The 57,671-nt window shown below is 69.2% G+C and carries 49 protein-coding genes and 2 pseudogenes (1 of these 51 cut by a window edge); 22 read left to right on the top strand and 29 right to left on the bottom strand.

Annotated features, from left to right (window positions below; genetic code table 11):
- Positions 1-328 precede the first annotated feature (328 nt).
- The 4 genes and pseudogenes from ACIOKD_RS30750 to ACIOKD_RS30765 all read left to right on the top strand — a co-directional run bounded on the left by ACIOKD_RS30750 (position 329) and on the right by ACIOKD_RS30765 (position 7,251).
- The gene (locus ACIOKD_RS30750) at positions 329-3,166 is read left to right on the top strand and encodes an ATP-binding protein (protein WP_402090459.1); all 2,838 of its coding nucleotides are present in this window, start codon (positions 329-331) and stop codon (positions 3,164-3,166) included.
- Positions 3,167-3,596: 430 nt separating this feature from the next.
- Positions 3,597-4,763 (top strand): hypothetical protein, encoded by a 1,167-nt coding sequence (locus ACIOKD_RS30755; protein ID WP_402090461.1) that lies wholly within the window; start codon positions 3,597-3,599, stop codon positions 4,761-4,763.
- A 901-nt stretch (positions 4,764-5,664) separates the two neighbouring features.
- A pseudogene (locus tag ACIOKD_RS30760) lies at positions 5,665-6,193 on the top strand (transposase); the annotation flags it as partial.
- 458 nt (positions 6,194-6,651) lie between these two features.
- Positions 6,652-7,251: a hypothetical protein gene (locus ACIOKD_RS30765; protein WP_402090462.1), complete on the top strand. Its 600-nt coding sequence runs from the start codon at positions 6,652-6,654 to the stop codon at positions 7,249-7,251.
- A gap of 512 nt (positions 7,252-7,763) precedes the next feature.
- Here ACIOKD_RS30765 and ACIOKD_RS30770 read toward each other — a convergent pair.
- A pseudogene (locus ACIOKD_RS30770) lies at positions 7,764-8,039 on the bottom strand (2-oxo acid dehydrogenase subunit E2); the annotation flags it as partial.
- A gap of 128 nt (positions 8,040-8,167) precedes the next feature.
- Here ACIOKD_RS30770 and ACIOKD_RS30775 point away from each other — a divergent pair.
- Together ACIOKD_RS30775 and ACIOKD_RS30780 are read left to right on the top strand one after the other, a co-directional pair.
- The gene (locus ACIOKD_RS30775) at positions 8,168-8,701 is read left to right on the top strand and encodes a GMC family oxidoreductase N-terminal domain-containing protein (RefSeq protein ID WP_402090464.1); all 534 of its coding nucleotides are present in this window, start codon (positions 8,168-8,170) and stop codon (positions 8,699-8,701) included.
- Between the two features lie 123 nt (positions 8,702-8,824).
- Positions 8,825-9,121, top strand: coding sequence for a GMC oxidoreductase (locus tag ACIOKD_RS30780; RefSeq protein WP_402090466.1), 297 nt, complete (start codon positions 8,825-8,827; stop codon positions 9,119-9,121).
- Between the two features lie 208 nt (positions 9,122-9,329).
- Here the strand turns inward: ACIOKD_RS30780 and ACIOKD_RS30785 are convergent, their stop codons facing one another.
- Entirely contained in the window at positions 9,330-9,728 is a 399-nt protein-coding gene (locus ACIOKD_RS30785) for a nuclear transport factor 2 family protein (RefSeq protein WP_402090468.1), read from the bottom strand.
- 190 nt (positions 9,729-9,918) lie between these two features.
- Positions 9,919-11,256 (bottom strand): MFS transporter, encoded by a 1,338-nt coding sequence (locus ACIOKD_RS30790; protein ID WP_402090470.1) that lies wholly within the window; start codon positions 11,254-11,256, stop codon positions 9,919-9,921.
- Positions 11,257-11,673: 417 nt separating this feature from the next.
- Between ACIOKD_RS30790 and ACIOKD_RS30795 the strand changes: the two genes are divergently transcribed.
- Both ACIOKD_RS30795 and ACIOKD_RS30800 read left to right on the top strand, forming a co-directional pair.
- On the top strand, positions 11,674-12,510 hold the full coding sequence (locus ACIOKD_RS30795; RefSeq protein ID WP_402090474.1) for an alpha/beta fold hydrolase: 837 nt from the start codon (positions 11,674-11,676) through the stop codon (positions 12,508-12,510).
- Positions 12,511-12,647: 137 nt separating this feature from the next.
- Complete coding sequence (locus ACIOKD_RS30800; RefSeq protein ID WP_402090476.1) at positions 12,648-13,370, top strand: type 1 glutamine amidotransferase domain-containing protein; 723 nt, start codon at positions 12,648-12,650, stop codon at positions 13,368-13,370.
- A 459-nt stretch (positions 13,371-13,829) separates the two neighbouring features.
- Here the strand turns inward: ACIOKD_RS30800 and ACIOKD_RS30805 are convergent, their stop codons facing one another.
- Both ACIOKD_RS30805 and ACIOKD_RS30810 read right to left on the bottom strand, forming a co-directional pair.
- Positions 13,830-14,147: a hypothetical protein gene (locus tag ACIOKD_RS30805; protein ID WP_402090478.1), complete on the bottom strand. Its 318-nt coding sequence runs from the start codon at positions 14,145-14,147 to the stop codon at positions 13,830-13,832.
- Positions 14,148-14,342: 195 nt separating this feature from the next.
- Entirely contained in the window at positions 14,343-14,804 is a 462-nt protein-coding gene (locus tag ACIOKD_RS30810; RefSeq protein ID WP_402090480.1) for a nuclear transport factor 2 family protein, read from the bottom strand.
- 177 nt (positions 14,805-14,981) lie between these two features.
- Here ACIOKD_RS30810 and ACIOKD_RS30815 point away from each other — a divergent pair, with 177 nt between their 5' ends.
- From ACIOKD_RS30815 to ACIOKD_RS30835, 5 genes are all read left to right on the top strand, one after another.
- On the top strand, positions 14,982-15,854 hold the full coding sequence (locus ACIOKD_RS30815; protein ID WP_402090482.1) for a helix-turn-helix transcriptional regulator: 873 nt from the start codon (positions 14,982-14,984) through the stop codon (positions 15,852-15,854).
- Positions 15,855-16,016: 162 nt separating this feature from the next.
- Positions 16,017-16,373: a hypothetical protein gene (locus ACIOKD_RS30820; protein WP_402090484.1), complete on the top strand. Its 357-nt coding sequence runs from the start codon at positions 16,017-16,019 to the stop codon at positions 16,371-16,373.
- 361 nt (positions 16,374-16,734) lie between these two features.
- On the top strand, positions 16,735-17,505 hold the full coding sequence (locus ACIOKD_RS30825) for a KR domain-containing protein (protein ID WP_402090486.1): 771 nt from the start codon (positions 16,735-16,737) through the stop codon (positions 17,503-17,505).
- A 361-nt stretch (positions 17,506-17,866) separates the two neighbouring features.
- Entirely contained in the window at positions 17,867-18,685 is an 819-nt protein-coding gene (locus ACIOKD_RS30830) for an endo alpha-1,4 polygalactosaminidase (protein ID WP_402090488.1), read from the top strand.
- Between the two features lie 408 nt (positions 18,686-19,093).
- Complete coding sequence (locus ACIOKD_RS30835) at positions 19,094-19,567, top strand: DUF5994 family protein (RefSeq protein ID WP_402090490.1); 474 nt, start codon at positions 19,094-19,096, stop codon at positions 19,565-19,567.
- A gap of 212 nt (positions 19,568-19,779) precedes the next feature.
- On the opposite strand, the gene ACIOKD_RS30840 is transcribed toward ACIOKD_RS30835, so the two are convergent.
- Positions 19,780-20,088 carry a DUF5994 family protein gene (locus ACIOKD_RS30840; protein ID WP_402090492.1) on the bottom strand — a complete coding sequence of 103 codons (309 nt, stop codon included), beginning with the start codon at positions 20,086-20,088 and terminating at the stop codon, positions 19,780-19,782.
- 751 nt (positions 20,089-20,839) lie between these two features.
- Here ACIOKD_RS30840 and ACIOKD_RS30845 point away from each other — a divergent pair.
- Positions 20,840-21,565 carry a GAF and ANTAR domain-containing protein gene (locus ACIOKD_RS30845; RefSeq protein WP_402090494.1) on the top strand — a complete coding sequence of 242 codons (726 nt, stop codon included), beginning with the start codon at positions 20,840-20,842 and terminating at the stop codon, positions 21,563-21,565.
- Between the two features lie 5 nt (positions 21,566-21,570).
- A complete protein-coding gene (locus ACIOKD_RS30850; protein WP_402090496.1) occupies positions 21,571-22,314 on the top strand; it encodes an ANTAR domain-containing protein in 744 nt (247 codons plus the stop codon).
- 215 nt (positions 22,315-22,529) lie between these two features.
- Here the strand turns inward: ACIOKD_RS30850 and ACIOKD_RS30855 are convergent, their stop codons facing one another.
- From ACIOKD_RS30855 to ACIOKD_RS30865, 3 genes are all read right to left on the bottom strand, one after another.
- The gene (locus ACIOKD_RS30855) at positions 22,530-23,753 is read right to left on the bottom strand and encodes an MFS transporter (protein ID WP_402090498.1); all 1,224 of its coding nucleotides are present in this window, start codon (positions 23,751-23,753) and stop codon (positions 22,530-22,532) included.
- 7 nt (positions 23,754-23,760) lie between these two features.
- Positions 23,761-24,240 (bottom strand): ArsI/CadI family heavy metal resistance metalloenzyme, encoded by a 480-nt coding sequence (locus ACIOKD_RS30860; RefSeq protein WP_402090500.1) that lies wholly within the window; start codon positions 24,238-24,240, stop codon positions 23,761-23,763.
- Positions 24,241-24,391: 151 nt separating this feature from the next.
- Positions 24,392-25,795: an NAD(P)-binding domain-containing protein gene (locus ACIOKD_RS30865; RefSeq protein WP_402090502.1), complete on the bottom strand. Its 1,404-nt coding sequence runs from the start codon at positions 25,793-25,795 to the stop codon at positions 24,392-24,394.
- Positions 25,796-26,245: 450 nt separating this feature from the next.
- Between ACIOKD_RS30865 and ACIOKD_RS30870 the strand changes: the two genes are divergently transcribed.
- Positions 26,246-26,617 (top strand): ArsR/SmtB family transcription factor, encoded by a 372-nt coding sequence (locus ACIOKD_RS30870; protein WP_402090504.1) that lies wholly within the window; start codon positions 26,246-26,248, stop codon positions 26,615-26,617.
- Positions 26,618-27,191: 574 nt separating this feature from the next.
- Here ACIOKD_RS30870 and arsB read toward each other — a convergent pair.
- Positions 27,192-28,304, bottom strand: coding sequence for an ACR3 family arsenite efflux transporter (arsB, locus tag ACIOKD_RS30875; RefSeq protein WP_402090506.1), 1,113 nt, complete (start codon positions 28,302-28,304; stop codon positions 27,192-27,194).
- Positions 28,301-28,609, bottom strand: a complete 309-nt coding sequence (locus ACIOKD_RS30880; protein WP_402090508.1) for an ArsR/SmtB family transcription factor — start codon at positions 28,607-28,609, stop codon at positions 28,301-28,303. The genes arsB and ACIOKD_RS30880 overlap by 4 nt, the downstream gene beginning before the upstream one ends.
- A gap of 311 nt (positions 28,610-28,920) precedes the next feature.
- Between ACIOKD_RS30880 and ACIOKD_RS30885 the strand changes: the two genes are divergently transcribed.
- The 3 genes from ACIOKD_RS30885 (at position 28,921) to ACIOKD_RS30895 (ending at position 30,723) form a co-directional block, all read left to right on the top strand.
- The gene (locus ACIOKD_RS30885) at positions 28,921-29,070 is read left to right on the top strand and encodes a hypothetical protein (RefSeq protein ID WP_402090511.1); all 150 of its coding nucleotides are present in this window, start codon (positions 28,921-28,923) and stop codon (positions 29,068-29,070) included.
- A 151-nt stretch (positions 29,071-29,221) separates the two neighbouring features.
- Complete coding sequence (locus tag ACIOKD_RS30890; RefSeq protein WP_402090513.1) at positions 29,222-29,641, top strand: arsenate reductase ArsC; 420 nt, start codon at positions 29,222-29,224, stop codon at positions 29,639-29,641.
- 815 nt (positions 29,642-30,456) lie between these two features.
- The gene (locus ACIOKD_RS30895) at positions 30,457-30,723 is read left to right on the top strand and encodes a hypothetical protein (protein WP_402090515.1); all 267 of its coding nucleotides are present in this window, start codon (positions 30,457-30,459) and stop codon (positions 30,721-30,723) included.
- Between the two features lie 5 nt (positions 30,724-30,728).
- Here ACIOKD_RS30895 and ACIOKD_RS30900 read toward each other — a convergent pair whose 3' ends face one another.
- From ACIOKD_RS30900 to ACIOKD_RS30915, 4 genes are all read right to left on the bottom strand, one after another.
- A complete protein-coding gene (locus tag ACIOKD_RS30900) occupies positions 30,729-30,935 on the bottom strand; it encodes a hypothetical protein (protein WP_402090517.1) in 207 nt (68 codons plus the stop codon).
- A gap of 158 nt (positions 30,936-31,093) precedes the next feature.
- Positions 31,094-32,563, bottom strand: a complete 1,470-nt coding sequence (locus ACIOKD_RS30905) for a B12-binding domain-containing protein (RefSeq protein ID WP_402090519.1) — start codon at positions 32,561-32,563, stop codon at positions 31,094-31,096.
- Positions 32,564-33,194: 631 nt separating this feature from the next.
- A complete protein-coding gene (locus ACIOKD_RS30910) occupies positions 33,195-35,576 on the bottom strand; it encodes an ArnT family glycosyltransferase (RefSeq protein ID WP_402090521.1) in 2,382 nt (793 codons plus the stop codon).
- Between the two features lie 135 nt (positions 35,577-35,711).
- The gene (locus ACIOKD_RS30915) at positions 35,712-36,560 is read right to left on the bottom strand and encodes a transcriptional regulator (protein ID WP_402090523.1); all 849 of its coding nucleotides are present in this window, start codon (positions 36,558-36,560) and stop codon (positions 35,712-35,714) included.
- An 834-nt stretch (positions 36,561-37,394) separates the two neighbouring features.
- Here ACIOKD_RS30915 and ACIOKD_RS30920 point away from each other — a divergent pair.
- Both ACIOKD_RS30920 and ACIOKD_RS30925 read left to right on the top strand, forming a co-directional pair.
- Entirely contained in the window at positions 37,395-37,838 is a 444-nt protein-coding gene (locus ACIOKD_RS30920; RefSeq protein WP_402090525.1) for a cold-shock protein, read from the top strand.
- A gap of 9 nt (positions 37,839-37,847) precedes the next feature.
- On the top strand, positions 37,848-38,993 hold the full coding sequence (locus ACIOKD_RS30925; protein ID WP_402090527.1) for a prephenate dehydrogenase: 1,146 nt from the start codon (positions 37,848-37,850) through the stop codon (positions 38,991-38,993).
- A gap of 229 nt (positions 38,994-39,222) precedes the next feature.
- Here ACIOKD_RS30925 and dpgC read toward each other — a convergent pair whose 3' ends face one another.
- The 3 genes from dpgC to dpgA form a co-directional block, all read right to left on the bottom strand.
- Positions 39,223-40,464 carry a (3,5-dihydroxyphenyl)acetyl-CoA 1,2-dioxygenase DpgC gene (dpgC, locus tag ACIOKD_RS30930; RefSeq protein ID WP_402090559.1) on the bottom strand — a complete coding sequence of 414 codons (1,242 nt, stop codon included), beginning with the start codon at positions 40,462-40,464 and terminating at the stop codon, positions 39,223-39,225.
- Between the two features lie 161 nt (positions 40,465-40,625).
- Complete coding sequence (dpgB, locus tag ACIOKD_RS30935; protein WP_402090529.1) at positions 40,626-41,336, bottom strand: enoyl-CoA-hydratase DpgB; 711 nt, start codon at positions 41,334-41,336, stop codon at positions 40,626-40,628.
- Positions 41,337-41,347: 11 nt separating this feature from the next.
- Positions 41,348-42,505: a 3,5-dihydroxyphenylacetyl-CoA synthase DpgA gene (gene dpgA / locus ACIOKD_RS30940; RefSeq protein ID WP_402090561.1), complete on the bottom strand. Its 1,158-nt coding sequence runs from the start codon at positions 42,503-42,505 to the stop codon at positions 41,348-41,350.
- A gap of 202 nt (positions 42,506-42,707) precedes the next feature.
- Between dpgA and ACIOKD_RS30945 the strand changes: the two genes are divergently transcribed.
- Complete coding sequence (locus tag ACIOKD_RS30945; protein ID WP_402090531.1) at positions 42,708-43,250, top strand: GNAT family N-acetyltransferase; 543 nt, start codon at positions 42,708-42,710, stop codon at positions 43,248-43,250.
- 38 nt (positions 43,251-43,288) lie between these two features.
- On the opposite strand, the gene ACIOKD_RS30950 is transcribed toward ACIOKD_RS30945, so the two are convergent.
- From ACIOKD_RS30950 to ACIOKD_RS31000, 11 genes are all read right to left on the bottom strand, one after another.
- Positions 43,289-45,811, bottom strand: coding sequence for an aminotransferase class I/II-fold pyridoxal phosphate-dependent enzyme (locus ACIOKD_RS30950; protein WP_402090533.1), 2,523 nt, complete (start codon positions 45,809-45,811; stop codon positions 43,289-43,291).
- Positions 45,808-46,860, bottom strand: a complete 1,053-nt coding sequence (gene hppD, locus ACIOKD_RS30955) for a 4-hydroxyphenylpyruvate dioxygenase (protein ID WP_402090535.1) — start codon at positions 46,858-46,860, stop codon at positions 45,808-45,810. Before hppD ends, ACIOKD_RS30950 begins: the two co-directional genes overlap by 4 nt.
- A gap of 68 nt (positions 46,861-46,928) precedes the next feature.
- Entirely contained in the window at positions 46,929-48,512 is a 1,584-nt protein-coding gene (locus tag ACIOKD_RS30960; protein WP_402090537.1) for an MBL fold metallo-hydrolase, read from the bottom strand.
- 146 nt (positions 48,513-48,658) lie between these two features.
- Complete coding sequence (locus tag ACIOKD_RS30965) at positions 48,659-49,567, bottom strand: ornithine carbamoyltransferase (RefSeq protein WP_402090539.1); 909 nt, start codon at positions 49,565-49,567, stop codon at positions 48,659-48,661.
- A complete protein-coding gene (locus ACIOKD_RS30970) occupies positions 49,524-50,669 on the bottom strand; it encodes a pyridoxal-phosphate dependent enzyme (protein WP_402090541.1) in 1,146 nt (381 codons plus the stop codon). Before ACIOKD_RS30970 ends, ACIOKD_RS30965 begins: the two co-directional genes overlap by 44 nt.
- Before the next feature lie 77 nt (positions 50,670-50,746).
- A complete protein-coding gene (locus tag ACIOKD_RS30975; protein WP_402090543.1) occupies positions 50,747-51,088 on the bottom strand; it encodes a hypothetical protein in 342 nt (113 codons plus the stop codon).
- Positions 51,089-51,106: 18 nt separating this feature from the next.
- The gene (locus ACIOKD_RS30980; RefSeq protein WP_402090545.1) at positions 51,107-51,421 is read right to left on the bottom strand and encodes a hypothetical protein; all 315 of its coding nucleotides are present in this window, start codon (positions 51,419-51,421) and stop codon (positions 51,107-51,109) included.
- A gap of 292 nt (positions 51,422-51,713) precedes the next feature.
- A complete protein-coding gene (locus ACIOKD_RS30985; protein ID WP_402090547.1) occupies positions 51,714-52,490 on the bottom strand; it encodes an ABC transporter permease in 777 nt (258 codons plus the stop codon).
- The gene (locus ACIOKD_RS30990; RefSeq protein WP_402090549.1) at positions 52,487-54,040 is read right to left on the bottom strand and encodes an ABC transporter permease subunit; all 1,554 of its coding nucleotides are present in this window, start codon (positions 54,038-54,040) and stop codon (positions 52,487-52,489) included. Before ACIOKD_RS30990 ends, ACIOKD_RS30985 begins: the two co-directional genes overlap by 4 nt.
- On the bottom strand, positions 54,037-54,990 hold the full coding sequence (locus tag ACIOKD_RS30995; protein ID WP_402090551.1) for an ATP-binding cassette domain-containing protein: 954 nt from the start codon (positions 54,988-54,990) through the stop codon (positions 54,037-54,039). Before ACIOKD_RS30995 ends, ACIOKD_RS30990 begins: the two co-directional genes overlap by 4 nt.
- A gap of 136 nt (positions 54,991-55,126) precedes the next feature.
- On the bottom strand, positions 55,127-57,671 hold part of the coding region annotated (locus ACIOKD_RS31000; RefSeq protein WP_402090553.1) for a non-ribosomal peptide synthase/polyketide synthase (this coding region is incomplete at its 5' end). Its footprint extends 21,830 nt past the window's final position; 2,545 of 24,375 annotated nt are visible.

Genomic DNA, 57,671 nt, shown 5'->3' on the forward strand with positions numbered 1-57,671 from the left:
ACGGCAGGGCTCCACTCCAGCCACCGGCTTCGAGCAACCTCAGCGGATTGCCCACGAACCTCGTCCGAGCAGAGGCCGGCCGGCGCACCGTGTCCCCGACACGCACGACGGCATTGACGAAACACTCCGAGGTCAGGGCCCGTCGCCCGTGGGGGCGGCCGATGGTTGCCACGCCGGTTCCCGGAGACCGCCGCGGAGGCGCCCGGGCCGACTGTGTCGGCCCCGTAGTCCTGACTCGGACACCAGGGAACAAGTAACCCGCCGGCAGCTTCTGGGGCTTCGCGATGGTGGTCTTCTTCGGCCGGTGGGGCACGTCCGGTCGAGCAACGTGCACAATCTGAACGTGGCCAATCGAAGGACACCTCCGGAGGTAGGCATCTCGGTCCGTGAGGCCGAGGTCCTTTCCGCACTCGGTGAACATCTGACCAACGCCGAGATCGGCGCTCGATTGTTCATCTCCATCCGCACCGTTGAGAGTCATGTCTCATCGTTGCTGCGCAAGTTGCAGGTGGACGATCGCCGTGCCCTGGCTGCCGTATCGGCGAACCTGCTCTCTGATCCGGTGGGCGCGCCGACCACAGTCGCTGCGCTGCCCTCGCCGTTGACGCCGTTCGTCGGGCGCGTGGCCGAGCGGGCGGCGCTGACCGAAGCGCTGCACGGGCATCGACTCGTCACGGCTGTCGGACCGGGTGGGGTCGGCAAGACCCGTCTGGCCCTCAGCGTCGCTGCTGAGGCGAACGGCCGGTTCGCCGACGGTGTTTGGTACGTCAACCTGGTACCAGTGGTCGATCCTCTGGAGATCGGGGCGGCGATCGCGGACGCGCTGGGCCTCGGGGAGAGTACGGGCCGCTCCGCGACGGACAACGTCCTGGGCTGGACGGCCGGCCGGGAAACGCTGCTCGTGCTGGACAACTGTGAGCACCTGCTCGACGGCGTGGTGGTCCTGTTGGAACGGTTACTGGCCGGCAGCCCCCGGCTGGCGGTGCTCGCCACCAGCCGGGCCAGGTTGCTGGTGCCCTTCGAATGGGTGTTCGCGGTGCCCGGGCTGTCCGTCGAAGCCGACGACGGCGGCCCCGGTGACGCGGTCGAACTGTTCATCGGGCGGGCCTCGGCCGGCGGGAGCCTGCTGACGTCCGACGACAACAAGCGCATCGCCGCCGTCTGCCGGTGCCTGGACGGCATGGCGCTGGCGATAGAACTGGCCGCTGCCCGGTACGCCTCGCTCGGACTCGATGGGCTCGAAGCCGGGTTGGCCGACCGGCTGCGGCTGTTGACCGGCGGACCACGGATCGATGACCGGCACCGTTCGCTGCGCTCGACGCTCGACTGGAGTTACGCGCTGCTGGCCGAACCCGATCAGGCGGTGCTGCGCCGGATCTCGGTTTTCGCCGGCCCGTTCACCGCCGGTGCCGCGGCGACGGTTCTGGCCGGCTGGCCGCCGGAGCCGGCCGGCTCCATGGCGACCATCCTGGCGGGGCTCGCCGACCAGAGCTTGCTGATCGCGATCGCGGAGCCGAGTGGAACCCGCTACCGCGCCTTGGAAACGATCCGTCAGTACGGCGCGGATCGGCTCGAAAACGCCGGCGAGTCGGTCCAGGCACTCTCGCGCCACCTCAACTGGTGTCTGGATGAGAGCGCGGATCTCCAGGTCGCCTCCCGCGAGCTGCCCGGTTCCTGGCGAGCGGCGTTCGATCGGGTCGCCGACGAGTTGCGGGGTGCCCTGGCCTGGGCGGCCGGCCATGCTGAACACCGTCCCGAGGCGCACCGCTTGGCGATCGGTTTGGCTGAACTGACCTTCACCCGGGGCATGCCCGGGGAGTCGCAGCGGCGCTACGAGCAGGCGGCCGAGCTCGCCGGGGACGACTTGAGGGCCGCCGGCGCCTTGCGCTGTGCGGCAGGTGCCGCCGAATCCCGGCATTTCGGCAACGACGCGCTGCGGCTGCGCAGGGCCGCGGCCGACGCAGCGGTACGAGCGGGTGACCGGGTCGGCGCGGCTGGGGACCTCGCCCGGAATGCCGAGTTCATCAACCGCGCCCCGGGGCTGATCGAGACAGAGCCCGCGGCCGGAGAGGCGCGGGCGCTGATCGCCGAGGCGTGGACACTGGCCGGCAGCGACCTGGCTGCGCGGGCGCGCCTGCTCACCGCCGAGGCGTGCAACGGCGCGATCGACGATCCGGCCACCCTCGAACTCATCGAGCGCGCGCTCACGCTGGCCCGCCGCATCGACGACCCGCTGATCGAGAGCGCCGCGCTCGACCAGCTCACCGTGGTGCAGTTGTGCCGCGGCGAGGTCCGAGCCGCGGCGGCCAGCGCGACGCGGCGCACCGAGCTGCTGACGCCGCTGCAGGTGACGGCCACGACCGGGTTGGAGTTCTTCGACGGGTTCGGCATGGCCGACCACTGCGCCGTCGCCGCCGGTGACCTACGAGCCGCGAGGGGACATGCCGAGCGCCTGCGGGATCTGCCGTTCTACCGTGAGGAGGGCCACTTGGCGACCAGGCGGCTGCTCGTCGTCACGGCGCTCGTGGGCGACTGGGACGAGACGATCACGCTGGCGGAGCGTTTTCGCGAGGGCTGGGGCCGGGCCGGCCGGCCGCGTGCGGGCAATCTCAGGAGCGGCGCGTATGCGGCCGCGACGGTCCACGGGCTGCGCGGGGACGACGACGCCCGTGCTGTGTGGCTGGACATCATCGACGCCCTCGGGACGCCGGGCCGCTCGCCGTCACCACTTCGCTACGGCGAATTCTTCGACGCCTTGCTCCTGCTGCACCGCGGTCTGCCCCAGCAGGCGCTGCAGGTGTTGCACACGCCTCCGGCGCAGTTGACGGACTGGTACGACAGCGTGTGGCGTACCTGGTACGCCGCAGTGTGGGCCGAGGCAGCAGCCCTCAGCGGGCACCAGGACGCCGCCGCTCGCATTCAGCGCGCTCGCCTGGTGACGGTGGGAAACCCGATCGCCACCGCCATCGTCGACCGAGCGGCGGTCTTGGCCACAGGAGAAGCCGACCGCGATCGTTTGACTGCCGCGGCCGCTGCCCTGGAAGGTGCCGGCTGCCGCTACCAATGGGCCCGGACGCTCGTCTTCCTCGGCGGGGAGCAACGAGCACGTGGCGAGTCCGAGCTGGCGAGGATGGGTGCGACGGCTATGGTCTGGCCTCCGCAATGATGGTGAACGGGGTCTTGGTCGCCCGCCGCGCGGGCCTGAACCCGTCCCCGCGCAGCACGACGGCCGGCCGGCGTTCCCCGGCCTGCGTACCCAGTCCCGGTCCGACTTCCCGAGCCGGCGAGCCTGGCGCGCAGATCACCGCGAACAGGCCGTAACAGGTTCGGCCGACCGGGTGCACGTTCCCCTCCGGTACGTCGCCGGCGTTCGGCTCAGCGATTGCCGCGGCGGCGGTCGCTGTGGTCACTCGTGCCCCCGCTCTTCGGTGCGGGTCCCCGCTGGATCTGCGTGATGGAGCGTGCTCGCCTGCCTGAGTGCGGCGCATCGGTGCCGAGCACGGATACCACCACGCAATCCTCGGGTCCGTGGCGGGCACGGAAGTCTGCCGGCCCGCTCCGCCGCAAGGTTGGCACCAGCCACGAACGGTCGCTGGTTGAGCACGCTCTTCGCCATCGGCACGGACCCGCGCTTCGGCTCCCCGACGGTCGCGGCTGCGCCGGTTACGCAGAAGGACTGCTGTCCACGCCGCCCGAGCCGCCGGCAGCCACGGCTGCCGCACCGGACGCGGCGCACCTGCGGCGCTCATGGCCCCAGGCCGACCCAGGCCGGACCCCCGGCGAGTTCGTTCCAGACCACTAGAGAGAAGGACACCGTGAAGGCACGCAGCAAGATCTTCGCGACTTCGGTGATGGGCACATCGGCCAACGCCTTGAACAGTCATTCAGTAAGAAAGGGGGCGTCGGCCGTGGCCTTCGGCCTCGCCGTCCTCGCCACTCAGGGGTTGGGAACCCCGCCTGCGGCGGCAGCCAGTATTCCGCCCGGCTCCGTGACCGTCGTCGCCAAATCGTCCCCGGTCAACACCCTGGCGACGAAGGTTCCCTTCCGCGCGGACTGCCCAGCCGGCCAACGGGTACTCGGGGGCGGCGCGTTCACGGTCGGCGGCGTCCACGCCGTCATCACTGAGATGCAGCCGATCCACACCGCAAGCGGGGACAGCTTCGAGGTGAGCGCGGCGGCGGACCAGTTCGGCATCTCCGTGGGCTGGAACTTCCAGGTGTTCGCGTTCTGCGCTTCCGTCCCTGCCACGCTGGGCGTGGAGATCGTCTCCCAGACCAACGCACCGACGTCGGGCGCCACGGACCAGACTTCGGCGCAGTGCTCGACGGGCAAGCAGCTGATCGGCGCCGGCGGCAAGATCGCCAACGGCAACGGGCAGGTAGACCTGGGCATCGCCACCAACGCCAGCGGATCCTTCGCGAACCGCAGCGCCGCGATCGCCAAGGAGGACGCCGACGGGTTCGCCGGCAACTACACCGTCACCGGCTACTCGGTGTGCGCGCGGCCGACCGCGTTCGGCGACTTCCAGCAGGTCAAGACCCAGTCCAACACCACCGCCGCGAGCCAGAAGAGGTCCCTCTCCTGTCCGTCCGGGCTGCGCCTCACCGGCCTCGCCGGCAACACAGCGGCGCCGGGCACACACCTCCAGGAAATCGCGCCGCTCACGACGACTGCACCCAACATCGCCAGCTTCGGCGCCCAGTCCTCGGTCCCGCAGAACGGTCCCTGGACCATGGAGACGACTGTCTTCTGCGCCAAATAGACACTGCGCCGAACAGGCAGCGTGGGAGCATGCCCCCTCCGGGCGTGCTCCCCGTGGGTTGCGGCGACGGTACTGCCGACGTCCCGAGGAATGCGCAACAAGACTGACACCGCGTAGCGCAGCGAAGGACACCTCGTTGTCCAGGCGTTCCGGGTTGTCCCCCGCCGTGATCAGCAAAGTGACCGCCCTGTACCGCCCTGTCCGGACCGATCCCCGCACGTCGACAGCTGCGGGGCATGGCATTCCGCAAGCCGGGCCAGACGATCGTCCACAGGTGCTGCGGGCCAATCGGATCACGCTGGGTCTGCCCGCTCACCGGATCGACGCTCTCTACGCAGACCCGCAATCTCGCGACCGCTCACGTCGGCGAACCGCGCACAGGTCCGGAAGAGTTCCGCATCACCCAGTCCCGCCGGCCCTTCCCGCGAGGTGAGGCGGGATCAGCGTAACGAGCACGGACTCGTGCTGGTTGACGGCCCGCGTGCGGGCCTTGGCCGCCGACGCCTTCGTGCACTTGTACATCCTGGCGATCCGCACCGGCCAGTCGCCCGATTTCGTCCGGGCACGGGCCCGCCCGCTCCATACGGCTCGCGCCGCGTTCTGAGCAGCGAGCGGATCCGACTGCCGCGCCGACGGCGATCTGCCCGGTCCATCCGATGCACGTCAGCCACGTCCAGGCCCTGGGCGAGCAGACGGCGCGACAAGGACGCACCGTAGGAGCCGGTCCCTCCACCCCAGCCCGATTCACGGCACCGGACTTCCTGGCCCACTTCGGTAGATCGTGGTACCCGGCAGCGGTGGCCGGGAACTCGTCAGTGGCAGGCACTGTCCTCATCACGGAAAGCACCGCAGCCACAGAAGCGTCCCGGTGCGTCCACTTTAAAACGACTATTCCGGCCGGGAGTTCGTGGCCTGGCTCACGAAACGCGGACGGTGACTGTCGTACTCGGTCGGCATGACCATCACCGACGCAGTGCGCCAGGCCGTACCCGAGGTGCCGCTCGCGGTATGGACGCCGGCTGTCGAGCCAGGTGGAGAGATCCGCGAAGGGGCGTGGGCCGCCGAGCTCACCGGCGGCATGCTCGACGGCCGGCCGAAGGGCATGCGGCTGATCGTACGGAAGGAACGACCGCACGCAGGCGCCCAGTTATGGATCACGGATGCCGACGGCATACGGATCACGTGCGTCGCCAGTAACATCACCGGCCGCCCCACCGCGGAGCTCGAACTCCGCCACCGCATGCGGGCACGGGCCGAGGACCGCGTCCGGGCTGCCCACGCGACCGGCCCGCGGAACCTGCCCCTGTACGACACCGCGCAGACACGACACCGCGCAGAACAGGGTCTGGTTGGAGATCGTCCAGATCGCACTCAACCTGCCGGCCTGGATGCCGATGCTTGCGCTGAACAGCCGGGCCCGGCTCTACGACCTGTGCCTCGGCCGTGGCCGTATCACCCACCCCGCCTGCCCCTTACAGTTTCACCCCAGCCAGGGCAATCACCTGATATCGGCACCGGAACTGCGCACGCAAACGAACCGGCCGCTATCAAGACGCCACGTGCTGACTGGCGTATCCACACCGAAGAAGCAATGCTGACAAACCGATACAGCTCAACAGGTCTACGTGGGCGGGTGTCCTGAACGAAGAGGCGGGCCAGGAACCCCCGGCGTGCGGACGCGATAGTGTCGCCTTCACCTTTCCCCGTGAAGATTTGCCGCCCGGGTCCCGTGTCTGAGATCTTGTCCCGGGCGGCGGTCTCAAGCAACGCGCTCAGCCGTCGGCGCCACTCGCCTGGGCTCCAACCCAGCCTACTGGTGGAGCCGTGACAGCCGCGAGCAGCGGATCTCTGGGGACTGTCCGTGGCCATACAAAGAAGGAGACATAGCGTGAACACCGAAAAGATTACGGCCCGACGCCTTACGGCCGAGGAAGTCTCAGAATTGGGACTCCAGGATAATATCTTCGTCTCCGCAGATTTGGATGATCTTTCTCTCGACTGCTACGCTCCGGCTTTCCTCACGAAGCCGGGAAAGTATTTTGATGGAGGATCCTTCATCGCAAGGACAGTTTTCGGTAAGGAAATTCACGTTCTTCCGGACAGTGCCGAAGAACGCGGGATCTGGGTTGCCGACAAGGCTGGACAAGAAATCGAGGTCCTCAAGAGTGCCGGCGTCCTCCTGAACCTCGCTCTCTTCGTGCCCGACGGGAACAAGGAGTCTCTGGAGTCGCTCTACACCGCCGCAAGAGAAGCGTTCGGCGCGGGAATCGTTCAGCGCTGGAACGAGGAAGTCGTGGCGGTGCCGGACGTCAAGGTCGACCTGTTCGAAGAGCCGGCCCGCGGGCGGAAGAACACGGGCAGCCAGAACCGCGACCGCCGCGCCCTGGACATCTACCCCACCCGAGTGCGGTTCATGGAGCCCAGCACCGGCTGGAAGTTCATCGTCGAGCCGCACCAGGAAGCCATCGACGACACACCGACGATCTGAGCTGACAGCAAGCCCGGAGAAAGTCCACCGACGGCTGCGATCTCTCACGGTCCTATATCTGCAAGCAGCCTGAGCCGATCGGCTCGGGGCGTCACAGGACGGAGCTGGGCGGGGTGTTGGCGCCAACACCTCGCCCCGCGTGACCCACATGGTCGCGGAGCGTTCCGCGTTTTCGCCGGTCAGGCGCGTCGATCTGTCGATCTATGGCAACGCCGGACTGCGGGCCCAAATAGGCCTGGTGACCTGTACATATGCGCGCCTGGTGGAGCGACGGACTCTTCCTCTGTCCGGTCAGAGGTCAGCCGGGCGCCGGGAGTTGCGGATGGGGTGCGACATCAGTGTCGTGACGGATTCGTAGCGTACGTAGCCGTTCGCCAAGTTTGGGGCGCAGCCGCGGGTCGGCGTATCCGTCTCGTCCCCGGCGCTTTTGCCCACGCACACGCCGGGACCGTGGTGCTACTACTCGCCGGCGTCGTTCCGCACCTCGTCGCCCTGTACGGCGCCGCCGCCGGTCACAGCATCGCCGAACCCGGCTCCCATAGCAGGTCCGCGATGTCGGCGAGCAGGCGTGAACCCTGCTGGCCGTCGGCGGGACGGTGGTCGAAGGAGAGCGCCAACTGCGCGGTCCAGCGTGGCTCGATTCGTTCGCCCTGCCCGTCCAGCCCATCCTGCCCATCCTGCCCGTCGTCCTGGACCACCCACGGGCTGCGCCGTACGGCACCCAGCGCGAGGATGGCGGCCTCCCCCGGGTTGAGGATGGGGGTGCCGGTGTCCACGCCGAAGACGCCGAAGACGCCGACGTCGGTGCGCTTCGGACAGCGCGTAGGCACCGAGACGTTCTCCGCCGAGCACGTCCGGAAGGAGTGCCGCCTTCTGCCGGTCGGAGCCGAACGCGTTCAGCGGGTGGCAGGAGAGGGTGTGCACGCTGACACCTACGGCGCAGCGCGCCGAACCCCGGCTCACCATCGCGGCCGACACCCGGGCCGACCGTGTCCTCTTCCGCGACGGCGCCGTCACCGGCGTCGCCGTCACCGCCCACGGCCACACCCGCACCGTCGAGACCCGCGAGGTCGTGCTGACCGCGGGAGCCTACGGCAGCCCGGAGATACTCCTGCGCTCCGGCATAGGCCCGCGCTCCCACCTGGCTGACCTGGGCATCCCCCTGGTCAGCGATCGCCCGGGGGTGGGCTCCAACCTGCACGACCACCCCGCCGCTCTCCTGCAGTTCGCGGCCACGGCCGAACTGCGCCGCGATCTGGACGAGTTCGCGCGCCGGGGCCATCTGCCGCAGGAGCAGAGCGTCCTCAAGCTCCGCTCCCCCGTCTCGGACGGTCCCTATGACCTGCACGTGTACCCCTGGATCGAACCGGACCCGGGTCAGGACCACGGCCGGCGGTGCATCCTGCCGGTCAGTCAGCTCCGGCTGCGCTCACGCGGACCGTCCGGCTGACGTCCGCCGCACCGGGCGTGCCGGCCACGGTGGGGACCCCCGCTTCTTCAGCGACGCCGAAGGCGCCGACCTGGCGAGCGTCCACCACGGACTGCGCTGGACGGCGAAACACGTGCTGCCCGCATGGACCGCTACCTGGGCGCACCCCTGCACGCGCCGCTCCCACCGGACGACGCCGACCTCGATCAGTGGATCCTGCGCCACCACTCCCACTACTGGCACCCCGCCGGTTCCTGCGCGATGAGCCCCGCGGACGATCCCGCAGCAGTCGTCGACCATCAGGGAAGGGTCCATGGCGTCGGCGAGCTGCGCGTCGCCGACGCATCGGTGTTCCCTGACATACCCCGGGCCACACCGGCGCTGCCAACGGTCGTGCTCGCCGAACGGATCTCCGCGTTCATGACAGCGACAACGTCCTGACCGGACCTCCGTCCGTTCGACCGGTGCCGTACGCGCCGGGCCGCCCGTACGCATCGCTGCGGCGGCCGGGACAACCATGATCTGTACGGGCATGCCGCGCACCACCGGTGGTCTGAAACCAAGCAACCCGACTCCACCCAACTCGGGACAGTCCGTCAACTCCGCGCGACCCGGTACAGACAGGAGTCCCTACCGGTCCCGAAGCGGTTCAGGCAACTGCCGCGCTCTGCATCGGGTGCGTGTCGGCGAACTGCTCAAAGCGAACGATCTTCCCGTCGACGAGATGCCACACGTGGGCCGCTCGCGCCACGAAGGACTTGGCTGTCGCACCATGGGTCCCCCGGTAACTTCCGACCGCGACAACGGACTCGCCCGCATCGATGAGTTGTTCCAGTTCGTACTGCCAGTGGCTCCAGTCGCGTTCGAGGACCGCGAAGACGTTCTCGGTCACCTCTTCCTTGCTCCGGAACACTCCTGGGGTGGGGAAACCGTCACACTCGATCCACACGAGTTCAGGAGACAGGTCCTTGTAGAAGGCTTCCAGGTCTCCTTCCTCGTAGGCCTTGTAGAGACTTTCGACGATCTGGAAATTCCGAGCGTGGCTCATTGCGCTTCCTGACTCCTTACGAGGGGTGTGGGTGTCCGCCTCCGACGATCGATGCCACCGGCCGGGCGCTACGGCCCGAGGCGGAGGGCACCGCGCCTGTATGCGGGTTGGGAAAGGGGTGCGTGGGTTCTGCGAGTGCGGGAGCCGACGGAACATCGGCAGGCACACTCACCGCCCACGCCTGAGCGGGTCAGGACCCGTTACGTGCTGTCCGTCGTGCGGGCCAGGCGATCAGGGTCGTGGCCAGGGCGGCCACCGCGAGCGCGGAGCCTGCGACCAGGACGGCTACCGGGTCCCAGAGCTTGCCGAGCACCTGCACGAGGACGGGGAAGGCGAATCCGACGTAGGTGAGGCTGTAGAACACGGCGATCACGGTCGAGATGTTCTGCGGGCCGGCGAGTGACTCCGCGAGCTGGAGACCGCTCACCAGCAGAAGACCGTAGGCCGAGCCCAGGACAACGGCTGTCACCAGCAGCAGGACCAGTGAACCGGTGGCCACGGTGAGCGCCGCCGTGAGCAGCCCGGCGATCACCGATGCCATGCCGGTGCGGAACGGCGCGGCCGGGGAGCGCCGGGTCAGACGTCGCGCCCATGGCTGCACCGCGATGCCGCTGCCCAGGGTGACGGCGGCGACTATGCCGCCGCCGACGGCGCCGTACCCGCCCAGAGGCACCAGGACCGGCAGTGCCGCGAGCGAGACGGTCGCCGCCCCGAAGACCCAGGGTGCTGTCGGAAGTACCGCGGTCAGGAAGAGGCGGCTGGTCAGCACCTTCATCGGCCCGGCACCGGAGCGCGACGAGCGACTGCCTCGCCCGGCGGCGGCCGGAGCCGGCTCAGGAGCGCGCCACACCACCGGCAACGTCAGTGCCACCAGAGCGATGTGCACCAGGTAGGCCGCGGTCTGCGGCGCGGGCAGCCACTGGACGATGACACCTGACAGCAGGGGTCCGATCGCGAACCCGGCGGTCAGCGCGACCGCCGAACGCCGCGCTCCCACTCCCGCTGTCGCCTTCCCGGCCTTCGTGGCGTCGGAGAGCTCCTTTATCCACGCCGTTCCCGGTCCGAATGCCGCGCCGGCACTGACTCCGACCAGGATCCGCCCGGCCAGGATCGTCCCGAACGCCCCACCGGACGAAAGGATCACCGCGGAGCCGAGGGCGGAGAGCAGCAGAGAAGCCAGGAGCACCCGCCGCCGACCGAGACGGTCGGAGACTCGGGCCATGATCAGCAGAGCCGGAATGAGCCCCAGCGCGTAGGCGCCGAACAGTGAATTGACCTGAGATCCGCTCAGGTTTCCCCGATAGACCTGCAGGACGGAGGCGAACATGTTCGCCCCCCATCCCACGGTGAAGACAGCGGCCGCGGGCCGTATCCATGCGGCCCGCGGGACCACTGACGACACCTCCGCCGTGGCCGGCGCGTCGGCGCCGGAAGGCAACTCACCGGAACTCCGCCCGCCGCCACCGGGGTTCCGCGGGTGGACAGCGGCGTGCAGACGAGGGAGAGCCGTGATCTCTGAAGTACCCATGACCACGAGAGTAGAGCATGAGTAGACCAGTCGTCTACATGATCAGTCCCTTTCCGCAGCGCTAGCCGCGGATGCGCCCCGGCCGGTCACCGATTTCATGGCCGTCATCCAGCGTCCGCCGGGGCCGCGTCGGTCTTCGGCGAGAAGGCGACGGAGGCGGCTTGAAAGCCATCCCGTCGCGGAACCTGATCGCCACCGAGGGCAACGCGTTCGCACCGGACGAGCAGCGATGCGTGACCGAACGCGCATGTACACACATGCGCACACGCGCTGACACGCGCACACGCGCACACCGTCGAGACGAAGTCCTCACACGCCGCCCCCATCGGCCATGGGGAATGCACGTTGACGATGGAGTAGACCAGTCGTATAGTTCTGGATGTCGGAACGCGAAACGCACTTCGGAGGTTGGACGTCATGGGCCGTATCAAGGTCGGCACGGAGAACAGCACGGACATCGAGCTGCACTACGAGGACAAGGGGGCGGGGCGGCCCGTAGTGCTGATCCACGGCTATCCGCTGGACGGGAACTCGTGGGACGGCCAGACATCGGCACTGCTGGACGCCGGCTACCGGGTCATCACCTACGACCGGCGGGGATTCGGCAAGTCCAGCCAGCCCTCGACGGGTTACGACTACGACACCTTCGCCGCCGACCTGAACGCCGTACTGGAGACGCTGGACCTGCGCGAGGCGGTGCTGGTCGGGTTCTCCATGGGCACCGGCGAGGTGGCCCGCTACCTCTCCGCCTACGGTTCCGCCCGGGTCGCCAAGGCCGTCTTCCTGGCCTCCCTGGAGCCGTTCCTGGAGATCACCGACGACAACCCCGACGGTGCCGCGCCCGCCTCCTTCTTCCAGGGCGTCTCCGACGCGGTCAAGAAGGACCGCTACGCCTTCTTCACCGGCTTCTACAACGACTTCTTCAACCTCGACGAGAACCTCGGCACCCGGGTGAGCGAGGAAGCGGTGCGCAACGCCTGGAACGTGGCGGCCGGCGCCGGTGCGATCGCCTCGGCAGCCGCGCCCCTTACCTGGCCCACCGACTTCCGCGCCGACATCCCCAGGATCGACGTCCCGACGCTGATCGTCCACGGAACCGCCGACCGCACCCTGCCCATCGACGCCACCGGACGACGCTTCGCCAAGGCCCTGCCCACCGCTCAGTACACCGAGATCGACGGCGCCCCCCACGGGCTCCTCACCACCCACACCGCCGAGGTCAACGAGATCCTGCTGGACTTCCTCGCCCAGTAAGCCGCATCCCAGCCCGGCCGACCGCGCTCGCCGGCCCGTACCCCGCGTCCTCGCGCCCCGCCTCATCACTCCCCGCGCCACTCGCCTCGCCGAAGGCGACCGGCCCACTGATCCACTGATCCACAGGAGCAGTCACCATGAAGGTCCTCATCGTTCTCACCTCGCACGACAAGCTCGGCGACACCGGCCGTACGACCGGCTTCTGGCTGGAGGAACTCGCCGCCCCCTACTACCGGTTCAAGGAGGCCGGCTGGGACATCACCCTCGCCTCCCCGAAGGGCGGTCGGCCGCCTCTGGACCCCAAGAGCAACGAACCCGCCAACCAGACCGACCAGACCCGCCGCTTCGAGAACGACCCCGAGGCCACCCACGCCCTGGCCACCACCGTACGTCTGGGCTCCGTCGCCGCCGACGACTACGACACCGTCTTCTACCCCGGAGGCCACGGCCCCCTGTGGGACCTCGCCGAGGACACCGACTCGGCCCGCCTCATCGAGACGACCTTGCGCTCCGGCAAGCCCCTGGCCCTGGTCTGCCACGCCCCCGGCGTCCTGCGCCACACCGTCAACGAAGACGGCACGCCCCTGGTGCAGGGCAGGAAGGTCACCGGCTTCACCAACTCCGAGGAGGAGGGCGTCGCCCTCACCGACATCGTTCCCTTCCTCGTCGAGGACGAGCTCAAGGGCCTCGGCGGCATCTACTCCAAGATCGGCGACTGGCAGCCCTACGTCGTCCAGGACGGCCTGCTCATCACCGGCCAGAACCCCGCCTCCTCCGGCCCGGCAGCCGACGCCCTCATCGCACTCACCACGGCGCAGGTCGGATCCGCCGACGAGAAGAGCCTGTCCGCCTCCGCGTGAAAATCTGTCCCGCGCTTCCGGCCCGCCAGGCTTCAGCCCGGCGGGCCGGAAGTGTTCCACGGTGTCTCGGCTGCCGATGGTGTCGAGTTCCGCCACGGCGTCGGTCGCGGCGTCGGGTCGGCGCCGGTGTTCCGGCCGAGGCGGGCGCGCGAGGAGGTGTCGGGACGAGGGCGATGGTGGCCGAGCGAGCATCACGGTCGGCGCAGCACCTGCTCGCGGTAGTGCGCGACCTGTGCGGCATCCCATCATCGGCCCAGGATCCGAGTCAGCCGCTCGTCCGACCGGTGTACGGCCACGTCGTGGTCCGGTTCGCTGCTGCCGGGGTATCGAAGACGGGCACGGGGTGGCGCTCCTCAGTGCACCGCTCGGGCAGGTACCGCATCACGTGGCTGTCGTTGCGGCCCAGGTGGCGGACATGCATCAGTACAGCTTTCCTCAGGGTGACCGGGCGCGGACAGCTCACGCCCGACCCGTCGGCGCCACAGTCTGAGGATGTCGGTCACGGAAGAGGGCTGCGGGTCGCACGATCAGCCGCGGTGCTCTGCCCTCCCGGATCCGCTCGGCGATGTCCGCCGGGTCGAAGTGCGCCGGACTCGCGGCGGCCCAGTTCCTCTTGTCGTCGGTGGTGAAGGCGTTGGACAGCAGCGTCCGGTACTCCTGTCGCAGATGCTCGTGCAAGGTGCCGAGCCCGTCGATCAGCTCCGGAAGGGCGTACAGGCCGTTGAGGCCGAGCAGCGCAGCCGGGCAGGGCGCGTCGGGACCTCGCCGAGCTCCCACTTCGTATGGCCGGCGCCTCCGGCACTCATCGCAGTGCTCGCTTTCTTCGACATGTTCGTGAACAGCAGAGACGAGGACTCGGGCGTATTCGCAAAATCCCGCCCACCTCGCAGTGCCCGGCATACTTCCCGGACACCGCGAGTTCCGGCGTTCGAACGGCGGATGCCGACCGGAATCGGAAACCGCCGACCGGAATCAGAAACCGACGGGCAGCTCGAAGGCGTCGCCGGTGAATGCGGACGTGTCGAGCCAGAGGTACTGGAACGAGCGGCTGGTGAAGACCCAGCCGTTCTCCGAGCGCCGCAGGCGATCGGCGGTGACGCAGTGGTTCCTGTAGTACGTCTCGCCCGGCCCGCGCGCGGCCTCGTGGCAGATGATGCTGGTGGTCGCCTCGTCACCGGAGATCTCGATGGGGCCCTGCACCGCGAACTGCACGAAGAAGTCCCGCCCCTCCCGCAGCTTCCGGTACGTGGAGACGATGTCGTCCACGCCGACGGCATGCACCCTCTCACCGATCGTCCATTCCGCGTCGGTGGCCCAGGTCGCGCGGAAACGGTCGATGTCACCTCGGGTGGCTGCGTCGGCGAAACGAGCGACCGTGTCCCGAACCGATGCCTCGTCCAGCAGACGGGACAGTGCGTTCTCGGCGTTGGTCATTGATTTCTCCCTGCACGGTGAATTGCTGGCCCGGCCGGGAATTCGAACAATCCCGGATCCGGTGAACGTCATGTCCTTTATGGTGGCGCGGCCGGGACGTACGAACCAGAGACGCTTCGACGGTAGGAAGAGCCGTACCACCCTCGCACCACACGGGCGGCCGGGAATGCGGGAAGAATGGCCATCATGACGACGACACCCGACATCGGCCTGGGCGCGATGATCCGCACGTGGCGCGACCGGCTTCCTCCGTCGGCCGCCGGACTGCCGGTGGCCTCGGGACGCCGCGCCACCGGGCTGCGGCGCGAGGAACTGGCCGACCTCGCCGGGATGTCGGTGGACTACGTCGTGCGCCTGGAGCAGGGAAGGGCCACCACCCCTTCAGCGCCGGTGGTGGCATCCCTGGCACGCGCCCTGCAACTGTCCACCGCTGAACGCGACCACCTGTACCGGCTGGCGCGCCTCGCCCCTCCGGCGGGCGGCACGATCTCCGACCACCTCACGCCCGGTGTGCAACGGGTACTCGCCCGGCTCGGGGACGTCGCGGTCGCCGTCTTCGCGGCGGACTGGCAGCTGGTGTGGTGGAACCGCGGATGGGCCGGCCTCGTGGGCGACCCCTCCACCTCACCGGCGCGGCTGCGCAACTTCGCCCGTGACAGGTTCCCCCTGGACGACGGACCCACCCGTCTCGCACTGTGGCCCGTGACCGAAGCGGACCGGGAGGCCACCGACGCCGCCGTAGTCTCCGACCTGCGCCGCGCCACCGGCCGCTACCCCCAGGACAAACGCCTCGCCACGCTGATCGGTGAACTGAGCGCCGACACGAGGTTCGCCGAGCTGTGGGCGACCGGAGGTGTGGCCGCACACCGCGAGGACCAGAAGACGATCGACCATCCCACAGTGGGACCTGTCACGGTGGACTGCGACATCCTGACCGACGGCGACTTCGACCTCAAGATCGTGATCATGACCGCCGCACCCGGCAGCGAGGACGAGACCAGGCTCCGGCTCACCGCCATCGCCGGCCAGCCCACCACCGCATCCAGTTGATCCGCGCGAGCCCGGTTTTGCCGGTGTTGGTGCCTGCCGAGGTCAGGGCGATGCCTTCGAGGGCGGCGCCGTCTACGCGGCCACCAAGAAGGCAGTGAACTGGGACAACTGCACCCGCCCCTTGCCTCTCCCGCTACGGCCCAGCCCAACATGTTCCCTACGTTGTCCGCGGAATCGGGCGAGCTGACAGGCACCGCGAGCGACGTCGACACCGACTGCAACCAGTTCGGGCCGGGCCGACGTACCGACAAGCGCCCCAAGGCGTACGCATATCAAGGGCTGGGCATGGCTGCGTCTTCGGAACATTCCGCCGTACGGGACGGGTACAAGGTATTCACTTGCCTGGGCGTGCGGCTGTACGAGCCCGTGGTGATGTTCAACCATCTTGCATTCTGGGGATGTTCACGTCGCGACGTTCTAGGGCTGTACGAGAAGAACTTCGCTGGTGAATACCTCGACATCGGAGTGGGGTCGGGCGACCTGCTCGACCGTTGCCGTATGCCTGTGGAGCGGCCCTAGACTTCTCTGGCCGATATGAGCCCTCACTGCCTGGACCACACCGCCAAGCGGCTGGCCCGCTATCACGTGACGACATACCGGGTGAGTATTCTGCAGCCTCTCCCGATACCGCCCGGTTCCTTCGGATCGGCGGCTATGAGCATAATGTTGCATTGCGTTCGGGTAGTCTGAAGAGCAAGTCCGCCGCTTTTGACCATGCTTCCGTCTGCGTCATGTCGGGGGGCAGGATTTTCGGGGCGACTCTCCTCGCGGTGGGTGTGCCGCCGCGCCCTCAGACGCGCTTGGTCATGCGGTCGCTCAATGCTCGCGGAATCTTCCAGAACGCGGAAGACAGTCCCGCGGATCTGTATAGCGAACTCGGATGACCGACGACCGCATCCACCGCGTACTGGCGCCGAAGATGACAGGCGCCACCCTTCTCGACCGCATGACCAGGACTCCGGGCCCGGACTTCTTCCTCATGTACAGCTCGGCCTCCGCGCTCCTCGGCAACATCGAGCAAGCCCCCTACGCCGGGGCCAACCTGCCTCTGGAAGCACTGGCCCACGACCGCCGGCGCGCCGGACTCCCGGCCCTGGCCATCCAGTTCAGCGCGATCACCGACGCCGGTTACGTCGAACGGTCCGGCATGGCCGATGAACTGGAAGCCATGGGCCTCGGCAGCTCCACCACCGAGATCGCACTCACCGCCGCCGACAGTCTCCTGGCCGACCCGGACACATCCGTCGTACACGTCGGCGCCATCGACCTGGCCGCACTGCAGCGATACCTCCCCAGGCCGGCAGCCCCCCGGACCGCCTCGCTGCTCCCGGCACGCGATCCGTCACATACTGCCCGGAAGCTGCGCGACAGCCTGGCCGACGCCACCGGCGACGAAGCCCACACCTTGGGCGAGAACGCTCTGGCCGGCCTCCTCGCCGACGTGCTCCAGACCACTCCCGAACACCTCGACCGCACCCAGCCCCTCGCATCCCTCGGCGCCGACTCCCTCATGAATGCCGAACTCGCCACGCTGATCCGCCGCCACCTCGACTGCGAACTGCCCGTAGTAGAACTCGCCGGAGCCGGAAACCTCAGCTCCCTGGCCCACCGTCTCCTCAGCAGACTCGGCCATCGCACCGACCGCGACTGACGCGCGGTCACGTCACCGCCCGCGGCTGTCGGTCGCGCTGGGTAAGCTCTTCGACCTCACTTCGTGGTTTTCCGCGGTCCGCCGCCATGTCGTCAAAGTGCCGCAACTGGGCGGTAAAGCAGACTGCTTGGTGCCAAAGACGAGTTTGGTGTTGAACGTTCCGCAACCGGAATCGGCCGGTTGACATGACGTGAGCCGCTCGGTTTACTCCCTGCAGCGCCAACACCAGACTCCTGGCGCCAGAGGTACGCCCAGCCGGTAGTGCGGTTCTCTCCACCGCGAGTCCGGACACAGTCGCCAGGACTGACGCATCGAAGCGTAGTCCGAGGCGGGGACGTACCCCCACCTTCTGGAGCTCCACATGCCCCACACCCATCGTGCGCGATCCCGCAAGCCCGCCGTCGTGGCGGCGTCCCTGACGTGCGCCGCCGTCGGTGCCCTGCTCGTCTCCTCAAGCGCGAACGCTGCAGTGCAGGCGGTGGAAATGCCGCCGGTCAACGGGTCCTTCGACTACCAGATCGGCCAGGCCTACACCCCGGCCGCCGACGTGAAGGTCGTCTCCCGCGACCACACCGCTTCCCCGGCCGCCGGCCTGTACAACATCTGTTACGTCAACGCCTTCCAGGCTCAGCCGGGGGCCGAGGACGAGTGGGGCGACCTGTTGCTGACGGACGCCGAGGGAGAAGTCGTCTACGACCCGGACTGGGACGAGGCCTTCCTCGACATCCGCACCGCAGCCAAGCGCCAGCAGGTCGCCGCGAAGGTCAACGCCTGGATCGACACCTGTGCCGACAAGGGTTTTGACGCCGTCGAGCCCGACAACCTCGACTCCTTCACCCGGACCGACCTGATCAGCGAGGACAACGCCAAGGCGTTCGTCAGGCTGCTCGCGGACCACGCCCACGACAAGGGCCTGGCCATCGGACAGAAGAACACGCCCGAACTCTCCACCGAGCGCTCCGCGACCGGCCTGGACTTCGCCGTCGCCGAGGAGTGCGGCGAGTGGAAGGAGTGCGGCGACTACACCGAGGGCTTCAACGACAACGTCATCGTGATCGAGTACCAGCAGAAGTACTTCGACGAGACCTGCGCCCAGTGGGGCGGCCGCCTCAGCGTCGTCCTTCGCGATGTGCTCGTCACCGCCCCCGGCGACAGCGCATACGTGCGCAAGGCCTGCTGAGCCTGGGACTGCTCCCGATCAGGTAAGCCACCACGATCCCTGAGCCGACACGACCGGACGGGCCGGCTCCGCGCCGCGCAGCCGGCCCGTCCTCTGCCCGGATTCCGCCGTACCCATCGCACCGGGGCACGCCTCGCCGTGATCGCGGGTGCTCAGCCCAAGGAAGTACGGGAGCCGGTGCTTCGGTGCGGTCCGTTGGAACCCTCCGCGGAGTAGCCTTCACGATATCGAGGGTTTTTCGCACCCCGGCTTCTCCGTCGGAGTCGTCCTCGGTGAGTGATGACGCCGGGCCGTGGCCCATCCGACACGGTCGGGAGACAGGTTCGCGCGATGTTCGCGACCACTGGCCGGCCCCACATGCGGAGAGTTCCGTTCAGGGCTCCGACCGCCCGCCTCGCACTGAAGCCCGTGAGCAACCTCCGGGGGCGTCTGGACGGCGCCTGGTGGCCCTGCTCCCGGGATCTGACGCAGGAACTCTCCGCCCTGGCCGACACGCTGGATCCCTTGTGGGGGCGGGTCACCCGGATTGCGATCAACCCTCTGCACTGGCCTCCCGTCCCGCTGAAGGTGCCCGTCAGCGGGCATGTGGTGAAGGTCGGTCGGCTTACGGAGCTGGATCCTCACCAGATACTGCTGTCCTCCTACACCGCAGGCCGCTGGGACCTGCTGGTGATTCCGCCGGAGACCAGCGCCCCGGCAGCCGCCCGCCTGATGGCAGCCGCTAGCGGGAGCGCCCATTCCGCGACGACCGCGAGTTCGCTCATGGCCGCGGAGCAAGCGCTCCACGGCGGCTCTGAGGCGGCTGATCGCGGGCGGGACCGCGAGGAGAAGGGGGCGGCGGACGGCAGCGGCCACTTCGGGCGGCCCGGCAGAACCACGTGACCGTAGCGACGTGAGCGCAGGGACCTTAGCGCAGAGACCTGAGCGTGCCCGGTCAGCCCACCGCGCGGTACGCCGAGCACTCCCGCTGCGTCCCGGGCAGGATGCTGACCAGCCGTCTCCCGGCTGCGTCACGCAACCCGCCCGGTCCGTTCCCGGCATGACGATGGGCCCGGCTGCGAAGGTCTGTTCGTGCTCCGATGACGGTTGCCCGGTCAGGCGTGACCGGCCGCGCCGACGGCCATGAGCAGTCCGGCGTCGTCGGGCGGGCTGTCGGGCGGTACGACCAGAAGGTCCCAGCGTCCACGGCCGGGGGCGAGCGGACAGATCGTGTGAGGAGCGGACACGACTGTGGTCCTGTGCAGTCGTACGACCTGGTTGAGGACGAGCATCCGGCCGGGTGTCTCGGTCCAGGTAGCGCCGTTGACGGTGACGCCGCTGATGTGGCCCCAGGCGCGCAATGCGCCCGCATGTCGTTCTGCTTCGAGCGCTTCGACGCCGCACCATGGGCGCGGCAGACGCATTGTGTGCGGGCACCGTGTCATGGCGGCGGCCGCCGCTTCGGGTGCTTCACTGGCGGCGGCCGAGTGCCGTGCGCAGAGCTGATCCCCCGAGCAGCGCTGCTGAGCACTCCCTCCGAGCAGCCGCCGGGGGCAGTAGCGAGGTCACCACCGCATCAGGCCATGCCGAGCCCGGCGACCCTGAGGACGCGCAGGTGCCAGGACCGGGCGTGAGCGGTCCTGGCGACCCGGCCATGGCCGGTATCCCGTCCGGTGGTGAGGATGGCGGGCTCATATGATGACGGACGCGTACGGCCGTACGCGGGTTCCGGTAGCCGTTGCGGACGGACAGACTCGAACATCCTGGTCCGGAAAGGCCCGGAACGCACGGCCGCCCCGACGGCAGGTGCCCTATGGTGGAAGGCACGAGCTGTCACAGCGGGGCTACTGGCTGTGGCATCTCCCGGCCCCTTGCCCGGGTCGTGTTGTGGCCGACCGAAAGCAGGCTGGAGCCGTATCACTGACCACTGACACAACGGTTTCGGCCGATGTCCTCCCCGGTGTTGCGCCGGGGCGCATGCCGCGTCCTTACCGGTGCCCGGCGGGGACGCCCGGTGCGATGACACCGCCCAGTAATTCGAGGGGTCTGCGGGGAGTCCTCGCACCCAGTCCACCGCCTGCGGATCGGAAAGCCACCTGGATGTGCCGGATAGTATGGACGAGGCGGACGCTCACTTCGGGTGGCGCCGGTGTGGAAGCGGCGGTCTGAATGGACATGAACGCGACACTGGCCCGTATTCTGCGTGATCTTCCCGACGAAAGCGGGTCCACTCTTCTGGGCGGTGACCCGGCCAGGTGCGCGCGACTGCTGGGCGTGGACGGAATCGCGGTGTCCCTGGGGACCGACGGGGCGCTGACCGAGCTGGTGTGGTCCACCCCCGGCCTCAGCGCCACAGTGGAGGATCTTCAGTGCACCCTCGGTGAAGGGCCCGGCTTCGACGCCTACCGCCACCGCACCCTGGTCGCCGTCCCGGATCTGCAGCAGACGGCTCCGCACCGGTGGCCCGCCTTCCTGCCCGAAGCCGGAAAGCTCGGCGTACGCGCAATCTTCTGCTTCCCCCTGCACCTTGGGGCCGTCTCCCTCGGAGTCCTCACCGCGCAGCGCACCAGCCCCGCCCCCCTGGACCCCGCCCAGACCAACGATGCGCTCATCCTGGCCGCCGCCATGACCGCGGCGCTGATCCACGACAGCGGACAGCGGGCGTCCTTCGCCCAGGCCGAACCCCACACGGCGCTGCACCGTGCCGCCGTTCACCAGGCCACAGGCATGATCAGCGTCCAGGCCGACGTCTCCCTCACCGAGGCCATGGCTCTTCTGCGCGCCCACGCCTACCGCACCGAGAAAGCTCTTCTCACAGCGGCCGAAGACGTGGTGTCGCGGCGACTCCACTTCCGAGACAATCGAGACGGGACGGCCACCCCGTCCGGGAACAAGGACTGAGGACGATGACAAGTCAGCAACGCGTGCTGGACATTCTGGTGGAGGCCGTGGACACGCTCACCGACGACTTCGACCTCATCGAGTTTCTGCACCGCCTGTCCATCCGGTGCGTCGAGCTTCTCGATGTCGACGCCGTCGGCCTGATGATCGTCGATCAACACGACGAACTGCAGCTCATCGCCGCCTCCGACGAGAAGACCCACCTCCTGGAACTCTTCGCCCTCCAGCACGCCCAGGGCCCCTGCGTCCGCTGTTACCACAGCGGCCAGGCGCAACTGAACATCAACCTCACCTCCAGTGTCGCCACCGCGGGCTTCGGCCCCTTCGCCGCCCGCGCCCGGGCCGCCGGCTTCATGACCACACACGCCCTGCCGATGAAACTGCGCCACCAGGTCGTCGGTGCCGTCAACCTCTTCAGCACCAGGCTCAGCCGTCTCAGCCCATCCGATGTCCAGATCGGCCAGGCACTCGCCGACCTCGCGACCATCGCCATCCTCCAGCAGCGCACCATCGAACAGAGTCACACCGAGAAGGCACAGCTCCAGACCGCTCTGTCCAGCCGTGTCGTCATCGAACAGGCCAAGGGCATCCTCTCCGAACGTCAGGGCCTCGGTCTCGACGAAACCTTCGACGCCATGCGTGCCTACGCCCGTCCCCGCCACCTACGCCTGACCGAACTCGCCCAGCAGGTCATCGACAACACCTTCGAAGGCGACATCGTGCCTGCCGTCAACCCTGAACAGCCGTAGAAGGGCTGGCTGAGCGACCTTCGACCGGGTCCTTCCGCGGGGCACGTCCACGGTCACCGCGCGCCGTCGACGATCCGCAGCCACCCTTGCGTACTGCGTCGATGCCGCTGGGATCCATCCGTTTCGTCGATGCCGCTGGGATCCATCCGTTTCTACGATCCCCGCGCTGCAGACAGCCCGCAGACAGGCCTCGGTGTACGGCCCAGCCAGGTCGGTCACACATGTGCGCTTGATGCGGATCGCCCCGATGCGAGGGCCAGTACGGCCGCGACAGCAGAGCCGACGGCGAGGATGAGGAACAGTCCGTCGTAGCCACCCAGCTGTCCTGCCAGAGCCGCGCCGGCCCAGGGTGCGAGGGCCGCCACCACCGTGGCCGGAGCGATCAGAAGCCCGGACAGGCGGCCGTAGTCCGTTGTTCCCCAGCGGTCGCTGACGGCGGTGGCCTGGAGGAGCGTGAGGTTGCCGCGTACGACTCCGGCGAGGACGGCGAGCAGGATCAGCAGCGGGATGGGGCCCGGTATGAGGGCGAGCGCTGTCGTGGTGGCGCCGCCCGCTGCGAAGAGGACCGCCGTGCGAGTGGTGACGCTGGTGGTGCGGGTGAGGGTGGCGTAGAGCGTGCGGCCCAGGGTTTGACCGGCTCCGCCTAGGCCCAGTGCCCAGGCGGCTGTTGAGGGGCTGGCGCCTCGTTCGATCATCAGCGGGACCATGCCGAAGACGACGGCGTACATGGCGAAGCCGGAAGAGGTGAAGGCCAGGACGAGGAGCAGGAAGGGGCGGCTTCGGGCGATCGGTGTGCGGTTGGGCGCCGTTGGGGACGGTGGGGCGGGTGGCCAGGGGGCTCGTAGGGCCAGGGCGTGCGCGGGGATGGTGACGGCCGCGAGGATGACCGCGAGCACGACGTAGGTGGTGCGCCAGCCGAGGTGGTCCGCGAGCAGGGCGGTGAGCGGGGCGAAGACTGTACTGGCGAGTCCGCCGGCCAGGGTGACGATCGTCAGGGCGCGTACGCGGTCGGGTCCCCACCAGCGGGTGACGGCCGCGAAAGCGGGCTGGTAGAAGGTGGCGGCCATGGCGACTCCGGCCAGGAGCCAGCCTGCTGTGAAGACGTACGAGTTCGGGGCTGCCGCAATGGTCAGGATGGCCGTGACCGCGAGCAGGGAACCGGTGGTCATGACGGTACGGGGGCCCCGGCGGTCGAGGATGCGTCCGATGGGGATGCCTGTGACGGCCGAGACGAGGAGAGCGGCGGAGAAGGCCGCGGTGGCGGCGCTCGTCGACCATCCGGTGTCCGCTGTCAGGTGCGGGAGCAGGACGGGGAAGGCGTAGTAGACGATTCCCCAGCTGGTGATCTGGGTGGCGCAGAGTGCGGGCAGTGCGGCGCGGGGCCGCGAGCGGCTCTTTGCCGTGCCGGTCGCGGCCTTGTCAGCGTGCGCGTGGGTCACCGGGGCATCAGCAGCAGCCGCCACCGGCGGCGGCGACAGGTTCGCCCGCCTTGGCATCTGTAGCGGAATCGGCTGCGCCTGAAGCGCAGCAGCTGCTGCCTTGTTGCTTGGCGAGGGAGTCTGCGTCGGCTTTCACGACGTACACCTCCCAGGGTTCCTGGCCGGGGCCGTGGACCCAGACCTTGTCCTGGACGGCGTAGCAGCAGGTGGTGTCGTTCTCTGCGTCGGTGGCCAGGCCTTCCGCGCTGAGGCGGGTGGTGGCGGCATGGACGGCCTCGGTGGTGTCGACCTCGACTCCGAGGTGGTCCATGCGCGTGTCCTCGCCTGCCGTGCCTTCGATGAGGACGAGCTTCAGCGGGGGCTCGGCGATGACGAAGTTGGCGTAGCCGTCGCGGAGTTTGGCGGGCTCGGTGCCGAACAGTTTGCGGTAGAAGGCGATCGAGGCTTCGAGGTCGGGGACGCGCAGGGCGAGCTGTACGCGGGACACGGTGGTTCCTCCTGCCAGGGTTGAGACCGCGTGCCCGGCCGGGCAAGGAGCGGGTTTGGCCGGGCTCGGCCGGGCCGGGGGATCCAGGTTGTTCCGTGATGTTCCGGGCAAGCCAGGGATGCCCCGGGATGTCCCGGGGTGTCCCGGGTGTTCAACAGCCGCCCTCCGCCTCGGGCCTGCCGATGTGGAGGGCGGTTCCGGCGGAGCCGATCTGGGCCAGGGCGGGCGCGGGGGCACAGCATCCGCCGCCGTTCTCCTCGGAGGCCGCCTCGTCCTCGTCGAAGAGTCCTGCGCCGCCGCAGACTCCGGTCTCGGGCAGGGTCAGCTCGACCCGCTCGGCCGCCTCCTGGTCTCCGGCTAGGGACGCGGCGATGGAGCGGACCTGCTCGTATCCGGTCAACGCGAGGAAGGTGGGGGCGCGGCCGTAGGACTTCATGCCGACGAGGTAGACGCCCTTCTCCGGGTGGGAGAGCTCGTTGACACCGTGCGGGTAGACCGTGCCGCAGGAGTGGACGTTGGGGTCGATGAGCGGGGCCAGCGCGGTCGGGGCCTGGAGACGTTCGTCGAGGCCGAGGCGGATCTCGGACAGGAAGGTCAGGTCGGGGCGGAAGCCGGTGAGGACGATGGCCTCGTCGACCGCGTCGAGGCGTCGGCCGTCCTCTCCGACGAGGATCAGGCGGCCGTCTTCGTCTCGGTCGATCGTCTCGGTGCGGAAGCCCGTGACGGCGTCGGCGTGGCCGTTGTCGACGGCTGCCTTGGCGGCCAGTCCGAGGGCTCCGCGGGCGGGGAGCTGGTCGGCTTCGCCGCCGCCGAAGGTGGAGCCGCTGATACCGCGGCGCAGGATCCATACGGCGTGCGTGCCCGGTTCGCCCTGGGCAAGGTGTGCGAGGGTCGCGAGCGCCGTGAAGGCGGAGGCTCCGGAGCCGATGACCGCGGTGCGCTTTCCCGCGTAACGGGGCCGTACGGTCGGGTCGTTGAGGTCGGGGACGCGGTAGGTGATGCGGTCGGCCGCCGACATCTCGCCCAGCGCGGGCAGGCCGCTGGCGCCGGCCGGGCTCGGGGTGGTCCAGGTGCCGGAGGCATCGATGATCGCGCGGGCGAAGAGGCGTTCCTCGCGGCCGTCGGCGGTGGTGAGGTGGACGACGAGGGGCTGGCTGTCGCGGTCGGCGTCGACGGTGCGGTCGCGTCCGGTGCGGGAGATGCCGGTGACGGTGGCGCCGTAGCGGATCCGGTCGCCGAGGGTGTCGGCGAGGGGCTGGAGGTAGCCTTCGGCCCAGTCGCCGCCGGTGGGGTACGTCGTCGCGCTGGGGCGGCTCCAGCCGGTGGGCGCGAGCAGCTTCTCGGCGGCGGGGTCGGTGAGCTCGCTCCAGGTCGAGAAGAGCCGGACGTGCGACCAGTCCCGTACTGCGCCGGCGGCCGTCGGTCCTGCTTCCAGGACCAGGGGCGTCAGCTGCCGCTCCAGCAGGTGAGCGGCGGCGGCCAGGCCGATGGGGCCGGCTCCGATGACGACGACGGGCAGATCCTGGGGCAGATCCTGGGCAGCGGGCGCAGTCACGACGGCTCTCCTCAGTTTCGATGTTTGTCGATGTCTATCGGTCAACAGCATGGACCCTGATTCGACACACGTCAACATAGAGGCTCATCGAAACAGTGGCTCCGTGCGGGCGGATCCATCGACCATCGATCTTGGTTAGGTGCTCAGGCGAGGCTCAACATAGAGATCGCGCCCGACGCGGAAGGGATTGCGCCCAGCCGGGTGCGATTGCGATGACCCGCAGCGGCTGACCGCACGTTTCCGACCGCAGCGTTTGCGCCAGCGCGTGGGCTCCCTGCCGGGCGGCGCCGCATCGGTCCCCGCCCATCCATGCCGCTGCTCGCGCCATTGATCACAGCCGTACGTGATCGAGTGCGATTGACCCTCACACGGCCCCCCCGCAGCCGCGCTTAGGCGGTTGCCTAAACAGGTGATCTTGGAATCCTGTTGAACGAGTGTCAATATAGACGTATGTCGAAGCTTCTGGAGAAGGCGGCCGCGCTCCCGGCCGAGCGGTGCTGCCCAGCCCTGACCGAGAGGGAACTCACGGCGAAAGAGGCCGAACTCACCGCCGCCATGTTCAAGGCCCTGGGCGACCCGGTGCGGCTGCGACTGTTCTCCAAGGTCGCTTCGCACCCGGACAGCGAGGCCTGCGTCTGCGACATCGCCGACGTCGGCGTCTCACAGCCGACCGTCTCCCACCACCTGAAGAAGCTCAAGGAGGCCGGCCTGCTGACCTCCGAGCGGCGCGGAACGTGGGTCTACTACCGGGTCGAGCCGTTGGTGCTGACTGCGATGAGCCACCTGCTGACTCCGAGGCCCGCCCCTGCCCAGGTGGTCTGACCTCCGCATCCCGATGCCTGGGAACGGCTTCAGCACCGCCGTCGGCCCCCCGATCGCGTGTCCGCCTCAGCCGGACGTCCCGATCGGGAACCGACTGCGAACGACTGCGAACGACTGCGAACGACTGGAAACTTCCCGGCCGCGTCAGTCGTGCTGGTCAGGCTGGCGTGAACCGTCGCTTCACCGCGATCATGGCCGCAGCGTACGTGGAAGCGGGCGTCGCGGACGTCGCCGGCGTCGCGGGCGTCGCGGGCGAAGGCCACCAGCATGGTCAGGGTGAGAGCAGCAGAGAGAGCTTCCCGCAATCTTTGTGCCCTCACCGAGCAGCGGCATGACCGTCGGGGTAAGGAGCTCACTTCCGGCGACGCCTTGATCGCCGTAGTCGCCGTAATCGCCGTACGAGAGGGCCAACACCCCCCGCCTTCGCTATCCGCTCATCTCGGCGCTGCGGACCACGCGGGCGGCCCGGCCGGCCCATGTGACAAGGCTGCGCAGGCCGCGTAGGCCGCGTCGTAGATGCTCGACCGCCTCGCGTCGAAGCAGTCCAAGCAGTCCAAGCAGTCCAAGCAGCGGATCAGCCTTTTTGTGACGCGGTCGTCAACTGTCGGTCGGCGCTGAACTTCCGCCGCCAGGCCAGGGAGACGTACACGAGGGCAACCAGGACCGGCACCTCGATGAGCGGGCCGACGACGCCCGACAGAGCTTGGCCGGAGGTGACACCGAAGGTGGCGATGGCGACCGCGATCGCCAGCTCGAAGTTGTTGCCGGCCGCTGTGAAGGCGAGCGTCGCCGTGCGGTCGTACGCGAGGCCGATCACCTTGCCGAGGGCGAAGGTGCCGAACCACATGACCGCGAAGTACACGAGCAGCGGCAGCGCGATGCGGACCACGTCCAGCGGCTGGGAGGTGATCGTCTTCCCCTGCAGGGCGAAGAGGATGACGATCGTGAACAGCAGGCCGTACAGGGCCCAGGGGCCGATCTTCGGGAGGAATCCGGACTCGTACTTCGCGCGGCCGAGCTTCTTCTCGCCGATCCGGCGGGTCAGGAACCCGGCGAGGAGCGGGACGCCGAGGAAGATGACGACGTTCAGGGCGATCTTCCACATGGAGATGTCGAGGTGCTCGCCTTCACCGAGGCCGAGCCAGCCGGGCAGCAGGTCGAGGTAGAACCAGCCGAGCAGGCCGAACGCCAGGACCTGGAAGACCGAGTTGAGCGCGACGAGCACCGCGGCGGCTTCGCGGTCGCCGCAGGCGAGGTCGTTCCAGATGATGACCATGGCGATGCAGCGGGCGAGGCCGACGATGATCAGGCCGGCGCGGTACTCGGGCAGGTCCGGCAGGAAGATCCAGGCCAGCGCGAACATGACCGCGGGGCCGATGATCCAGTTGATGACCAGCGACGAGGCCATGAGCCTGCGGTCGCCGGTGACGGCGTCGAGCTTGTCGTAGCGGACCTTCGCCAGGACCGGGTACATCATGATCAGCAGGCCGACGGCGATGGGCAGCGATATGCCGCCGATCTCGACCTTGGCGAGAGCGTCGTTCAGGCCGGGGATGAGCCTGCCCAGGCCCAGGCCGAGGGCCATGGCTGCGAGGATCCAGACGGCGAGAAAGCGGTCGAGCGTCGAGAGCTTCGCGACGACCGAGGGGTCCTCGGCGGTGGTCGCGGATGCTTCTGTTGGGGTCACGGGCAGGCCCTCTTGTTGTCGGCGGCGCTGCGAGCGGACGCTGCCAGGTCGGCGAACTGGCCGGCGAGCCGGTCGACGACGTCCGGGCGGAGCTTGTAGTAGGTGAACCGCCCGCACGGCTCGGTCTCTACGACCCCCGCCTCGCGCAGCACCCTCAGGTGGTTGGAGAGGTTGGTCTGCTTGGCACCGGTCTCCTCCACCAGGTGGGTGGTGCACAGCGTCTCGCGGGCGAGCAGGGTCACAATGCGGAGCCTGAGGGGGTCGGCTAAAACCCGGATCAGATCAGTGTCGACTGATGTCAGCATGCGCTGATACTGTCACATCAGTCAGGACTGATACCCGCATGGGCTGAGCCAGGGGCATCAATGAACGCATCCCCACCCCCAGCTTTCCCTGATCGGCGCCTTGCAGCAGGTGCGGCACCGCTCGTGTCGCGCTACCGCGGCCACTCCTCGACAGTGACCGTTCGAGCGCGCCGTCACCGACTTCTACGACTGTCTCGCCCAGCACGACCGCGTCCTTGTGCTCGCCTCGTCGTCCACGCTGAGCACCTCGCCACCAAGTGTCTCGACGCACTCGCCCACGTCGAGGGGACACCGGACGTCGGCCTGCCCGAGTGCTGTTCGTATGGGCCCACAACGCCGGCCGCTCCCAGATGGCCGCCGCCCTTCTCCGCCACCGGGCGGCCAGTCGGGTGGTCGTCCCCTCCGCGGACACGCACCCGGCCTCCGACCCGGTCGTACCGGGCCGCCGTAACGCGGACTGACCCATCACCGGCCCCGAAGCCTCCCCGGTCGCCGTCGTGCGCGGTATCAGCGACGAGACAGACGCCCGCGGCACCGACTTGCGCGACTCCCTGCCGCACGCCTGACCACCTTGAGAAGGACCTCGTGAAGGACCAGATGAAGGAAGAACCGATGTCCCCGACTCCACTCGCTTCCGTGCTGTTCGTCTGCGTCCACAACGCGGGGCGATCGCAGATGGCCGCCGGATTCCTCAGCCACCTCGCGGGCGACCGGGTCGAGGTCCGCTCCGCGGGTTCGATCCCGGGCAACCAGGTCAACCCGGCCGCCATCGAGGCCATGAACGAGATCGGCGTCGACATCTCGGACCAGCAGCCGAAGATCCTCACCACCGAGGCCGTGCAGGCGTCCGACTACGTCATCACCATGGGCTGCGGGGACGCCTGCCCGATCTTCCCGGGCAAGAGGTACCTCGACTGGGACCTCGAAGACCCGGCCGGCAAGGGCGTCGGGTCCGTACGCCCCATCCGCGACGAGATCAAGACCCGCATCGAGGCACTGGTCGCCGAGATCGACTCCAAGCGGAAGGCGTGAACGCTGCGACCGCGAAGGACGGCGGACGCGAGGTCGTCCTCATCGGCTCCGGTCGTGGTGGCTACACCACGGCCCTCTGCACCGCCCGCGCGCCGAGCTCAAGCCACCCGTCTTCGGCGGCGCCCTGTTCAGCGGCGCCCTCTTCAGGACACTGCCCGATTCGTCTGGGAGGTGAGAGATCCGTCCGCGTCGTAGGTGCCGGTGAAGGTACACGCGGCGGACCACCTGCCCGACCGGCCGGCCAGCCAGCCTGAAACCGGACGCACCCGCACCACCGCCGATGGCGTCACCGTCGCCTCGGACACTCCCGGATACGCGGTCACCGGCAACCTGACCGGTCACAGCGAAACGGCCGGCTCCACCATCCGGACTCACTACCTACGACAGCGCCGACCGTCTGGTGAACGACGGCTACGCCTACGACGCTCTCGGCCGCGCCACCTGCAGCGGCGGTTCGACCATGTCGGGGTCGCGTGTGCTCAGCAAGCTGCAGAGCCTGATCCGGACGAAGGCCGGCCTACCCAGCGCCCGGCGATGAGCTGATGCGCGGATGAGCGGATGAGCGGATGAGCGGATGAGCGAGAGCGTCCAGGACAACTGTGCCCTGTGGCGAGCCGACGGCCGCGCGAACGGTCGCGCACCGTATCGACCGGAACGGAGTCCCTGGCGGCACGGATCATGACCGTGCGGCTCCCGTCCCTGTGATGGTGACCGCACAATCAAGTCGCGGTGTTTTAAAGGGAATCGCGGGCAATCGTAGGTGACCGATCCATGTCGGGATCGGGTCTGAGTGCGATCACTCGAAGGAGAGACAGATGACCACGCAGTATGGCGACCGACCGACCGGGCAGCAGCCCCACGGTGCACCGCAGGGCACGGCGACCGGCAACGTACTGAGCATCATCGCGATGGTGCTGGGTGTGATCTCGTTGCTCTTCTTTCCGATCGTCTTCGGCGTGATCGGCTTGATACTGGCCATCATCGCCAAGACCGTCCGGCACGAGCGACTCGCCGTGATCGCCCTTGTGGTCAGCGCTGTCGGCCTTGTCGGCGGTCTGCTCCTCGGCGCTCTACTGGCTTAGGGGTCCTACCAGATGCTGTTGATCATGTGGCTGTCGGCTTCATTGCTCGTTGGTTCTCTCATGGCGAAGCGTGCGTCGCGGCCGTGGATCGTGTCGGATGAACTGTGATCGTCGAATGAGCCGTTGCTGCCCGAGCCGGCGCCGTAGGTGGTCGAGGGCAGACCTCGGGTGCCGGCCTGCAGACGCTGTGCGGGATCCTCTTCGTCCTGCACACCGGCATCCAGAGGGAGTACCGCCCCAGGAGCTGGGCTTCGGCTCGGGCATGACCCGCTGAGGAGCGTATTCGGCGTTCCAGGAAGGACCGAGTCCGTACGCGCGGCCTTCGGGCGGTGGCTCGCCCGTGATCGGGGTCTGGTGTTCCGCGGCGTGGTCAGTCGGGATGTGGGGGCGGAGGAATGAGGAGGTCGCGGGCGGCGGTGAGGATGCCGACCGCGCGGGGGAAGTCCTTGAGCTGGTTCAGCAGCGAGTCCAGAGCGGGGAGGAGGCACCGCGGCGGGACCCCGCGGGCTGCCAGGACGTCCGCAGTCCACGTGATGAACCTCGTGAACAGGTCGGGGTCGTCGACGTAAAGGGCGGTGGCGAGGTGGCTGACGACGAAGTCGATGTCCTCGACGGTGCGCTCCAGCTGGTACTCGCTGTAGTGGCGCGTCTCGGGAAACCTCTCCTCGACGTCGGCGAGGGTCCGCTTGACCAACTGGAGCTTGGTTCGGCGGACCATGGTGTATTCCTGGTCGGCCAGGTGCGGCAGGTCCAGCTCGGGCAGGCGGGCCGCGTGTGCACCGGACGGCCTCAGGTGCCGGCCGAGCAGGGTGGCCGCGTCAGGTGCGTCCTTGGCCCATTCGGCCTGCATGAGCCTGGCATAGCGGCCCTGCGGCCCGAACGCGGCACCTCCGGCGAGTACCGGAAGTCCGGCACCCTGACAGGAGTTGATCGCGTTGTGCGCGCCGGGCAGGAGTGTCGGGATGGACGAGGACAGCAGCACCGCCTGCGCACGGGTGCGGCGCGCATGCGCGACCAGGTGCTCGGTGGGGACCTGCGCCCCGAGATAGTCGACCCGCCAGCCCCGTAACCGCAGCACCTCGCTGACCAGACGTGCCGGCAGGGAGTGCCACTCGCCGTCGACGCACGACACCAGGACCCTTCCCACGAACGTGCCGACGAGGGCGGGCGCGGTGGCGTCGGCGATGGCCGTGACGCACCGGGCGACATCGCCCGCGAACCCCTCAGGCACCGCCCAGGACGGCACCTCGCGCGGATCGATCCAGCGGGAGGACACCGCGGGAAGTCCCTGCAACGCCTCCGCCAGGCCCGGCAGTTGCCCGGGGTCCAGGGCGAGCCGCTCCTGCACCACGGGCCCGTCGGTGGTGCACCTCGTCACAGGGAAGCTGCGTCCGTCGCCCGTTCCGACGACGACCGCCGCGTCCGCCAGATGCCGGGCGGCCCGTCGCACGGTCAGCGCCGTACAACGGTCGACATCCAGCGAGGCGAGCAGTTCGGAGGAGAGCCCCTGCAGCAGTCCGGCTCTCACCCGCTCGCGCTCCAGCTCCTGCGCCGCACTCACCGCACTCGCCGCACTCGCCGGAGCACTGTCACCGACCAGCCACCAGGTCACCGCACCGTCCACGCCGGGTACCGCGAGAGCCTTCACCCGGTGCGCGCCGATCCGGCCGTCGGCCCATGCCGACCGCTCCTCCAGCGCACCGCTGACCCGCCGCAGGTGGGCCTCGATCAGCCAGGCGGGCGCGACCTCGCCCAGCGTGGCACCGACAGCGACCCGCGCCAGCAGAACCGCGGCCTGCGCGTTGTGAGACAGCACGATGCCGGACGCGTCCACTGTCACCGCCGGATACGGTTCACAGTGCTGCGCGGCAGGACCCCCACCACGCGTGCTCTTCTGCTGCTCCGGCAAGGAGACCATCGATTCGGAACCCGCTGGCACGGACCCCCGTCACCCCTTTCGGTCGAAAGCAGGAGACCCGCAGATTACCGACGGCATATGACTACGGTCCGTATTTCCCGATACCTCCGACATCGGCCCCCCGGCTACTGGACAATGCACCCGGCTCGGACCGGACGCCCGTCACCACCGAGCGGCGTGCGTCCCACCAGTCGCGCACATGCCTTCGTCGGTGAAGGTCGGCGGCAGCCACACGTCGACGACTGCGACGTCGGGCCGGTGGGCGGTGGGCCGTCAGTGCCCTCGCGCCCGTGCGCCGGCCCGACATGCGATCTCCAGAGCGACGAGGGGGCGCATGCGCAGCATCATGTTCCGCCCTCGTCCCTGGCACCCGACATCCGCATGTGAACTGCTCATGAGAGGTAAGAGGGTGCCTCCGATCGCCTGCCCTGGTGAGTCCCTGCCACGGGACCCGGACCCGCCCGTGAGCGCCGCTCGCAGGCGCGTCGGAGGCAGCCGACGGCGCTTGACGGGGCCCGTGCTCCGCCAAGCGCCTTCTCTCCGGCCGTGCGGTTCAAGCGCATCGGAACAAGGTCAGCGTGGGTCCGCCCTCGGAGGGCGTGACGCCGTAGGTCTTGGAGGGGATTTCGGCGCAGGTCGAGTACACCCAGCTGTTGATCTTCAAGGCCTCCGGGGCGTCCTTCGGAAGAGCAGGGGGGTTCTTCGGTCTCGGCTCGCCGGTCGCCGGGCCGAGCCCGCTGAGCAGGGCGAACCGCAGCCGGCCCGCCGCCACCAGGTGTTTGTACTCGGCGAGGGTGACCGACCTGGCCGTACCGGAGTAGCCGCCCAGCGGCAGGACGGGCAGGCCCTCGGCGTAGATGTAGGACGCCGCGGTGCTCCAACTGTCGGTCGAGAACGTGAACTCGGCGTCACCGCCGTACTTCTCGACGTACGCGAGGAGTCTGCGCTCTCCGGTGGTCAGTGAGGTGGAGGTGGGGTCCTCCGGGGCGCCGGTCGCGACGGGGGGCCCCGCGCTCGCTTCGAAGGCCGATCCGGCGTACCGCTCGTTCAGCACCGACAGCGACCACGCCGTGGGTGCGGCGAACATCGCGACGCATCCGGCCAGCAGTCCGGCGGTCCCCAGTCCCATGCCCCCGATGCGTACGCCTCCGACACGTACGCCTGCGACACCACGCGGATCTCCGCTCCCTGTGCTCCCTGTGCTCTTGCTCCTGCTCCTGCTCCTGCTCCTGCTCCTGGACGCGAGACCGAGGGCCGTGACGGCGATGAGCGCGGCCACGGACACGACCGGGATCAGCCAGGGCGCGAAGTCGGTGTGGTCGGACGCCAAATGGATGGTCCAGGCCACCTCCGCGGCGATGACCGCCGCAGGCAGCACCCAGAGGCGCCATCCGGCGTGTGCGGTGCGGTGGGCACGCCAGAGCGTGACGGTTCCGGCGGCGGACAGGGCGGCGAGGGCGGGGGCGAGGGTGGCGAGGTAGGCGGCGTGGGCGAAGGAGAAGGAACTGAGGACGCCGGCCGTCGTCGCCAGCCAGCCGCCCCACATCAGGTAACCGGCGCGGACCTGGTCGGTACGCGGGCCCTTGCGATGCCGGACCAGCCCGGCGATCAGGCCGAACAGCGCGAGCGGATACAACCAGCCGACCTGTACCGCGTACGAGTCGTCGCGGAGCAGCTTGAGCCAGCCACTCGACCCGGGCGAGGGGGCCACGGTCTCCCGCGTGGTGTCATCCGCTCCTCCCGCATCCGGGCCCGGGGACGGACCCGGAGACGGACCCGAGGATGCCGTGTCCGGACCCCGGCTGGCGGTATTCGGCCCTCGCGCCGCCGTGTCCGGACCCCGGGTGGCCGTGCTCGGGTCCCGCGATCCGTCCGTCGCCCCGGGCGGAGGGTTCACCTGCCCATTCGCCGGCCCGGCCCCGGAGGGCGGAGCCGCCGTCCCGTCCCCGGGCTGCTGGCCGCCGCTCCGCTCACGCGAGCCGTTCTGGCCGTCGGGCGCCGGTCCCCCGCCGCCGCCGCCGGGGGCGACTGGTGACATCCCGTCATCCACACCACTGATCAGACCGGGCTCGAAGCGATTGAAGCCGTTGTAGCCGAACACCATCGCATAGGCACTGTTGTTGGTGGTCCCGTCGACGTACGGGCGTGCGTCCTGTGGAGTGAGCGTCATCATGGCCACCCAGGACAACGACACCGCGAGCGTCACCGCGCCTGCGGCCAGCAGGTGCCCCGTGCGTCGACGGAGCGTGACCGGCGCGGCCACCAGGTAGCCGATGAGCAGGACCGGGACGATGATCCAGGCCTCCATCATCTTGGCCTGGAAGCCCAGTCCGATCCACAGTCCGCTGCACAGCAGAGGGCGCAACCGGGCGGTACCGACCGCCTTCTGGTACTGGTCCGCCGCGAGTGTCAGGCACATGACAACCATGCCGTCGAGCATCGCGTGGCCGAACATCGAGGCGGCCACCGGTGTCAGCGTGAGCAGTCCGGCCGCCAGCAGTCCGGCCGCGGGCCCCTGCCAACGACGTACTGTCCGGTACATCACCAGCACCGCGACGACGCCCTCGACACACTGGGGCAGGGTCAGCGCCCAGGCGTGGAACCCGAAGACGCGGGCGGAGAGAGCCTGCGGCCACAGGAATCCACCGATCTTGTCCAGGGTGATGGTGGCCGACGGGTCGAGCGAGGTGAACAGAAAGGCCTTCCAACTCACCGTCATACTGCGGGCGGCGACCGAGTAGTAGCTCGCATAGCCGCTTTCAGTGATGTTCCACGCGTACAGCGACGCGGCGAGAACGGCGATGCCCAGCAGGGCGGGCCGGGCCCATCCTGGCTGGTCGGCGGGTGATCGCCAGATGTGCCAACGAGGTCGCGATAATCGATCGTCGGAGTCGGGAACGGTGGACGTACCGGATTCGGTGGTCGAGGTGGTCATGATCGCGGTCAGTGCCTTTCGACTGGGGCCGGAGCCGGGCGCGCAAATGATGTTCCGCGCGCCCGGCACCGACTCTCCTACACGAAGTCGCTCCTCCACGTGAGTTCACGCTTCGCGAGGTCACACAACACGAGGTCACACATCACGCGCATCCACATCGTCGGTACGGCGTCCTTCGATACGTACACGCTCGTCCAGCAGCTTGGCGAAATTCGCCCAGATCTCCGCGTAGTGCAGGGCGAGATCCACCACCAGGGCTCCGCAATGGCTCGGTACGGCGGCCGTCAGGTCCGCCCACTCCCTCGTGGCGATCTCGTTCTGCTGCAGCAGGCGCAGCAGATGCCGCCCCTCCTCCTTGTGCCGTAAGGAGGGATCCCGCAGCAGCTTCTCCACTACGGCGGAGGTGTCCGCCAAGACCTGACGCGGGATGCGGTCGGCCCGGGGCTTGATGATGCGCGCCATCACGTCGGACCGGGCCTGCCCGTCGCCGGCTTCGTGGCGCTCGGCGACCGGAGCCTGACCCGACTCCAGTCGTTTGCGCACGTCACTGACCGTCGCGGGCGAGATACCCGCGTACCGCGCCACCTCACGCAGGGAGGCCTGGGGACGTTCCGCTATCAGTTCGGCAGCCCGTCGTCTGCCTTCCACACTGCTCAGCGGGCGCACCTTGCCGTCCCTGCCGACGCGCGCGCCGAGCTGGGGGACGCCGCCGCTCGAACGGCGCCGGATCGCCGCGACGGCCTTGGCTCCGAGGCCGGCCGCGCGTGCGATCGCACGGTCCGACATCTGCGGGTGAGAGGCGATGATCCGGGCCGCGGCGGTGCGGCGATCGGCCAGTGACAGGGGCAGGCCGTGCGAGACGTTCGAGGCGACCGCCCGCAGGAACGCGTCCTCGGGAGTTCCGTCGAAGAACTCCACTTCTATCGTTTGCTGACCGCGCAGCCGAGCGGCCAGCAGACGGTGCATTCCGTCGATGACCCTCATGCTGTGCCGGTCGACGAGAATTGCGGGAATAGGGGAGTCGAGTTCTGCGAGTCGTGCTACGTGCTCCTCATCCTGCCCCTGAGAACGAGGAGAATCAGCAGGCTTGAGTGAAGAGATCGGAACAGGGAAGGGATTACCCTTTCGCGTTCTTGGATCCCAGGTAGAGCCGTAACTTACGGCAGGGCGTGCAGAATTTGACTCCAGTGTGCGGACTGGCTGAATCAACGTATTCACCCCGTTGCATTTCGGCTTGCCGTATGCCTGTCGCCCTGTTCGGGCGCGTTCACCACTTCGGCCTACCACTCCCCCAAACGTCCGTCCGAACCGCTTCGAGGCAGCCGGGCCGCCCGGGTTAAGGGCGCGGTCAAGCGACACGCGTCCCCCTGCGCCCACCGCACCCCCACGGTCACGCAGTACCGGTCCTCCGCCATCGTCCGGTTTCCGCTCCGCGCTGTCGACCGGATGAACGAAGAAAAACAGTATTGACCAGGCCTTGACCGGAACCACCTGGAGCTTTCAGTCACGCCTTACGGGCAGGCAGGCGGGCAAGAAGCCGGGCAGGCGGGCGCAGGAAACACGGGCAGTTACGGCACACCGATTCAGTCCGTCGGACAGGCCGCCAAATTTTAGCGGAAGCTCACATTCCTCTCCGCTTCCCGACCCTGCACTTCCCCCGCCCTTCCACCGCCCTTCACCTTCCGTGATGGCCGACGGGAACCGGCACGGTGGACCGTCCGGTATCCACGAAGCCGCGCGGTCGCTCGATCGGTCCGGCTCTGACTACGATTCACCCATGTTCTTCGGGCAAGGGGCCCGAGTTGGCTGGGGGTTGGCATGGTTGCTGGTCGCGTTGTGCGCTTCGACAGCTCGCGGGGTTATGGATTCATTGCACCCGCTCACGGCGGGGAGGATGTCTTTCTGCACGTGAACGACATGCTGTTTTCCGAGCCCTATGCGCGTTCAGGCGCGTTGGTTGAATTCGAAATTGAAAACGGTGATCGCGGTCTCAAGGCGACCCGCGTACGGCTCGTCCAGGAGCCAGGCGAGAGCCCGTCCGAACCTGGCGGGACCCCCAGGGAAGCCGGCGGGACGCCGTCGGCCGCACGCACTACGGACGAGGACGACTCCCTGTGCGATGTCCTGAGCACCGAGGAGTTCGTCAGGGAGGTCACCGAGATCCTGCTGGCGGAGGCGCCGTCGCTCACCGGTGAGCAGATCCTGCAGATCCGCGGTGGGCTGGCGCAGTTCGCCAAGAAGCACGGCTGGACCGAGGGCTGACGCGACCCGATGAAGGCCGTCAGCGTCATCGGAACGGGTGCCATCGGCACCTCCGTCGCACTGGCCCTGACCCGTCGGGGCATCACCGTGCATCTGGAGGACGTGAGCGCGACCGCCGCAATGACCGCCGAAGCCATGGGAGCGGGTTCGGTGCGCGCACCCGGCGAGCGCGTGGATCTCGCCCTGCTCGCGGTGCCTCCGGCGCACACCGGCGCGGTGCTGGCGGACGCCCAGCACCGCGGCCTCGCCCGCGCCTACACCGACGTCGCCAGCGTGAAGGCGCGGCCGTACGCGGAGATCCACTCGGCCGGTGCCGACCTCTCGACCTTCATCGGCGGCCACCCCCTCGCGGCCACGGAACGCTCCGGCCCGCTCGCCGGCCGCGCGAACCTCTTCGAGGCACGACCCTGGATCCTTACGCCGTCCGCGCGCACCCACGAGTCCGTGCTGAACCGCGCCCTGGAACTCGTCACCCTGTGCTCGGGCGTACCCGTCATCATGGACGCCGCCGTCCACGACCGCACGATCGCCCTCACCTCGCACGCCCCCCATCTGATCTCCACGCTCATGGCGGCCCAGCTCGCGCAGGCCACGGAGGCCGACATCCGTGTGTCGGGGCAGGGGCTGCGGAACGTCACCAGCATCGCGGGCGGCGACCCCGCGCTGTGGCGGGACATCCACGAGGCGAACGCCGACGCGCTGGCGGACGTACTGGACGCCTTCGCCGCCGATCTGGGACTGGCCGTCGACGCGCTGCGCGCACTGGGCGGTACGGATCCGGTGGCGCGGGAACGGGCCGGGGCCGGCCTCGACACGCTGCTCAGGCACGGCACCCGCGGTCGCTCCCGGGTGGCGGGCCGGTCGGGCGATGCGCCCCCGGCGGAGGTCACCAGGCTCTCCGTGGCGGTGTCCGGGCAACCCGGCACGCTGACACGGCTGTTCACGGCCGTCGACGAGCTCGGGGTCCGGATCGAGGACGTACGACTGGAGCGGACTCCCCAGGCGCCGTACGGGAAGGTCTGCCTGTTCGTGCGGCGGACGTCCGCCTCCGAGCTGTCCCGGCTGCTGACCGTGGGCGGCTGGGCCGTCACGCTCGCGCCCGCCACGGCGTCCGCGCCGGAGCGTGCCCCGCTTCCCGCTGCTCTCCCTTCCTGAGCCGGCGCAGCCGCGCTCCCGGGTCCGGGCCCTGGCCCGCGTGGCCGCCGAGCGTACTCCCGCCGCCGGGCCCGAGCGGTGCCGCAGCGCAGACAAAAGCCCCGCTCGAAGCCGCCGGTACGTGACCTGCGGCTGCGCGCGGGGACGGTGAAGCGTCGACGTGGTTGTTGAACAATTGATCAGAAGGTGAAGGTGTTCAACCGCAGCACCTCCTCAGTTGAACACCTCCTCAGTTCGGCGCCGCGGTACTCTTCGCGGCGGAGAAACCGCCGACCTTGTCGATGACGTCGGAGCTGTAGAGGCGCAGCGCCTGCTGGAGCGCGAACTCGGCCATGTAGCGCCGGAAGTCGTCGACGGACTCCTCGGCGAGGTTCAGCATGTGCCGGTTGGCGAGGACGGCGGGGCTTCGCAGCTGTTCCAGGCTTCGTTCGATCGCGCTGTCGAGGTCCTCGCTCTCGTGGACCTCGTCGAACACCAGCCTCGCCTCCGGTTCGGTCGCCCGCAGGCGCCGCCCGCCCAGGATCAGCTGCCGGGCCAGGCGCGGGCCGACGGTCCGGATCAGCCGGAAGTCGGAGGCGCCGGGGATGATCCCCTCCTTCGCCGCCGGGAGGCTGAAGAAGGCATCCGACGCCGCGAGTACCTGGTCGAACACCAGGAGGATCTGCGCACCGCCGCCGATGGCGAAGGTGTCCACCGCGGCGATCCACGGCTTCTCGACCGTGCGGGTCCAGCGGACCGTGCCGTCCTCGACGAGGATCCCCCGGAGGATCTTGTGGATGTAGCCGAGTTCGCGCCGCAGCAGGAAGTCGACGAGCGAGATACCGCCGCCGTGCAGGGACTTGAGATTGACTCCCGCGCTGAACACGCGCCGGCCCCGGTAGCGGGGGTGGGTCATCTCGCCGCCGCGCAGCAGACACACCTCCACCGAGGGGTCGAGCAGCGCCAGGTCCACGGCGGTTTCCATGTCGTCGATCTGCCGGTCGTCCTCCGCGTTCAGACAGTCGACGCGGCACATGGTCAGACGTGCCGCACCGCCGGTCCGCTCCAGCCGCACGGAGCCCAGGTCGGCCGTCCCGGTGCGCAGGAAGTCGGGGAGCAGTCCGAGGGCCCGCGAGGTCGGGCGCAGCATGGCGTCGAGGAGGTGCGGGCCGGCCAACGGCGAGTTCAGGATCGCGCGGAAGAAGATCCCCTGGTCGATCTCGTCCCCTTCCTTCTCCGCCTGCGGCCGGCCCCGCTCGGTCGCCAGCCGCTCGGCGGTGGGCACCAGGCCGGGAAAGGCGGTCGCGGCGCTCGACGCGAGCCGGTCCAGCCGGACGTAACGGGTGCGGCCGTCGGTCAGCTCGTCGTAGACGGCGTCGGTGTGGACGTCCATGAACGCGGCGCGGCGGATCCGGGCGGCGTCCGTCGCCGACGCGGCGGCGGCCCGCTGCTCGGGCGACCTGAGGGCGGGCTCGGGCAGGGCGGCGAGCAGGTCGTCGGTCCGCGCGGCGGCCTTGGCGAGGGCCTCGCGGGCCTCCGCCGGCTCGGCCCGTACATCCCGGAGGTCGTCCTCCGGCGCGATCCCCTGCGGCACCTGGAAGACCTCCCCGGCCGCGCGATCGCCGTCACGCACGCGACCCCCGTCGTGCGCGCTCACGACCGTGCTCCGGCTCCGGCTCCGGCTCCGACGACGGCTGCACGGCGCAGCGCGCGGTCGCAGGCCGCGAGATGTGCGCCCAGCGCCTCCTCGAAGGTCGTTGTGGGTGCGTCGAGCAACAGCTGTCGCCGGATGGCGAGTTCGGCGCCGGAGACGGCACCGGCGCGCTCCTCCGCGGTGGCCGCCGCGGCCACCGGGTCGTCCGCCAGTTCGTCGACGAGTTGCAGTGCCAGCGCGTCGGCCGCCTCGACGGGGGTCCCGAAGAGCACCGCCCTGCGGATCGCGGCCGCGCTCGCCCCGTACCGGGCGAGCCGGTAGAGGGCCATGCCGGGCCAGGTCGCGCCGTCCTCCACGGACACGACAAGGCGGGCCGAGCGCGTCGCGATGCGGTAGTCGGTGGTGAGCAGCGCGTCCAGGGCCGCTCCGCCGCAGTCGCCGTCGGCGACCGCGATGGTGGCCGCGGGCAGCCGCTCCAGCCGGCGCAGCGCGCGTTCCCACTTGTTCACCAGCGGCACCGTCAGCTCGCGTGACCACGACCCCGTTGGTACGCCGGACACGTGGACGGTCGCGTTGCCCTGCCCGGTGAAGTCCTCGACCCGGTCGCAGAAGGCACCGACGGCCGCGATCGTCTCGGTGGACAGGAAGCGCCGTCCGTCGATGCGCAGGACGTGCCCCGAGGTGCCCGCCGTGTCTGCGATGTCGCTCATCCGATCCTCCGTCACCACTGCACCAGGGCAGTCTCGATGGTCGAGCCGGGGCCCATGGTCATCAGTACGCCGTAGTCCCCCGCCCGGGTCACCCGTTCCTCAAGGAGCCGTTCGTAGGAGAACAGGAAGGACGAGCTCGACAGGTTGCCGTAGTCGCGCAGGACGCCGGTGGTGTGCCGTACGTCGTGGCGGGTCAGGCCCAGGTTGACCCGGACGGCGTCGATGACCTTCTTGCCGCCCGAGTGCACCAGCCAGTGCGCGATGTCGCTGCGGCGCAGTCCCGCGCCGTCCAGCAGCCGGTCGATCACCTGCTCCGCGTGGGCGCCGACCACGTACGGGATCTGCGGGTCCAGGTAGAAACTGAACTTCCCCTGGTCGCCGTCCCACTCGTAGCGCATCGCGTCGATCGCGTCGGTGATGAGGTGGCTGGCGAAGCCGAGGATGCGGGGACTGCCGGCGGCGGACGGCTGCCCGCCCGGCGTCCCGGAGGTGACGTAGGCGGTGTCCGGGGTGTCGGCGACCAGGGCGATGGCGGCGGCGCCGTCGCCGAACAGACTGTTCACGACGGCGGTGCGCAGCGTCGAGTCCATGACGTACGCCGCCGAGCAGGCCTCGGTGCAGAGCATGACGGCGACCTTGCCGGGGTTGGCGACGGCCCAGCCGGCGGTGGCGTTGAGCGCGTTGAGTCCGGCGTTGCAGCCCATGCCCACGACGTCGACGCGGCTGGTCGCGGCGGAGATGCCCATGTCACGGATGAGCAGGGCGCTGATGCCCGGGGTGAGGAAGCCCGTGGTGGTCACGCAGCACAGGTAGTCGATGTCCGACAGCTCGATGCCGGAGTTCTCCAGGCAGGCCTGTACGGCCCTGGCGCCCATGTCGAGGGCGACTCTCTTGTGCTTGGCGAGGAGTTCGCCCTGGGCCTCCGGGAGGCGTGTGCCGTCGGCCCCTTCGGGCGGGATGGTGAGGTGGCGCCGCTCGATGGCGCTGTTGAGGAAGACGGAGCGGACCTTGGGGTCCGTGATGTGGAAGAGGTCGAGCAGTTCCAGTTGGCTGTACGAACGCTCCGTGGTCGCGGTGCCGACACCCGCGATCCGGGCGGTGCCCGTCGTGAGCTTCGTCATGGGATCCGGGAGGTCCAGAACGGCGGCGTTCGGAAGGCTCGTCGTGATGGTCATCGGAAAGTCCACCCCCACATACGGGTCTTGCTGCGAATGAGGCATTTCACTGTGAACACCGCTACTCCTTCTGGCAGGTTGAAGAGCCACCACTGGCAACTAGCAACTATGGTGCAACGAACAGTAATTGGGCGGGTGTTCAACTGTGGCATTCCCCGGACTGAGCGCCGCACTGGAATCGTGGGACCCTGTACCTGTGCTGATTGACACTGAGCGCCTTCGACTTCGACGTTTCCAGCCTGCCGACATACCGGCGTTCGCGGCCTATCGCTCGGACCCCGAGGTGGCCCGGTACCAGGAATGGGATTTTCCGCTGTCTCTCGAATCAGCGGGGCGGCTCGTCCGCAGATACGCCCGGAGTGATCCCGCCCGGCCCGGCTGGTTCCAGTACGCGCTCGAACTGAAGGCCGACGGCTGCCTGCTGGGGGATGTCGCGGTGAACCGGCAGCCCGGCGGCGGCGAGGCCGAGGTCGGGTTCAGCCTCGCCCGTGACCGGCAGGGACACGGGTATGCGACCGAGGCCGTACGTGCCGTGCTGGACGACCTGTTCAGCGGCGGGCTGCGTACGGTGTCGGCGGAATGCGATATACGGAATCAGCGGTCGGCGCGGCTTCTGGAGCGGATCGGATTCGAGTTCGTGGCGCAGCGGACCGTCTTCGTGCGGGGAAAAAGGGAATGGACCGATCTCCAGTTGTTCAGCCTGCCCGCCGGGAAATGGATAGGCCCCGGCGGGAGCTGAACATCGAAATCGGTGACGACGGCCGGCCCCGCCGCGGATTACAGAGCCTGTGATCTCACGAAGCGGGCCAGCCGCCTGATCCCCTCTGCGATCTCCTCGTGCGAGAGATAACTGACGGACAGGCGCAGGCTGTTGTCACCGCCGCCCTCGGGATAGAAATACGACATGGGCGTCCAGATGACCCCGAACTCCTCTGCCGAACGGATCAGTGCCGTGTTGTCGGTCCTGAACGGCATGTCGACCGCCAGGAAGAATCCTCCGGCGGGTTCGTTCCAGCGGATACCGAGCGCGGTCCGCTCCGCCTCGGGGAAGTTCCGCTCCAGCTCACGGAGCGTGACGCGCATCGCGTCCCCGTAATAGGCGGAGGTACGTGTGTTGAGCTCGGAGGTCCGTCCGTCGACGGACAGGAGCATGCCCGCCGTGACGGCCTGGCTGACCGGGGAGGTGTTGACGGTCACCATGCTCTTGATCTTGGTGAGTTCGTCCGCCAGCAGCCCGCTGCCTCCCGCGCCGTCGACGACGGTCTGGTCGGCGACGACGAAGCCCACCCGGGCACCGGGGAAGAGGGTCTTGGAGTACGAGCCCAGGTGGACGACCCTGCGCGCGTGGTCCAGCGACTTGAGTGTCGGCAGCTGGTCTCCGGGACTGACCATCCGGTAGGGGCTGTCCTCCAGGATCAGGATGTCGTGCCGCTCCGCCAGGTCGAGGAGTTCCTGCCGCGTGCTCAGCGGCATGGTGGTGCCGGAGGGGTTCGAGTGGTCCGGGATGACGTAGAAGGCGCGAGGACGTCTGCCGCGCGCCCGCTCGGCGAGGAGCGCCGCCTCCAGATCGGCGCACCGGAACCCCTTGTCGCTCTCCTCGACCGCGCGTACCTCGACGTCGAGCAGCCGGGCCGCACCGGTGATGCCGACGTAGCAGGGGCTGGAGACGAGCAGGACGTCGTCGGGTCCCGCGATCAGCGCCCGCACGGCGAGGAACATCGCCTCCTGGCAGCCGACCGTGACCACGACGGACTCGGCCGGCACGTCGATGTTCTCGTCCTTGCGCAGCGAGTCGGCGACCAGTTCACGGATCTGGCCGCTGGTGGGGCCGTACTGGAAGAGGGCGGAGCGGATCTCGGCGGGGGACGCGCCGCCCGCCTCCAGGTGGTCCAGGTAGCGGCGGAGGTAGGTGAAGATCTGCTCGGTCTCGAAGAAGCCGTCGTAGGGACGGCCGGGCGCGAACGAGATGGCGTCGGGGTAGCGGTGCGTGATCTCGTTGAGGAAGTTCATCGTGTCCAGCACGGGGTCGGACACGCTGCCGTGCAGGTCCTGCTTGCGCAGCGCGGAGGTGTCCGGTCGGGTGTCCCTCGATGCCCTGACCGGCGCGGGGTCCACCGGAGGTGCCGCCCGCAGCGGCTCGCCCGCCAAGGACACGTCCGGCGAGGGATCTCCCACCAGGGGTTCGCCCTCGGGAGATCCGCCCACCCGTCGGGGCCCCGCTTCCGCGACCGTCGCCGTGCCGGTGAGCAGCATCGCCTCTTCGAGTTCGTCGACGACGATGTCCAGCACCCGCCGTACGCCCTCGGCCTGTCCGACGGCCAGACCGTGCAGCACCGGACGGCCCAGGAGCACCGCGTCGGCGCCCAGGGCCAGGGCCGCCAGGACGTCGCCGCCGCGGCGGATCCCGCCGTCCATCAGGAGCGGGCAGGCTCCTGCCACCGCCGCCGTGATCTCCGGCAGCACGTCCAGCGTGGCCGCGGCGCCGTCGAGCTGCCGGCCGCCGTGGTTCGACACGATGATGCCGTCGGCCCCGGCCGCCAGGGCACGCCGTGCGTCGGACGCCGTGAGCACGCCCTTGACCAGTACCGGCAGGGAGCTGAGGGAGTGCAGGTACTCGATCACCGACCAGTCGAGGGCCGGATCGAACTCGGCCAGCGCATGACCGCCTGGCGAGGCGAAGTCTGTTCCGGGGGCGGTTTCGGGGGTGGTCCCGTCCCCGGTCAGGTTGGCCGGGGTGATGCCCTCCGGCAGCCGGAAGCCGTTGCGGATGTCCCGCGGACGGCGGCCCAGGCGGGGCGCGTCGGCTGTGAGGACCAGTGCTTCGAAACCGGCCCGCTCGGCCCGTTCGACGAGAGCGCGGGTCACCCCGCGGTCCCGGAAGCAGTACACCTGGAGCCACAGCGGCGCGGAGCCGGCCCGGGCGATGTCCTCGAAGGTCCGCCCGGCGAAGGTGCTGACGACAAGGGGCAGCCCGGCCAGACCGGTGGCCCGGGCGGTGGCGACCTCACCCTCCGGGTCGGCCAGCGTGTGGTAGGCGAGGGGCGCGACGCCGACCGGTGCCGCCCAGTCGCGCCCCAGGATGCGGGTGCCGGTATCGGGCCGGTGCACTCCGGTCAGTACGCGCGGTCGCAGCCGTACGCGGTCGAAGGCTTCCTCGTTGGCGGCGAGGGTCCGCTCCTGGCCGGCACCGCCCGCGATGAAGTCCCAGACATCGGGGGCCAGTTCCGCACGGGCCAGGGCGGCGTAGTCGCCCAGGGTGTGCGGTTCCCGCCCGGCGCCGCCCGCCGCCCGCCCGCTCACCCTGCGGCCAGCCGGTCGCGTTCGACGGCTTCGTACAGGGCGCGGATGTTGGCACTGCCGAAACCGCGGGAGCCCCGGCGCTGGATGAGCTCGAAGAAGAGGGTGTTCCGTTCGTACGGGGATCGGCTGAACAGCTGCAGCAGATAACCCCACTCGTCGCGGTCGGCGAGTATCTGGGTGGCCCGCAGTTCCTCGATCCTCTCGCGCGTTCCGGTGAACCGGTCGGCGAGCATGTCGTAGTACGTGCCCGGTGTGCTGAGGAACTCCACACCCTGGTCGCGGAGCTCCCGTACCGCCGGGATGATCTCGTCGACCAGGAAGGCCAGGTGCTGGACACCGGGTCCGCCGTTGCGGTCGAGGAACGCGTCCAGTTGTCCTGGGCTCTTCGTCGGGTCCGGCGCGACCAGTGTGAAGGTGACCCGCCCGGACTCGCTGCGCACGACGATCGAGTCCATCGCCTGATCGCCGACGGCGACGTACTCGGAGGAGTACCGGGACATCCCGAAAGCGGCACCGTAGTAGTCGGCGTAGTTTTTCAGCGCGCTGCCCTCGACGCAGACCGCGATGTGGTCGAGCGACCGTATGCGGCCGGCTGCCACGCCCACCGGCGCCTGCCCGAGTTCCTGCCCCTGCTCCTGCCCCTGCGGTGCGGTGTCCCAGGGGCGCCCGGGGGGCCATGCGTCGGGGTGGGAGGGGCGCGGCAGCAGTGTGTGGGTGACGCCGCCGAAGGCCGACACGACCGGGTTGCCGTGGGCGGGGGCGAACGACTCCGCGCCCGCCGCGACGGCCGCGTCCCGGGTCTTCGTCACGTCGTCACAGGTCAGCGCGATGTCGGCGATGCCGTCCCCGTGCCGGTCGAGGAATTTCCAGATCCCCCGGCCCGAGGTGACGATCAGCCGGGTCTCACCCTGCCGCAGCAGGATGGAACTCCGGTCGGCCTCCACGCGGTCCGCCACCCGCGTGAAGCCCATGCCCGAGACGAAGTAGTCGATGGTGGATGGCGCATGACTCGTGTAAAGCTCGACGTGCGCCATGTCGTGCACTGTCATGGAGGTACCTCCTCAAGGACCGGGAGGGCCAACAGGGCTGAACGGCCCGACGGCCCGGCTGTGTTGGGCTACCAGCGCCATTCCTGCTGGCCGTAGAGGTGTCCGGCCTTGATGCCGCGGTCCTTGCACCAGGTCATGAACTCGTCGATCTGTTTGATCTGGTACGTGTCCTCGGTGTACGTCGTCGCCATGACGTGGCCCAGCCAGGGCTCCTCGCCCATGGCGTAGACGTACGCCTCCTTGGCGCCGAGTTCGACCATGATGTCGCCGGCCTGCGCGGCGTTGGAGCCGGACAGCTTGCGGGAGTTGCTCATCTTCTTCGTCACCGGCTTGGTGAGCAGCGCCTGGTAGAGCCAGGTGAGCGGGGCACCGTCGCACTCCATGCCCAGGAAGGCGATGTCGGCGGTGCCCAGGTGTCGCTTGACGTAGCGGTAGAGCAGCGGGTCGATGCCCGAGGAGTCCGCTCCGATGAAGACCTTCTTCCCCGCGAACTCCGCCCAGTACGTGGACTTGCCGCGGATGTCGAGGTCGCAGTGCTCGCCGAGGAAGGGGGTGGCGGTGACCTTGCCGCCGGGGAACTCCACCTCGTCGAAGTCGTCGACCTCGATGACCGGGAAGCCCTGGTGCTTGAGCATCAGGCCCATCGACGGGTCGGCCAGGTTGCCGCGCGAGGCGCGCGGCACGACGACCGAGCCCACACGGCCGCGCAACTGGAGCAGTGTCTCCAGGACGATGTGGTCCTGGTGGCCGTGCGTGATCACCACGAGGTCGATGAAGTCGGGCAGGTCGTCCAGGGTGTACCGGTCGCCCGCGGTGTTGTCCGCGCTGATGAACGGGTCGGTCACGATGGCGGCTTCGGGGGTCTGCAGCACCAGGCAGGCGTGTCCGAAGTAGCGGATCCGGCCGCCGGCGTCGATGTGCCGGTCCTCGGCCAGGCTCGGCCGGTCACTCAGCATCCCGGACAGCCGGGTGCTCTGGGCGTCGTCGAGTTCCAGGGCGTCGCGCAGGTGGGACAGCGTGGTGGGCCGTACTCGGGACTTGAACAGCTCTTCCAGGCCGGCGTGGCGGAAGGGGATGTCCAGCTCCAGCACGTCCGGGGAGGGCAGGCGCGGGGTGCTGAGGATGAAGGGCCGCTCGATGCCGGTCTCGAAGGACAGCTGCACCGACTGGCGTTCCTCCTGGTAGATGTCGCTGTGGTACGCCAGCGGTTCCAGGAAGCGGAGCTGCGCCTGGTTGTCGGTGTCGTACGCGAGCTCCACCAGGCCGCCGAGTTCCTGAGGCAGCTTCGGATAGAGCGGAGTCAGGTCGAAGCCGGTCGCGTTGGCCCTCAGCAGTTCCTGTCCCTCGGCGATGGCTTCGGCGAACCGCAGCATCCCGGCGCGCTCACGCTTGATGGTGGCGAGCAGGTCGCGTACCTCGTGGGCGCGCTCCTCCGGGATGTTGATGAAGTAGCCGCCGCGCAGTTCGGGATTGTGGCTGGCCGCGACATGCACCTTCGGGGACTGGAGATACGACTCCAGCAGCGGGACCTGCAGGAATGCCAGGTTCATCGCCGCCTGAATCGGGGCCAGTGTGTGCGGCCAGACGTAGAATCTGTCCACAAGTGGCTCGATTATGACCTTCGGCCGCAGGAACAACTGCTCATCAGCCATCAGACTTCCGCCCCTCCAGGCATTCCGTACGACAAAGACTTCGCTGGTACGTGCTGATTACGTGGATGTGCCGGCTTCGTGGATGTGCCGGCTTCGTGGACGTGCCCCGGAACCTCGACGAGTGGAGACCCGTGGGTGCGCGCCGGTCACCGCCGCGCGGGCTCGTCCTCGTCGGCGACCCGTTCCAGGACCGCCATGGCGCTGGTGAGTTTCATCCGGGCCTGCGCCCAGGCGATCGACCGCGGCCCTTCGAGTACGGCGCCGGAGACCTCCTCGCCGCGATGTGCCGGCAGGTCGTGCATGAACCTCGCGTCGGGCCAGCGGCTCAGCAGGCGCTCGTCGACATGGAACGGCCGGAATTTCTCGCGCCAGTTCGGGTCGGCCTTGACGGTCCCTGTCGTCTGCCAGCGGGTCGTGTAGACGACGTGCGCCTCGGCCGGCAGGTCGTCCAGGTCGTGGGTCTGCCGGACCGTTCCGCCCACCGCCGCCGCCCGTTTCGCGGCGTCGTCCAGGACCTGGGGATCCAGCCCGTATCCGGGCGGGGTGGCAAAGGTGAGACGGCAGTTCGGCATGCGGGAGAGACCGTGGGCCAGTGCGGACGCCGTGTTGTTGCCCTCTCCGAGGTAGAGCAGCGACAGTCCGTCGAGCGAGCCGAATTCCAGAAGCATCGTCGCCAGGTCGCAGATCCCCTGGGTCGGGTGTTCTTCCGCGGCCATCGCGTTGATGACGGGCAGATCACCGGCCCGGGACATCTCCCGCAGTTCGTCGAGGGGTCCGGCGGTGCGGACGACGAGCGCGTCCAGCATCGAGCCGAAGACACGCCCGGTGTCCTGGAGGGACTCCCCCGTGCCCGTCTGCAGATCACCCGGCCCGTACATCAGGGGGAATCCGCCCAGCCGTACGGTGCCGACGCCGAAGGCGGTTCTGGTCCTGGTCGACGTCTTGGTGAAGAGGACGCCGACGACCTTGTCCCGCAGGGGCCGGTCGTGCGCGCTCCGGTCGTGGTACAGCTCACGGGACCGGGCCGCCAGGCGTTCCAGGTCCTGCCTGGTCAAGTCGGACAGCGTCAGCAGCCCGCGCTGCGGTGCGAACATGGTTCCCCGTTCTTGTTCGGACAGTGCGCTTCCCGTGCTGTTCGGCGCGATCACGGCCGCGTGCCAACTCGACCCCCGCGCCGATGCCGAGGCCCGCGACGCCATGGGCCGCCCGCCAGTCGGCCCGGTAGATCGTGCTGCGGTAGCGGTCCGCGCCGTCGGGGCACAGACAGACCAGTTCGTCCATCCGCGGGTCCTGCCGGAACACGTGCAGAGCGGCGGCGACGGTGGCGCCTGAGCTGCCGCCGACGCCGATCCCGGCCTCCTCCGACAGCCACAGACAGGTCGAGACGGCTTCGCTGACGTCGACGTGCAGGGACTCGGTCGTGGCCGGGTCGAGGAAGTGGGACGAGCAGCTCGCGCCGATGCCGGACAGGAGCCGCCGGCCGGGGTCCCCGCCGAGTGCCGCGGAGCCGTGCACGTCGACTCCCAGGAGCCGCCAGGCCGCACCTGTCGTCTCGACGAATCTCGACAGACCCGCGAGGGTGCCACCCGTGGAGACCGGCACCAGGATCGTCGCGGGACCCGGCACCTGTGCACGCAGTTCGGGCGCCGTGGTGTTGAAGTGCGCGTCGGGGTTCGCCTCGCTCCGGTACTGGTTCGTCCAGACCAGACCGGGGCGGGCGCGCAGTTGTTCCCGCACATACCGAATGCGGTTCAGCAGAAAGCCCCCGGAGGAATCCGGTTCGTCGACGACCGTCACCCGGGCACCGAGCCCGCGCATTCGGTCGATGAAGAACGAGCTCGTCCGGGGGTCTACGACAGCGTTCAGGGGAATTCCGCGGGCCTCGCACTCGGCCGACATCGCAATGCCGAGATTCCCGGAAGTCGATTCGATGATGCCGACCTGCCGGTCGATCCGGTCAGCGACGTGATCGATGAGAGAGGCGGCGATGCGGTCCTTCAACGAGCCGTACGGATTGGCCGATTCGAGTTTGAGCCGCAGTCGCCGGTCGATTCCGTCGACCTTTATGTGCAGGTCGACGATCGGGGTGTTGTCGACGATCGGAGTTGCTCCGGCGAGCGGTTTTCGTATCGGTCCGGGAGAGCCTTCAGCTCCCATGTGCAAGTCACATCCGATCTTCTTGAGTGCTCGTGACGGGTCCCCTCACGGCCCCCGAAGCGCCGGATGGAAATCGGTCAGGCGACAGACACCTCGGACAGTTCCACGACCACCAGGCGGCCCGTTCCCGCCAGCGTCGCCAGATCGATGTCGGCGACACAGCGGACGGGGTCGTCGTTGAGGATCAGCGTGCCCTCGATGTGGACGGTTCCGCTGCCCCCGTCGAAGTCGGCGCCGGCGAAGTCGGACGCCTCGCGGTCCAGGCGTATGCCCAGGTCGGTGCCGCCGCGGGTCTCGGTGAACTTGACGAACACCGTCCCGATGTCCTCCAGGCGGACGCGCAGTTCCTCCAGCGTGGGCTTGGGGCCGCCGACCGCCACCGGCTGTTCGTCGCTCAGGCGCTGAGTCAGTTCATCCATGGGTCACCTCTCGGGAGCTCAGTTCTGCTCGGACTCGGCGTAGGCGAAGGCCAGGTCCTCCGGTATTCGGAACTTCAGTGTGGTCTCGCAGAATTCACGCCACTGCGGAGTGTCCTCCGTGAACAGCCTCTTGTCCTTGTCGACTCCGACAGGACTGATCATGACGGTGAATTCATCACAGAGGAACACCGTCGCGTCATCGGTCAGTTCACGCTCTTCCGGTCGCACACCGGCCGACCAGCCCGGAAAGCGACGCAATTCACCCAGCAGGTAGGACTTGCAGTACTTCCTCACCGGAACCTCCGAAAGCGGGCCGACGGCGAACTCGACCACGCGCGACGCCGGACGGACCGGGCGGAGCCGGTCCTTCGGAATGCCGCGAAACGTGGTGTCGCGTTATTAGGCGCTCTCAGAGTACGACAAGCGTTCCTGCTGATCTATGCGTGCAGGGTGACAGGAACGGCGGTCCGCGCGTTCAACTGCGCCTGTGCGCCGGTTGAACGCGCGGACCGCCGAATCCCGCCCGGGGGGTCTGTGTGCGGAGACGGGGTGGTCCGCACGTGACGTCCTCGCGTCTCCTGTCCCGCGTGTCCGGCCCGTCCGGCCCCTCCCGGGCGGACGGGTCCTACGCGTCCCGGGCGCGCAGCAGCCAGCCGCCGGCGGCCATCGCGCCGACCGCCCACAGGGCCAGCACACCGAGGCCCTGCCAGGGCCCGATGGGCAGGTCGTCGACATTGACCGTCGTCTGGACGGCGAGGCCCGCCGTCATCGGGGAGATCTGCTGGAGGTGGCGCTGCCAGTCGGGGTCGGCGACCACCTGGGCGAGAATCGGGAAGACGAACAGCAGGGCGAGGACGATGCCGATGGCGGTCGCCGAGTTCCGTACGACGAGGGCGACGCCGAGGCTGAGCAGGCCGATCAGCACGAGGTAGAGGACCGAGCCCACGGCGGCCCGCAGCGTCGCCCCGTCGGTCAACGACAGTGCCTGGAAGCCGTGTTCCTCCGTGAAGCCGCGCCCTGGCTGCACGAGGCCGCCGATCAGCAGGGAGCCGAGGACGGAGACCGTTCCCGCCACCAGCATGACCGCGGTGAGCACGGCGGACTTCGAGAAGAGGACCGTCAGTCGGCGCGGCACCGCGGTGAGCGTGGTGTGCATCATCCCGGTGCTGTATTCGTTGCCGACCATCAGTACCGCCACGATCGCGACGACGACCTGGCCGACCAGTACGCCGGTGAGGCTGAGCCGCGTCGGGTCCCCACCGCAGCCGGTGGCGTCACACCTGGACGTCATGGCCACCGCGGCGCCGACCGCGAGGGTCAGCGCGACCACGCCGAGCGTCAGCCAGCTGTTGCTCGCGTCGGTCCGCAGCTTCGTCCATTCGGCACGTCCGGCGAATTTCATACGTCCCTCCGGCGGAGCAGGACCACCGCGGCGGCGAACGAGGCCGCGGCGTAGGCGCACAGGACTGCGAGGCCGGCCCAGGGGGCCAGCGGGAAGTAGCCCGACGAGGGCGAGTAGACGGTGACCACCTGGTCGTAGCGCTCGATGCTCTGCTGGATGGCGAATCCGGCGGCGGGGGTGACCCTCAGCAGCCACTGCGAGGCCCCGTCGGGCAGTACGGACGCGGTCGCGAGGAGGTAGGGCAGCACCATGCCGACGACGACCACGGTGATGGCCACGGCGCTGCGCCGCAGGATGGCGCCGACGGAGAGGGCGAAGACGCTCGCGGCGGCGAGCAGCAGGCCCGTACCGACGATGACGCGCAGTTCGGTGGACGTCGGTACCGTCAGCACGGGGAAGCCGTTCGACTCCGACCGCTGTCCCCCGAAGGGAACCATGACCGCGGCGGAGACCACGCCGACTAGGAAGGCGACGGAGCCGACCACGAGGCCCTTGGCCACCAGGACGCGGCCCCGGCGCGGACTGGCCGCCAGGGTCAGGCCGATCATGCCCCGGCGGTACTCGACGGTGATGTAGCCCGCGCCCACGACGACCATGATGATCAGTCCGGCGAACGCGCCGACGAGGAAGTTCTCGATGGTCCGTACACCGCTGGTGGCGGGGCCGCCGACGACGGGTGCGATGTCGCCCGCGCCGGTCACCTTGAAGCCGCCGCCGGAGGGGGTGGCTCCGCCCTTGGTGTCCTGGCTGTAGCTGGCGGAGGTGCCCGCGTCCCTGCCGACCTGGTCGCTCGCCCAGGAGCCGCCGGTCCACTGGCCGCCCAGGGTGAGCTGGTCGAAGGTTCCGGTGGCGACGGCCGGGGCGAAGCCCGTTCCGGTGCCGGTCTCGTCCTTGATGGACGGGGAGGTCACGAACAGTCCGACCTCCGGTGTCGCCGAAAGCCCGGAGAGGTCCGCGTGGCCCACCTCGGTCCACTTGGACCCGTCGGCCGACTGATAGCCCGTGAGCGTGTCGCCGGTGCGCTGGAGGCGCAGCCAGCGTGGCGCCTCCTGGGAGGCCGCGCCGGTCGTTCCGGCGGTGTCGTGCGTGTAGTCGTACTGCATCCGCACGCCGTGGCTGCCGGTGATCATCATCGCCGCGTACGACGACCCCTGTTCGAGGCTGTCCTTCACGATGACGCCGGCCTTCGCCCACGGCGCGAGGCCGCTCCTGCTGTCGTCCGGATTCGTCGAGACGACACCGGCCAGTGAGGACACCGAGACGGTGATGCTGCCGTCGCCCTGGAGCTTCTGGTGGACGAAGTAGAAGCTGTCGTTGACCGCTTGGCCGCCGGGGCCGACGGGGAGCGCGGAGCTGCCGTCCGGATCGGACTTGTTGCCGGCCGCTGTGGCGAGCAGGCCCACCAGGCAGATGATCAGTACGGCGCCGACCGTGCTCTGCACCCAGCCCCGCACTGTACGGAACTTGGTCCATTCCGCGTGCAGGAGCTGCCCGAAGCCGCCCCGGCCCGGCCGCGCGGTCGTGCGCGGCGGTGTCAGCGTGGAGGTCATCGGCCGGCCTCCTCGGGAACGACACCGCGGTACTGCACGGCGTCGCGGGTGAGCTCCATGTAGGCCTCTTCCAGTGAGGCGCGGTGCTCGGAGATCTCCGAGAACGGCACCGCGTTCTGGCTGAGCAGCGACACCACGTTCTCCGCGGGCAGCCCGGTGACGCTGACCGTGTCGGCGCCGGTGGAGCTGACCGTGGCGCCCGAGCGGGCCAGCACCGTCATGGCCTGGGCGAGCGCGGACGTCCGCAGGGTCACGCGGCCCTGGGACATCGACGCCAGCAGCTCGCGCACGCTCATGTCGGCGACGACCTTGCCGCGTCCGACGACCACCACGTGGTCGGCGCTGTCCTGCAGTTCGCTCATCAGGTGGCTGGAGACCAGCACGGCCCGTCCCTGTTCGGCCAGCGAGGCGAGGAAACCGCGCATCCACATGAACCCTTCGGGGTCCAGGCCGTTGAAGGGCTCGTCGAGCATGATCACCGGAGGGTTGCCGAGCAGGGCGGCCGCGATGCCCAGTCGCTGCCTCATACCCAGGGAGTAGCCGCCGGCCTTGCGCTGTGCCACGTCCTGGAGGCCGACCTGCCGGATCACCTCGTCGACCCGCCCGGCGCCCAGCCCCTGGGAGTGGGCCAGCCACAGCAGGTGATGGCGGGCGATGCGGCTCGGCTGCACGGCCGCGGCGTCCAGCAGCGCCCCGATGTGGGTGAGCGGGGTCCGCAGATCCCGGTAGCGGCGCCCGCCGACCAGCGCGCTTCCGTGGTCGGGTTTGTCCAGGCCGAGGATGACGCGCATGGTCGTGGACTTGCCTGCGCCGTTCGGACCGACGAAGCCGGTGACCTGCCCCGGCCTGACGTTGAACGTCATGCCGTCCAGCGCCTGGGTGCTTCCGAAGCGCTTGCGCACGTCCGTGACTTCGATCGTCGCGTCCGACCCATCGATCGTTTTCTCCATACCCGCAGACTAGGGAGGAGGAGGTGGTCCGGTCGTCACGGCCGAGAGCCATGTTCTGTGCCACTCACAGGAGCCAGTACGAGGGCCGCCCGTCCCCCACAGGAGGGACGGGCGGAGTCATACCTCAGGATGACGCCTACAGTTCGAACGCCTCGTACTCTTCGCCGTCGTCGGTTCCGACGGCCGACGCGATGGCCGCGATGGTGGGCTCCTCGAAGACGGCGGCGAGCGTCAGGTCCACGCCGAAGACGTCACGGATGCGGGAGACCAGCTGGGTGGCCAGCAGCGAATGCCCGCCGAGGTCGAAGAAGTCGTCCTCGACGCCGACGCGTTCCACACCCAGGAGTTCGCTCCACGTCCCGGCGAGGATCCGCTCGGTCCCGGTGCGGGGTGCGACGTACGCGCGCGCCGTCGCCGCCCGCGCCCCGCCGTCCGGCTCCGGGAGCGCCGCCCGGTCCACCTTGCCGTTCGTGGTGAGGGGCAGTTCGGCCAGCTCGATGAAGACCGACGGGACCATGAACGCCGGCAGGCGTTCGCCCGCATGGGCCCTCAGTTCCTCGACGGAGGGAATGCCGTCGGCCTGGTCGGCGGGGACCAGGTAGGCGAGCAGCCGCCGGTCGGTGTCCTGGCCGCCCGCGGTGACGACCGCCGTCCGCACCATCGGATGGGCGGCGAGCAGCGCCTCGACCTCCCCCGGCTCGATCCGGAAACCGCGGACCTTGACCTGGTCGTCGGCCCGGCCGAGGAACTGCAACTGTCCGTCCGGCAGCCATCGCACCCGGTCGCCGGAGCGGTACATCCGCGCACCGTCGCCCGTGAAGGGGTCGGGCAGGAAGCGTTCGGCGGTGAGCGCCGCACGGCCGAGGTAGCCGCGCGCCAGCTGCGCACCCGCGATGAACAGCTCTCCCGCGACGCCGACCGGCACCGGACGCAGCCGCGCATCGAGCACGTACACGCGGGTGTTCGCGACCGGCCCACCGATCGGTGGCGCCTGCCCACGGTCCCCCTCGCACACGGCGACCGTCGCGCACACGGTCGTCTCGGTCGGACCGTACGCGTTGAACAGCCGCCGGCCGACGGCCCACCGGGCCGCCGACCGCCCGTCGAGCCGCTCACCTGCCGTGATCAGGGTGGACACGCCACTGAACTCGTCCGGGTCCAGGGCGTCCAGGAGGGACGGCGGCACGGTGGCCACGCTCACTCCGGTACGGCCGGCGAGTGCTGCCAGGCGGCCGGGTTCGGCGCGGTCCGCCGTCTCGGCGACGACCAGGGTGCCCCCTGCCGCCAGCGCCATGAGCAGCTCCCACACCGACGCGTCGAACCCGAACGGCGCGAACTGCAGGACCACATCCTCCGGCCCCGTGCCGAGCGCCTCGCGCTGGGCGGTCACCAGACTGACCGCGCCCGCATGGGTGACCTGCACACCCTTCGGGCGTCCCGTCGATCCGGACGTATAGATCACATACGCCAGCTGATCACCGGCCACGGGTACTCCGGGCGGCGTCGAGGGCAGTACGCGCAGGGAGCTCCGCACCGCCGGATCATCCATGACGACGGTCCGCAGCCTGCCCACGGGCAGGTCGTCGACCACCTCGTCGGTGCCCAGCAGCACACCCGCGCCGCTGTCGGCGAGCATGAACTGCAGTCGATCCACCGGGTATTCGGGGTCCAGCGGCAGATAGGCGCCACCGGCCTGCCAGACCGCGAGGACGGCCACGACCATGTCGATGCCGCGCGGCAGGCAGACCGCGACCACGGTCTCGTCACCGACGCCCGCACCGCGCAGATAGTGCGCCAGTCGCGCCGAGCGTGCCAGCAACTCGCCGTAACCGACCGACGTCTCACCGAACACCACGGCGGTCGCACCCGGCTCCCGTGCCGCGGCGGCCACGATCAGCTCGTGCACGCCGCCCACCGCGGGCAGGGCCTCAGCCGTGTCGTTCCAGCCGCGGACCAGCATGTCGTGCGCCTCGCCGTCCAGCAACGGCAGTTCACCGAGCCGCTGTTCGGCGTTCCCGGCCACCGCGTCCAGCAGCGTGCCGAGCTGTGCCGCCATGCGTTCGACCGTGCCGGGGTCGAACAGGGCGGTGCTGTACTCGATCTGCCCGTTCATGGCACCGCCGGCGTCCGTCAGCACCAGTCGCAGATCGAAGCGGGTGGTCATGCCGCTGCCGGTGTCACCGAGCAACGGGGCCGCATCCCGCCCGTCGCCGACCGGATCGCTGTCGAGGGGCCCCCGACCGTCCTCGGTCCGCCCACCCTCGGCTCGCCCGTCCTCGGTGAAGTAGTTGAACAGCACCTGGAAGAGCGGGCTGCGGGACCGGTCCCGCTCGACGACCAGGTCGTCGACCAGCTGCTCGAACGGGAGATCCTGGTGCGCGTACGCGTCGAGCGCCGTGGAGCGGACACGACCGAGCAGTTCCGTGAACGTCGGGTCGCCGGACAGGTCGGCCCGCATGACCAGGGTGTTGACGAAGAACCCGATCAGGTCCTCGGTCTCGGCCCGGTTCCGGTTCGCCACCGGTGTGCCCACGACCACGTCGTCGGTGCCGGCGTACCGGCTCAACAGGACGTCGAAGGCGGCCAGCAGCGTCATGAACATGGTCGTGCCGCTGCGCTGGGCCAACGCCCGCAGCGACTCCATCGTCTCCGCCGCCACGGTGAACCGGGTGTACGCGCCG

This window comes from Streptomyces sp. NPDC087844 (assembly GCF_044742785.1).
Classification (GTDB): domain Bacteria; phylum Actinomycetota; class Actinomycetes; order Streptomycetales; family Streptomycetaceae; genus Streptomyces.

Bases quoted from the DNA above. Each gene is read 5' to 3' on its own strand.
- ACIOKD_RS30780 (WP_402090466.1), top strand. From the start codon at position 8,825: ATGGACCGCTACCTGGGCGCACCCCTGCACGCGCCGCTCCCACCGGAC.
- ACIOKD_RS30785 (WP_402090468.1), bottom strand. From the start codon at position 9,728: ATGAGCCACGCTCGGAATTTCCAGATCGTCGAAAGTCTCTACAAGGCC.
- ACIOKD_RS30790 (WP_402090470.1), bottom strand. From the start codon at position 11,256: ATGGGTACTTCAGAGATCACGGCTCTCCCTCGTCTGCACGCCGCTGTC.
- ACIOKD_RS30795 (WP_402090474.1), top strand. From the start codon at position 11,674: ATGGGCCGTATCAAGGTCGGCACGGAGAACAGCACGGACATCGAGCTG.
- ACIOKD_RS30800 (WP_402090476.1), top strand. From the start codon at position 12,648: ATGAAGGTCCTCATCGTTCTCACCTCGCACGACAAGCTCGGCGACACC.
- ACIOKD_RS30810 (WP_402090480.1), bottom strand. From the start codon at position 14,804: ATGACCAACGCCGAGAACGCACTGTCCCGTCTGCTGGACGAGGCATCG.
- ACIOKD_RS30815 (WP_402090482.1), top strand. From the start codon at position 14,982: ATGGCCATCATGACGACGACACCCGACATCGGCCTGGGCGCGATGATC.
- ACIOKD_RS30825 (WP_402090486.1), top strand. From the start codon at position 16,735: ATGACCGACGACCGCATCCACCGCGTACTGGCGCCGAAGATGACAGGC.
- ACIOKD_RS30830 (WP_402090488.1), top strand. From the start codon at position 17,867: ATGCCCCACACCCATCGTGCGCGATCCCGCAAGCCCGCCGTCGTGGCG.
- ACIOKD_RS30840 (WP_402090492.1), bottom strand. From the start codon at position 20,088: ATGCGTCTGCCGCGCCCATGGTGCGGCGTCGAAGCGCTCGAAGCAGAA.
- ACIOKD_RS30845 (WP_402090494.1), top strand. From the start codon at position 20,840: ATGAACGCGACACTGGCCCGTATTCTGCGTGATCTTCCCGACGAAAGC.
- ACIOKD_RS30850 (WP_402090496.1), top strand. From the start codon at position 21,571: ATGACAAGTCAGCAACGCGTGCTGGACATTCTGGTGGAGGCCGTGGAC.
- ACIOKD_RS30870 (WP_402090504.1), top strand. From the start codon at position 26,246: ATGTCGAAGCTTCTGGAGAAGGCGGCCGCGCTCCCGGCCGAGCGGTGC.
- ACIOKD_RS30880 (WP_402090508.1), bottom strand. From the start codon at position 28,609: ATGCTGACATCAGTCGACACTGATCTGATCCGGGTTTTAGCCGACCCC.
- ACIOKD_RS30890 (WP_402090513.1), top strand. From the start codon at position 29,222: ATGTCCCCGACTCCACTCGCTTCCGTGCTGTTCGTCTGCGTCCACAAC.
- ACIOKD_RS30895 (WP_402090515.1), top strand. From the start codon at position 30,457: ATGACCACGCAGTATGGCGACCGACCGACCGGGCAGCAGCCCCACGGT.
- ACIOKD_RS30910 (WP_402090521.1), bottom strand. From the start codon at position 35,576: ATGACCACCTCGACCACCGAATCCGGTACGTCCACCGTTCCCGACTCC.
- ACIOKD_RS30915 (WP_402090523.1), bottom strand. From the start codon at position 36,560: ATGAGGGTCATCGACGGAATGCACCGTCTGCTGGCCGCTCGGCTGCGC.
- ACIOKD_RS30920 (WP_402090525.1), top strand. From the start codon at position 37,395: ATGGTTGCTGGTCGCGTTGTGCGCTTCGACAGCTCGCGGGGTTATGGA.
- ACIOKD_RS30925 (WP_402090527.1), top strand. From the start codon at position 37,848: ATGAAGGCCGTCAGCGTCATCGGAACGGGTGCCATCGGCACCTCCGTC.
- dpgB (WP_402090529.1), bottom strand. From the start codon at position 41,336: ATGAGCGACATCGCAGACACGGCGGGCACCTCGGGGCACGTCCTGCGC.
- hppD (WP_402090535.1), bottom strand. From the start codon at position 46,860: ATGACAGTGCACGACATGGCGCACGTCGAGCTTTACACGAGTCATGCG.
- ACIOKD_RS30960 (WP_402090537.1), bottom strand. From the start codon at position 48,512: ATGGCTGATGAGCAGTTGTTCCTGCGGCCGAAGGTCATAATCGAGCCA.
- ACIOKD_RS30970 (WP_402090541.1), bottom strand. From the start codon at position 50,669: ATGGGAGCTGAAGGCTCTCCCGGACCGATACGAAAACCGCTCGCCGGA.
- ACIOKD_RS30975 (WP_402090543.1), bottom strand. From the start codon at position 51,088: ATGGATGAACTGACTCAGCGCCTGAGCGACGAACAGCCGGTGGCGGTC.
- ACIOKD_RS30985 (WP_402090547.1), bottom strand. From the start codon at position 52,490: ATGAAATTCGCCGGACGTGCCGAATGGACGAAGCTGCGGACCGACGCG.
- ACIOKD_RS30990 (WP_402090549.1), bottom strand. From the start codon at position 54,040: ATGACCTCCACGCTGACACCGCCGCGCACGACCGCGCGGCCGGGCCGG.
- ACIOKD_RS30995 (WP_402090551.1), bottom strand. From the start codon at position 54,990: ATGGAGAAAACGATCGATGGGTCGGACGCGACGATCGAAGTCACGGAC.